This window comes from Bradyrhizobium tropiciagri (genome assembly GCF_001189845.1).
GTDB classification, from domain to species: Bacteria; Pseudomonadota; Alphaproteobacteria; order Rhizobiales; family Xanthobacteraceae; genus Bradyrhizobium; species Bradyrhizobium tropiciagri.
Genome location: NZ_LFLZ01000016.1, coordinates 1 through 57,671, shown reverse-complemented (window position 1 = coordinate 57,671; position 57,671 = coordinate 1). Strand labels below are relative to the sequence as shown.

41 protein-coding genes, 5 pseudogenes and 2 riboswitches (1 of these 48 running past the window's edge) are annotated in these 57,671 nt (G+C 59.2%); of the genes and pseudogenes, 14 read left to right on the top strand and 32 right to left on the bottom strand.

What is annotated here, in order from left to right; all coding sequences use genetic code 11:
• The 11 genes and pseudogenes from AKN84_RS48355 to AKN84_RS50385 all read right to left on the bottom strand — a co-directional run.
• Positions 1-3,476: the 5' portion of a shikimate kinase gene (locus AKN84_RS48355; RefSeq protein ID WP_244485148.1), read on the bottom strand. It extends 1,420 nt beyond the left edge of the window; 3,476 of the gene's 4,896 nt are visible here — the first part of the coding sequence; the start codon lies at positions 3,474-3,476; its stop codon lies beyond the left edge, outside the window.
• A 454-nt stretch (positions 3,477-3,930) separates the two neighbouring features.
• Positions 3,931-4,164 carry a hypothetical protein gene (locus AKN84_RS49035; RefSeq protein WP_167351853.1) on the bottom strand — a complete coding sequence of 78 codons (234 nt, stop codon included), beginning with the start codon at positions 4,162-4,164 and terminating at the stop codon, positions 3,931-3,933.
• Positions 4,165-6,651: 2,487 nt separating this feature from the next.
• Positions 6,652-7,740 (bottom strand): annotated as a pseudogene (locus tag AKN84_RS45465) (IS630 family transposase).
• A gap of 1,103 nt (positions 7,741-8,843) precedes the next feature.
• Positions 8,844-10,373, bottom strand: a complete 1,530-nt coding sequence (locus AKN84_RS15365) for a S10 family peptidase (RefSeq protein WP_162240880.1) — start codon at positions 10,371-10,373, stop codon at positions 8,844-8,846.
• Between the two features lie 676 nt (positions 10,374-11,049).
• Positions 11,050-11,442, bottom strand: coding sequence for a 6-carboxytetrahydropterin synthase QueD (gene queD, locus AKN84_RS15360; RefSeq protein ID WP_050421534.1), 393 nt, complete (start codon positions 11,440-11,442; stop codon positions 11,050-11,052).
• On the bottom strand, positions 11,429-12,700 hold the full coding sequence (locus AKN84_RS15355; protein ID WP_050421533.1) for an MFS transporter: 1,272 nt from the start codon (positions 12,698-12,700) through the stop codon (positions 11,429-11,431). Before AKN84_RS15355 ends, queD begins: the two co-directional genes overlap by 14 nt.
• A 94-nt stretch (positions 12,701-12,794) precedes the next feature.
• Positions 12,795-13,091, bottom strand: a complete 297-nt coding sequence (locus AKN84_RS15350) for a hypothetical protein (RefSeq protein WP_050421532.1) — start codon at positions 13,089-13,091, stop codon at positions 12,795-12,797.
• On the bottom strand, positions 13,091-14,680 hold the full coding sequence (locus tag AKN84_RS15345; RefSeq protein WP_128970845.1) for a flavin monoamine oxidase family protein: 1,590 nt from the start codon (positions 14,678-14,680) through the stop codon (positions 13,091-13,093). The genes AKN84_RS15350 and AKN84_RS15345 overlap by 1 nt, the downstream gene beginning before the upstream one ends.
• 817 nt (positions 14,681-15,497) lie before the next feature.
• On the bottom strand, positions 15,498-15,626 hold the full coding sequence (locus AKN84_RS50395) for a hypothetical protein (protein WP_347337338.1): 129 nt from the start codon (positions 15,624-15,626) through the stop codon (positions 15,498-15,500).
• Between the two features lie 19 nt (positions 15,627-15,645).
• Positions 15,646-15,846, bottom strand: coding sequence for a HoxN/HupN/NixA family nickel/cobalt transporter (locus AKN84_RS50390; RefSeq protein WP_347337343.1), 201 nt, complete (start codon positions 15,844-15,846; stop codon positions 15,646-15,648).
• A gap of 106 nt (positions 15,847-15,952) precedes the next feature.
• A pseudogene (locus AKN84_RS50385) lies at positions 15,953-16,546 on the bottom strand (HoxN/HupN/NixA family nickel/cobalt transporter); the annotation flags it as partial.
• 123 nt (positions 16,547-16,669) lie between these two features.
• Between AKN84_RS50385 and AKN84_RS15335 the strand changes: the two are divergent.
• Complete coding sequence (locus AKN84_RS15335) at positions 16,670-16,882, top strand: hypothetical protein (RefSeq protein WP_128970844.1); 213 nt, start codon at positions 16,670-16,672, stop codon at positions 16,880-16,882.
• Positions 16,883-16,960: 78 nt separating this feature from the next.
• A riboswitch (cobalamin riboswitch) is annotated at positions 16,961-17,160 on the bottom strand.
• A 491-nt stretch (positions 17,161-17,651) separates the two neighbouring features.
• Here the strand turns inward: AKN84_RS15335 and cysN are convergent.
• The 3 genes from cysN to noeE form a co-directional block, all read right to left on the bottom strand.
• Positions 17,652-19,538: a sulfate adenylyltransferase subunit CysN gene (cysN, locus tag AKN84_RS15325; RefSeq protein ID WP_050421529.1), complete on the bottom strand. Its 1,887-nt coding sequence runs from the start codon at positions 19,536-19,538 to the stop codon at positions 17,652-17,654.
• Positions 19,538-20,473: a sulfate adenylyltransferase subunit CysD gene (gene cysD, locus AKN84_RS15320; protein WP_283805521.1), complete on the bottom strand. Its 936-nt coding sequence runs from the start codon at positions 20,471-20,473 to the stop codon at positions 19,538-19,540. The genes cysN and cysD overlap by 1 nt, the downstream gene beginning before the upstream one ends.
• 230 nt (positions 20,474-20,703) lie before the next feature.
• Positions 20,704-21,963 carry a nodulation protein NoeE gene (gene noeE, locus AKN84_RS15315; RefSeq protein WP_050421528.1) on the bottom strand — a complete coding sequence of 420 codons (1,260 nt, stop codon included), beginning with the start codon at positions 21,961-21,963 and terminating at the stop codon, positions 20,704-20,706.
• A 759-nt stretch (positions 21,964-22,722) separates the two neighbouring features.
• On the opposite strand from noeE, the gene AKN84_RS15310 reads away from it, so the two are divergent.
• Positions 22,723-23,178 (top strand): MarR family winged helix-turn-helix transcriptional regulator, encoded by a 456-nt coding sequence (locus tag AKN84_RS15310; protein ID WP_244485146.1) that lies wholly within the window; start codon positions 22,723-22,725, stop codon positions 23,176-23,178.
• 659 nt (positions 23,179-23,837) lie between these two features.
• Here AKN84_RS15310 and AKN84_RS45460 read toward each other — a convergent pair.
• Both AKN84_RS45460 and AKN84_RS15305 read right to left on the bottom strand, forming a co-directional pair.
• Positions 23,838-24,023 carry a hypothetical protein gene (locus AKN84_RS45460; RefSeq protein ID WP_128970857.1) on the bottom strand — a complete coding sequence of 62 codons (186 nt, stop codon included), beginning with the start codon at positions 24,021-24,023 and terminating at the stop codon, positions 23,838-23,840.
• A gap of 1,054 nt (positions 24,024-25,077) precedes the next feature.
• Entirely contained in the window at positions 25,078-27,477 is a 2,400-nt protein-coding gene (locus tag AKN84_RS15305) for a Ulp1 family isopeptidase (protein WP_244485142.1), read from the bottom strand.
• A 626-nt stretch (positions 27,478-28,103) separates the two neighbouring features.
• On the opposite strand from AKN84_RS15305, the pseudogene AKN84_RS45450 reads away from it, so the two are divergent.
• Positions 28,104-28,399 (top strand): annotated as a pseudogene (locus AKN84_RS45450) (IS66 family transposase); the annotation flags it as partial.
• A 130-nt stretch (positions 28,400-28,529) separates the two neighbouring features.
• On the opposite strand, the pseudogene ccoS reads toward AKN84_RS45450, so the two are convergent.
• The 11 genes and pseudogenes from ccoS to AKN84_RS15245 all read right to left on the bottom strand — a co-directional run.
• Positions 28,530-28,688: pseudogene (gene ccoS / locus AKN84_RS48350) on the bottom strand (cbb3-type cytochrome oxidase assembly protein CcoS); the annotation flags it as partial.
• Positions 28,688-30,874, bottom strand: coding sequence for a heavy metal translocating P-type ATPase (locus AKN84_RS15285; RefSeq protein WP_050421599.1), 2,187 nt, complete (start codon positions 30,872-30,874; stop codon positions 28,688-28,690). The pseudogene ccoS and the gene AKN84_RS15285, both read right to left, overlap by 1 nt.
• A 12-nt stretch (positions 30,875-30,886) precedes the next feature.
• A complete protein-coding gene (locus tag AKN84_RS15280) occupies positions 30,887-31,387 on the bottom strand; it encodes a FixH family protein (protein WP_050421522.1) in 501 nt (166 codons plus the stop codon).
• 23 nt (positions 31,388-31,410) lie between these two features.
• On the bottom strand, positions 31,411-32,880 hold the full coding sequence (gene ccoG / locus AKN84_RS15275) for a cytochrome c oxidase accessory protein CcoG (RefSeq protein ID WP_050421521.1): 1,470 nt from the start codon (positions 32,878-32,880) through the stop codon (positions 31,411-31,413).
• Positions 32,881-32,956: 76 nt separating this feature from the next.
• A pseudogene (ccoP, locus tag AKN84_RS15270) lies at positions 32,957-33,825 on the bottom strand (cytochrome-c oxidase, cbb3-type subunit III).
• A gap of 6 nt (positions 33,826-33,831) precedes the next feature.
• Positions 33,832-33,996, bottom strand: coding sequence for a cbb3-type cytochrome c oxidase subunit 3 (locus AKN84_RS15265; RefSeq protein ID WP_050421520.1), 165 nt, complete (start codon positions 33,994-33,996; stop codon positions 33,832-33,834).
• An 11-nt stretch (positions 33,997-34,007) separates the two neighbouring features.
• Positions 34,008-34,742 carry a cytochrome-c oxidase, cbb3-type subunit II gene (ccoO, locus tag AKN84_RS15260; RefSeq protein WP_050421519.1) on the bottom strand — a complete coding sequence of 245 codons (735 nt, stop codon included), beginning with the start codon at positions 34,740-34,742 and terminating at the stop codon, positions 34,008-34,010.
• Positions 34,743-34,750: 8 nt separating this feature from the next.
• Positions 34,751-36,373: a cytochrome-c oxidase, cbb3-type subunit I gene (gene ccoN, locus AKN84_RS15255; RefSeq protein WP_050421518.1), complete on the bottom strand. Its 1,623-nt coding sequence runs from the start codon at positions 36,371-36,373 to the stop codon at positions 34,751-34,753.
• 98 nt (positions 36,374-36,471) lie between these two features.
• Positions 36,472-36,810: a hypothetical protein gene (locus AKN84_RS45440; RefSeq protein WP_128970842.1), complete on the bottom strand. Its 339-nt coding sequence runs from the start codon at positions 36,808-36,810 to the stop codon at positions 36,472-36,474.
• Between the two features lie 420 nt (positions 36,811-37,230).
• Positions 37,231-37,458, bottom strand: a complete 228-nt coding sequence (locus tag AKN84_RS45435) for a hypothetical protein (RefSeq protein WP_128970841.1) — start codon at positions 37,456-37,458, stop codon at positions 37,231-37,233.
• Positions 37,459-37,944: 486 nt separating this feature from the next.
• Positions 37,945-38,160, bottom strand: coding sequence for a hypothetical protein (locus AKN84_RS15245; protein ID WP_128970840.1), 216 nt, complete (start codon positions 38,158-38,160; stop codon positions 37,945-37,947).
• Positions 38,161-38,818: 658 nt separating this feature from the next.
• Between AKN84_RS15245 and AKN84_RS15240 the strand changes: the two genes are divergently transcribed.
• The 8 genes from AKN84_RS15240 (at position 38,819) to hemN (ending at position 46,566) form a co-directional block, all read left to right on the top strand.
• A complete protein-coding gene (locus tag AKN84_RS15240; protein WP_128970839.1) occupies positions 38,819-39,151 on the top strand; it encodes a hypothetical protein in 333 nt (110 codons plus the stop codon).
• Positions 39,152-39,198: 47 nt separating this feature from the next.
• Positions 39,199-39,381: a hypothetical protein gene (locus AKN84_RS15235; protein ID WP_050421514.1), complete on the top strand. Its 183-nt coding sequence runs from the start codon at positions 39,199-39,201 to the stop codon at positions 39,379-39,381.
• Between the two features lie 89 nt (positions 39,382-39,470).
• Complete coding sequence (locus AKN84_RS15230) at positions 39,471-40,922, top strand: PAS domain S-box protein (protein ID WP_050421513.1); 1,452 nt, start codon at positions 39,471-39,473, stop codon at positions 40,920-40,922.
• Positions 40,919-41,524 (top strand): response regulator FixJ, encoded by a 606-nt coding sequence (gene fixJ / locus AKN84_RS15225; RefSeq protein WP_050421512.1) that lies wholly within the window; start codon positions 40,919-40,921, stop codon positions 41,522-41,524. Before AKN84_RS15230 ends, fixJ begins: the two co-directional genes overlap by 4 nt.
• A gap of 340 nt (positions 41,525-41,864) precedes the next feature.
• Entirely contained in the window at positions 41,865-42,653 is a 789-nt protein-coding gene (locus AKN84_RS15220) for a universal stress protein (protein ID WP_244485140.1), read from the top strand.
• A 720-nt stretch (positions 42,654-43,373) separates the two neighbouring features.
• Positions 43,374-43,967, top strand: a complete 594-nt coding sequence (locus AKN84_RS15215) for a helix-turn-helix domain-containing protein (protein WP_050421510.1) — start codon at positions 43,374-43,376, stop codon at positions 43,965-43,967.
• A gap of 147 nt (positions 43,968-44,114) precedes the next feature.
• Positions 44,115-44,744, top strand: a complete 630-nt coding sequence (locus AKN84_RS15210) for a hemerythrin domain-containing protein (protein ID WP_050421509.1) — start codon at positions 44,115-44,117, stop codon at positions 44,742-44,744.
• 469 nt (positions 44,745-45,213) lie between these two features.
• On the top strand, positions 45,214-46,566 hold the full coding sequence (gene hemN, locus AKN84_RS15205; protein WP_050421508.1) for an oxygen-independent coproporphyrinogen III oxidase: 1,353 nt from the start codon (positions 45,214-45,216) through the stop codon (positions 46,564-46,566).
• Between the two features lie 699 nt (positions 46,567-47,265).
• Here the strand turns inward: hemN and metE are convergent.
• Positions 47,266-49,611, bottom strand: a complete 2,346-nt coding sequence (gene metE / locus AKN84_RS15200) for a 5-methyltetrahydropteroyltriglutamate--homocysteine S-methyltransferase (RefSeq protein ID WP_050421598.1) — start codon at positions 49,609-49,611, stop codon at positions 47,266-47,268.
• Positions 49,612-49,710: 99 nt separating this feature from the next.
• A riboswitch (cobalamin riboswitch) is annotated at positions 49,711-49,912 on the bottom strand.
• A gap of 1,207 nt (positions 49,913-51,119) precedes the next feature.
• On the opposite strand from metE, the gene AKN84_RS15190 reads away from it, so the two are divergent.
• Positions 51,120-51,938 (top strand): nodulate formation efficiency C protein, encoded by an 819-nt coding sequence (locus tag AKN84_RS15190; RefSeq protein ID WP_244485138.1) that lies wholly within the window; start codon positions 51,120-51,122, stop codon positions 51,936-51,938.
• A 181-nt stretch (positions 51,939-52,119) separates the two neighbouring features.
• On the opposite strand, the gene AKN84_RS15185 is transcribed toward AKN84_RS15190, so the two are convergent.
• Positions 52,120-53,466, bottom strand: coding sequence for an IS5 family transposase (locus tag AKN84_RS15185; RefSeq protein WP_050421597.1), 1,347 nt, complete (start codon positions 53,464-53,466; stop codon positions 52,120-52,122).
• A 456-nt stretch (positions 53,467-53,922) separates the two neighbouring features.
• Positions 53,923-54,099 (bottom strand): hypothetical protein, encoded by a 177-nt coding sequence (locus tag AKN84_RS15180; RefSeq protein ID WP_244485136.1) that lies wholly within the window; start codon positions 54,097-54,099, stop codon positions 53,923-53,925.
• 859 nt (positions 54,100-54,958) lie between these two features.
• On the opposite strand from AKN84_RS15180, the gene AKN84_RS15170 reads away from it, so the two are divergent.
• A complete protein-coding gene (locus AKN84_RS15170) occupies positions 54,959-55,684 on the top strand; it encodes a thermonuclease family protein (protein WP_128970838.1) in 726 nt (241 codons plus the stop codon).
• A gap of 11 nt (positions 55,685-55,695) precedes the next feature.
• Complete coding sequence (locus AKN84_RS15165; protein WP_050421502.1) at positions 55,696-56,439, top strand: carbonic anhydrase; 744 nt, start codon at positions 55,696-55,698, stop codon at positions 56,437-56,439.
• Positions 56,440-56,721: 282 nt separating this feature from the next.
• On the opposite strand, the gene AKN84_RS47370 is transcribed toward AKN84_RS15165, so the two are convergent.
• Positions 56,722-56,898: a hypothetical protein gene (locus tag AKN84_RS47370; RefSeq protein WP_157863307.1), complete on the bottom strand. Its 177-nt coding sequence runs from the start codon at positions 56,896-56,898 to the stop codon at positions 56,722-56,724.
• Between the two features lie 101 nt (positions 56,899-56,999).
• Positions 57,000-57,581, bottom strand: coding sequence for a hypothetical protein (locus AKN84_RS15155; protein WP_050421596.1), 582 nt, complete (start codon positions 57,579-57,581; stop codon positions 57,000-57,002).
• Positions 57,582-57,671: the final 90 nt, after the last annotated feature.

Here is a 57,671-nt window from a genome sequence, read left to right as displayed (position 1 = left end):
TCGACATTGAACATCCCGTGATTGAGGGTCGCCGCCATGCTCTTGACATAGGGCACCGACTTCAGGCCTGGCGCCTGCTGCAGGAGGCTCTGGAGCCTTTGGCTTTTCTTCATAAACAGCTGGACGCTGGTGTCGGATTTAAAGGCGTCCGTTCCGACCTTGATGCCGAGGCTCAAGAGGTTGCCTGCGCTTTGCACGAGGTCATCGGCAATGTACCCATCCGGCCGTGGACTGATGCGCGGAGGATAATTGTCGAGCAGGGCCTGGATACGCTCGCGCGGGTGAGTGGCAGCCGGATAGGTCTCCGCCAGGTTTGGGAAAAGCTCTGCAAGCGCCGGGCTCACCGTCAGCTTGGTATCGCGCGCGCTTTCGACCGTTTCGGGCAGCACCTGCTCATCCATGCTTGCTGCCCATGCCTCAAGGTCGGTGACGAGGAACTCGGCAATTTCGTGGGCGACTGCATGATCTGCAAGCTTGATCTCGGGCCTCGCTCTATCGAGCATGTGCTCGACATCCTGGGCGCTCACCTGCTCCTGGGTCAGCAATTGACGGATGTCGCGATGAAGTTCGTGATGAAACCCCTCGAAAGTTCCAAACACTGCGCGCTCGGCAAACCAACGCCGTGCTTGATGGGATTGCGCCAGAAAACTCCGCTGCAGGCCGCTATAAGTCTCCAAAGTATCCCGCGTCGCCGCGAGGATCTGGCTGGCACGACTGAATTTGTAATCATTGCCCTCGATTGCCGGCGTATGCGACTTTGGTGGCTTGAGCGAGCGAACCCCGCGGGCTTGCTCCTTGTCATCGAACAGGCGAACATGCTCATAAAGCTGCGGCCGGTCACCGACGATCACAATCGTATCTCCGTCGAAATCGCCGTCGAGCTTTTTCTGCTCACCGGTCGGGACGGCGACCAACGAGCCCGGAGCGAACACCTCGGTCGCCTGCAGGATGCCGACGCAGTCGACCAGCGTGTCCGCCTTGACGCGGTCCTTGCGCTCGGTCCAGTTCGAATGGCACTTGACGTCCTCAGCCGACATCACCAGGCCACGATCGGCGTAGTCGGCCGGCCACAGCTCGTCCGGCACCACGATCAGAACGCCTTTGGCAAAGAAGCTCGGATCGTCGGCCGCCAGTTGCTCCCGCGACTTCTCAGCGACGCTGAAACTGTATTGCATGGCCACGCATCTATCGAGGAATGCCGCAGTCGGATCCCCATCAGCGGCTGACTTGACGCGTTCGTGGGCAAGCGGGCGCAGGTTGGGATTGTCATAGGGAGACCGCCCGATCAGCACGCCCCCCGTTCCCGTCAACGTCTCGCTCTTGCGCTGTGACACATGGAGATAATCGTCACTGGACGGGACGGCAACCGCGCCGGAACCGTCGATGTGGCCTGCTGTTACCATACGAAACAGATGCTCGCCTATCAGGCTTTCTCCTCCTCTGCTCTCCAGCCAAGCCTTGGCTTTCTCGCGCGCCTCGCCCGCCACTCGCTCACTACGCGGATAATGTTGCAGCGCCGAGGCCGGTACGAACGATCTGCTTGCTTCGCCATAGGCCGGCATCCGATCGGGACCTTCCTTCGGGCCGGCACGGCGAACGGCGAGCATACGCTCGGCGAGTGAGGCCTTGATGAAGCCACAGCCGTCATGCGGTCGCAGAGCAATCGGGCCTTCCGGTCCGGTCAGTCTGAAGGGATGCGCCTCGTTGGCCGGGCGGTCTGGCGCCAGCAACAGCTTGAAAGCGCCCTCGAGCGCGTAGTCGTGAGGGCCGAGATCCTTGATTGCGGGGGGCGCCGCAAATCCCCTACGCTGAGTGTACCAATAAGCCTCTTTGAAGGGCGCCCAGGCGCGCATCAGCTTCTCGAAAGACGTGCCCGGAGCTGTTTCGGCATAGGGAATGGCGAGCAGCTTTCCTCCCGAAGGTGCTATTGCCGGCTTAGCTGGAGCATGGGCGGCGATTTCGAGCACGGTCGGTTTTGGTGCCTTCAACTTGCTGCCGCCGAACAGGTCCATGCGGTAGGGCACCCCCTTATACGTGAACGTGCGCGCCAGCATGAGGCCGCTCGGCTTTGCTGGCAGCTGGACGGCGACCACCTCGATCGCCCCTGAGGTCAGCCGATGAAAGATCGAGTATCGTGTCTCGGGATCCGTGGCCAGCGGCCGTCCCTGCATGTCCACCACCGGCAACCGCATCAGACCAGCCTTGCCCTGTGGGGGCCTCGGCTCGTGATCCATGGCTCGCAATACCTCGTGAACATCGAATATGGACGCAGGATATTTGTCCTGGATCGTTGCGGCGTTCTGCTCGACGAATGCGTCCAGCGCATCGACCGGGCTCTCTGCCTCGATTTGCGCGATCAGGTTCCAGCTCATGTTGGAAAGATCGCCCTGGATGAGGTCGCGCGTCCTGGCCAGGGTCTCTTTGGTACCGTGCCGGAGCTCTTGCTGCCTCTTGCGCAAATCGGCCTTCTTGCCCTCGATATCCGGTCGCTTGAACATGTTCGCCAGGACCGCACGAGCTTTCATCATCTGATAGATCGAGAGCGCAGGACCGCGACTGGCGAGCGGCCCACGGGTTCGCTCTTGCGCGCTTGCATTGAAGTGCGCCGCAATCTTTTGCTCCACGACCGGCTGGAGATCGTTCAGCAAGTGGAGAGCCACTCTGCGGTGCCAGCGCAGGTGCGCGCTGCGCGCCAGCGGCACCAGCGCGGCACAGAGATTGCCCATGGTTTCGAGGTTATTCTCAGCGGCAAAACCAGGGGCACGATGCAGTTCGTTGAGCCGATCCAACCCGGTCGGGGCGAGTGACCCCAGATCCTCGAACAGCCGAGCCTTCGCCAAGGCCTTGAAAATGCTGGCTATGGTCCGAACATCGCTCTGCTCCAGCCGATCATTGTCATAGTGAAGGTGATGGGCCAACTGATGCAAACGATCCTTCAGCAGAGCGGTCTCTGTGATCTCGCCCGCCTCCTCTCCTCTCACGATACTTCGCCCCAGGGCATTGGCGATCATGCCGAACTGAGGCGTCGTGAAGGTACCGAAGCGTTGGCCTGCCCGGCCTAGTCCGCGTGCGACATCCACCAGGGCCCGGTGACACGCTGCGTCGTCGGGCCACTTGCTGAAGCCATTCATCAGATGTGCCATCTGCTGCGGCGTGAAATCGGAGAGCGGGCGGCGACCGACCTCACCCGCGATTGCGGCCGCGGCTTGGCAAGTGTCCGGGTCTTCCGACCACTTGCTGAATCCGTTCACCAGATTCGCCAGCGCCTGCTGAGTAAAATGGGAGAGTTGATCGCCACGGCGACGGACCTCACGAGCGATCGCGACCGTCGCTTGGCCCGCAGATGCTTCTTCGGGCCATTTGCTGAAACCGTTCGCCAGGTTCGCCAGCGCCTGCGGGTCAAAACGCAAGAGCTGGGACGGCACCTGACCGCGATTGCGACGGCAGCCTCGCGACAGCCCACCGCGTCCGGCCATTTGCTGAAACCGTTCACCAGGTTCGCCAGTTCCTGCGGGTCAAAACGCGAGAGCTGGGACGGCACCTCACCGGCGATGGCGACGGCAGCCTCGCGACAGCTCGCCGCCGAGGAATGTCGGCCGAACGATAATGCAAACAGAGAAAGAGCGATGGGATCAATTTGCTTCATAAGCGCCTTGTCGAGGCGCGACATCCGAACCGCTAAGGCCTCGCAGGCTCTTGTGCCGGCCTCCCCTCCAGCTTCCCGGCTGACCACATTGCATGTCGTGGCGTATCCCCACGAGAACCGGATATTTTCCTCCAACTGCGGCACAAATCGAGCATCGAAACGGGCAGCTGCGGTTTGCAGAAAGTCTGAAAGATCCTGCCTTCCCAGCTGCTTGCCGTAACGTACAACTGCGCGCGAGAAAACGCTGATGTCGCGAGTGCTGGCGATTTCCCTTAAGGCGGCATTTAGTTCATCCGAACGTCTAGAATGCCTTTCCGGTGTTCCAACTTGGACGTTCTGCAGGGCAGCATTGTCGACATGCGACCTTCCGGTTCGGCCACTTCGGTCAGAGATGGATTGGCCATGCGGCGCCAGCCTGCCTGTTTGCGGGCGGTCAGTGGTCCGATCGGCGCGTTGCCGGTCACCATCCGAAGCCGATGGAGTAATTTCCAGATTGGCTGCGCCACGATCAGGTCCATGGGCTCGCTCCGAGCTCCCAGGCTGGAATGGTCGCGCAGGCGCATCGCCGACGTACCACCTTCCTGGCCTACCACTTCCCTCAGACACGGACTGCGTATCCAGTGGGCGTCTGCTCGCGTGCGAGCTTTCAGCCTCTCGATCGTCGCGCCAGAGCTCCTCGCCACTTTGACGCGAGAAGCCTGCATCTCGCCTTGGTCTCTCACTGTGCGTTCTATAAGGTCTTTGCAGGCCCGGGGTTTGGACATTCTGGATAGGCGCATCGTGGACGCGCCCCCCTTCTGGTCGATCCGCTTCGTGCGACGGGAGAGGTCGCCCTAGCGGGCTTTCCGTCTCTGGATCATCGCGCGGCAGTTCCCCATCAGTTCGCGACGAGCCGGATTCCGGCAAGGAGCGCAAACGACGACGACTTCCACCGATTGCGGCCTGCAACGCGACCCCGAGGAGCCGATGTGCACCGGAGGAGGGAGCAGCAAATCGGCCTGCACCGCTGTCGCGCTGCATGCTGCGAGAATCGGATGGACCTGAATCCTGAAGCTCGGACCGCATCCGATCCACAATGGAACCGAACGATGGCCCCTCTTCACTAGGAGCACAAGCCGGTTTAGCGCTAGAACCGTGAGCGCCTCGACCTTCAGCGGCACCAAATTCCGAAATGGGCGACTTGTCGCCCTCGTCAATGCGTCTCATTATCTTTATCCAATGTACCTGGATGCCCTGCCCTGACGAGTGCGACAGCCACTTGTCGGCTCGACCGCTATCCTCGTGGTCTGATGAGCTACCGAATGGGTTCGCCGAATCAGCGATCGCCAAACACGCGAAGCTCTTTGAATTGCATGCTCCCCTTTAGGCACAAGAGACTTCGAGCTCGCGGTGAACGCAAGCGGAGCCAAGTACGTCCCTTTTTCGCTGCCCATTTGCTGACCGATCGCCGTGATTCCTGCGCCCTTCGATTGCCCATCGGCAACGCGACAGGCGTATTGAAGACTGACAATGATGTGCCCATTCCGATCACCTAGAGGCTGGCTCGCGATCAGTATCGTGTATGGTGCAGTCGAGCGACGGACAGCAAGCGCAACTCCGATTAGAGCCCGCAAACCGAAAGTAGAACATAGTACAAAAAAAACCGTTGCTTCATTCGTCAGTGCTTTCGCGGGCATGTCTGCGCGGACTGTACAACTTGACGCAGGGTCCGATTCAAGCTCTGCGCTCTATGTCGCGTGAGTGGCACTCCTGAACTTTCGTCGCTCTTCCGTCATAGGCTTTGCGGCGACGCGCACCCGAGCCAAGCTCGACTCTGTTGGATGGCCAACGGCGCTCGCAATTTGAGAAATCGACGGAAGGCCAATACCTCGGTCAAAATCAGCTATGAGCCCATCGCGATCGAAGGTTTTGCGTTTGTTGACTGCCCCACCTAACGCATCCTCGATGCGTTTGCTTACGAACAGCTGACGAACTCCAGCAGGATCCAGGGAACCCACGGCGAATGCATGATTCTCCGGTCTTAGCGCGAGTGGTCGCCGGCTTAGGCAGATGTTGTGGGAGAGCGTTGATGACTGCCTGATGATGAATCCACAGAGCAAGTTCAGGAGCACTATCGTCGTTTGCAGGATCACAGATCGAAAGGTTCGAAAAACGCGACGCTTGCGAGATCTGATTTGGCCGCGACGGACAATGCGACAACCAGCATCGTCGAAATTCTCTATGCGGGCGCTGATCGCGTCAATGAGACAATGACCGGTTGCTATATGAGTCTATTGCGACCATTCCTTTAATCGTAGATCATCGAGTTGCGCGTACTGAAAAGAATTATCGATCACGTAGGTCATTCTGCATTGGCGCATATCGACGCTGGCGCGCTCGGACATGATGACGCGATCCGCGTCCGGATCGTACAATGCGTTTTTCCCCCGAAAGCTTGTTCCTGCTTTTCGTTTGCGGTAAGCACATAAGCCGCTGATCGAAAGATCAAATGCAATGGCGACGGATGTGATTTTTCGCTAGCGGTTGGTCCTTAGTGCTACTTCGAAATCCGAGATCTCGTCTTTTACAATGGCCGGCGTCCCCACTCGAGCCTTGACGGGGCCACCCCGGATCAAGCTTACTTCAGCCCGCTGCCGTTCCGCGCGGCAGCTTAACTCGGCAGAAGCTCCACTTATCGACGCGGAATTGCTGTTCAGACAACCGAGGCCAGCTCTGACCCCGTTCCGGATCGAAGATGGTAGCTGCCGCAGATCAGTCGGTTTTCGGCGTCGTAGCCATGGTGAAGGTGCCATCGAACGTCAGATTGCCGTTGGCGTTGTAGGTCGGCGTGACCGATCCAAACGCGCTGACTTCCGTGTCATTGCTTAACGAGCCGCGCGTGGAGGTCCGACACGCTCGCCTGCCAATTCTGCAAGTTTTTCGTGCCGCCTTCTTGCATCATCTCCTGCGTTTCCGAGTCCTTGGCGATCCGATCGACCACTCTAACCGCCAGCTGCACGAGGTCTCTAGTGTTCTGTCCCGCAAATTCGCTGACAAAGTCGCGCGAGTTTCTGGAGAATGGAGTCGGCAGTTGCGGTCCAGACGAAGGGGCGAGCATCTGCATTGTGGGTGCGGATAAAGCGGTCGATTTTTTTGGACGAGGTCGGCGGTGGAATCGAACGATCCCCGCCGGATCGCACGTTGGGTGATGAGCGCGAAGAAGCGTTCGACCTGGTTGAGCCAGGAGGCGTAGGTTGGCGTGAAGTGAATGTGCCCACGCGGGCCTCGGGCGAGCCAGGTCCTAACCTTGGGATGCTTGTGGGTGGCGTAGTTATCGACGACGAGATGGATGTCCAGTTGGGGCGGCACGTTAGCTTCGCTGTGGCGCAGGAAGGCGAGGAACTCCTGGTGACGATGGCGGGGTTTGCATTGAGCGATGATTGCGCCGTCGAGCACGTTAAGGGCGGCGAACAGAGTGGTTGTGCCATGACGCTCGTAGTCTGGGTAACGCCTTCGATGTAGCCGAACCCCATAGGAAGCATGGGCTGGGTTCGTTCGAGGGCCTGAATTTGGCTCTTCTCATCGACGCAAAGCACCACGGCCTTGTCAGGCGGATTGAGATAGAGCCCGACCACATCGCGCAGCTTCTCGACAAAGAAGGGATCGGTCGAGAGTTTGAAGCTGCGAGTGCGGTGAGGCTGCAGCCCGAAGAGTTGGAACAAGCGATGAACGGTGCTCTTGGCAATGCCCGTCTCTTTGGCGATGGCGCGCACGCTCCAATGGGGTGCGGCTTTGGGCTTGCGAGCGAGTGTCTTGGTAATCATCTCGGCCACAGCCTCATCCTCAACCGTGCGAGGCCTGCCGGTACGCATCTCGTCGTAGAGTCCCTCGATCCGATCTGCGATGAAGCGATTGCGCCATTTGCCGATCGTATGAGGGCCGACACCAAGCCGCGTCGCCACGACGGCGTTGCTCGGCTCACGTTCGTAGGCCAGCACGATCTTTGCCCGCAGCGTCAGCGCCGCAGGGAGCGAGCGCGACCGCGTGATGGCCGTGAGTTGCGTACGTTCGTCACTCGAAATCGTCAGCGTCGCCTTCGGCCGTCCGGTACGCATCGGGTATCTCCTTCGATCAGGATACCCGAAACCAATGCAATAATTATGCTACGAACTTACGGGACAGAACACTAGCCGCTGCGCTCGCGCTCTGTCGAGTACTGCCTGTTTGCTACTCTTGCATGGTGACCCACTTGGCACATGAATTGCTGCGAACCTTATCGGCTTGGCTGTTTATCTTCACGCCCCCCAAGGCGGCCAAGCTGGCGAAGCAAACTTGGCGCGGGTGGCTCCTTCAAACACCCGCGCCTTCTTTCCGAAGCGCTGTAATGGTGGAGAGTTTCGACAACAGACGCGCTGAGAAGATCAACACCTGGCCCGTAGGAGGCATTAGAATGCATGCCGGTTTTGGGTGGTCGAAAGGACAAATCGAAGCTCGCCTGTTACTTGCGGCGAATAAGAGCTTGCTCGTGCGCCAGCCCCTCACGATCCTTCACGGGGGTGTGCCGTAGGGCGCGGCCTCAGATTCATTTCGGCTCTCCAGGAAGCGCTTTACTCAGCCGATTTCGAGAAGCGCGTCTCACCTGAGAAAAATTCTCGATGACACGTTTTGTTGCTCACCCACGCGGCTCAAGAAGATTGATTGGTTCACTCGAGCCTGATTCCAACTGTTTCCCTGGGCCGTGGCAACAAACTGTCGAGAGGCAGTTCGGGTGATCGTTGACGGACCCGGTGAGAACACCGAAAATGGGATCAGCGGTTATAAGTCAGCGCTTACAGGTTTCGGCCATGGAGGGGATGACAGCGCGGTGTTTGGCGTCGCTGTCAGGATCTACGAACGATACGCTCTTCCGTGAACTCGATCGGGCGGATCGCGCGCGGCGGCGCTATTGTCGAGCTCGATTCGGCCATCTTCGACGAAGCGCGTCACGCCGGCCCAGCGTGAGAGCGCGCATCAGATTGCGTCCACCAGCTTACTCCTTGGCTGATCAAGCCGAGTTTTGTTCGCAACCATTTTTTGGACCGCGTCGTCTAGCGGCCAGACAACGACAATCCACGCCTTGATTGCAAAAGACCGGCCCACTTGTGCTCTGTCCTGTAGCATCAGCGACATTATGTTCGTGCGAAGGCGGGCTTGCTGCTGACGAGGCCTGGTGTCGGCGTCATTTCATCAGCGCTTCGACCTCTGCTCGAAAAGCGTGGCGCGAGCCGTCTCGTGAATAGAACATGTGGCCTCCCGGAAAAACGACAAGTTTGACGCGCGGTGTGGAGGCAAATGGCGGCAGCTGATCGAGCACGATCTGTGATCCGAAATATGGCGTGGCCAGGTCAAACAGCCCGTGCGCGACCAGCAATTTCATATTCCGGTCCGTCGCCAAGATCTTGCGCAGCTCCGAAACTGACTCCGGAGGGCTGCGGCCGAAATCCCAGGCCTCCCTGACCTTGCGATTGGCCAGTTCATAGGAGCCGTCCGGCCGCCAGCCAAGCTTGCGCGTAAGGAGATCGACGGTGGCGCTGGTCAGAGGCGCCACCAGCGTATCGCTTGAGGGATCGCCTGAAAGCTGGAAATCGGAATCCGGATATGGATCGAGGCCACGCACAGAGGCATCATACCTGCCGATTAACTTGCCATTCTTGCGGTCGAACTCACGGCGGAATTCGGCGACTTCGAAACGTCCGGCGAGCCGACGGCTGACCGCTTGGTCGATGCCGGCCAGCACCGCGACCTTGTTGGCCAGACGCGTAGTTGCTTCCTTGTCGGCCTGGCCTTTGATGAGATCGACCAGAAACTCGCCGCGCGCATAAGCTTCCACGTCGGCGAGATCGGCTCGGTTTACCGAACCTTCGGCTTCACGCAGGGTCGCGACATAGCTGGGCAGCGTGGCGACGTACTGCAGCACGCTCCTGCCGGCGCTGTAGTCGAACACTGGCGAGACCATGATCAGGCCCCTGACGCCTATGCCCTGCCGCATCTGCAACTGGTCGACGACCTTTGGCCCACGAATGCCGCCATAACTTTCACCCGCGATGTACTTCGGCGACAACAGCCGGTCATGCTTTTCGAGCCAGCGACGGATCACCAGCGCGAGCGCGTTGACGTCGCCCTCAACGGAATAGAGCCACTTGCGCGCGTCATCGCCGGTCGCCGCGAAACGGCTATAGCCGGTGCCTACAGGATCGAGAAACACCAGATCAGTGAAATCGAGCCACGTTTCCGCGTTTGGACTCACCTGCGGAAATGTCGATGGCGTGACCTCGTCAGCATTGATCGGCAGCCGCCACGGTCCGGCATTGCCAAGCTGCAGCCACGCCGAAGATGAGCCAGGTCCGCCGTTGAAGAAGAATGTAACCGGGCGCGTGCCGAGATCAGTGCCTTCAAGCTGATAGGAGGTATAGACGATATCGGCCTGCGGCTCACCCTTATCGTCGAACAGGCGGATGGAACCAGCGGTCGCGACGAAAGAAAGCGTCCGCCCAGGCAGCTCAAGCGTGTGCCTGGTGCTGGAGTCCGGCGGCAGGCGATGCTGCTCGGACAGCGACGACATGCCCAGGTTTTGCCCGCCACCACCCTTCTGGCCGGCCGGTATTGTGACCTGGGCGGGCGACGGATTGTTGGCCCAAGCGCTCCCCATCGCCCCAGAGGCAAACAGGATCAGCGCAAGAGAGGTGAGACCCGGAGCGGTCAATTTCATCGCGTTTCCCCAGCCCGGCGCGGCCCTTGGTGCGCGAGGCGTGTCTGTCAAAAAGGCCCTAACCACTAGCTCATGCAGCTGAACAACAAAGCTACCGAATCGAGTAGTCGTCACCATCGCCCGAGACGCAAAGCCCGTCATTCCACACACTTCCAAGACGTGCCCGTCACGGTTTCAGCAAAGCGCCCCAAGAGGGCGCATGGTCGTGCGTGTGAACTTTGCGCACAAAGCGAAGCTGTGGCTGTCAGGCAAGTCGTGATCGACGACAGGCGGAGCAACTGCTTCGAGAGTAGTTCGAGAGCCAGGCCACATCCGTGAAGCGCATTGTCGATCTGTGTGCTCAAGAGCAATCGCAGTATCCGGCCCTTGGATGCCAATCAGCCCGCTGATTTACGAGTAGAATGTCGGCGCCGCGTCACGCCATCATGGCAATGTGGCACGGCCGGCGACGATGCCAGACAAGTCAGCAGCGACCCAGACTACCTGCATCTCGACCGGATGAGCGGCCCGATGACTGGGCGCGGGAACTCTTCCACCGTGGCGGGCCAATGGGGATCAGCAGCAGCTGAGGAATATCGGTCGAGTTCCATGCCTAGGCAAGCGCGGACGCCGCCGAGCACCGGCCACATTGCTCGGCATCCATAGTGCTCTTGCATTGGCGTTTCAGCGCCCTCGACTACCTCGGCGCACGTTTTGGACTGCCGCCACAAGCCGCAACCTCCGCCCAACAATCGGCAGTCTCATAAATCCGCACACTCGCGCAATTGGGAATGCGATCAAAGAACCAACGGGCGATGATCTCGGCAGTTGGGTTCTCCAGTCCGTCGACATCGTTGAGCAGTCGGTGATCGACGAGCTTCAGCAGCGGCTCCAGCTCGGCATCCATTTCAGCGAAATCCTTCACGAATCCTCTCGCGTCTACCTCTCCGCGCATCACCACTTCCATACGGTAGTTGTGGCCGTGTAGGTTCTTGCATTTATGGCCATCGGGGAGATTGGGAAGGCGATGAGCTGATTCAAAACTATAGGTGCGGCCAATGAGCGTGATCACTCCATCATCGTCGTTCATTCCGTAAGTCCCTCGCGCCAGCAATCTGCTCCGCAGAAAAGGGCCTGCTAACTCTCGCCGGCTCTTCCGTATCAGATTGACGGAGCAATGCCAGCCCGAGCAAGGCCGAGAGCGCAGAGCCGAGGCCCGGCAGTATCAGCGTGACCGCGTAACCTAATCTTGCCACGGCAAACCCACTCGCCGCGAAGCCCACCAACGCTGACGCCGACATTACCGAAGTCAGAAACGTGACATCTGTGCCCGCCTTGCCCGGCCGGGCGAGCCCGAGAAACCAGTTCGTGAACGTAACATGCTGAACAGCGAGTGCCGCGAACACGATGCCGACGCTCACGACGGCGCTTACGCGAACGCTGACGTAGCGATCAACCATCGCAAGTGCGCCGAAACTTATCGCCATGACTGCGCAGCCCCCGATCAAGCCTCGCTGCGGTGCCATTCGGCCGATGATGGCGCTGGTCAGCGGCGCTACCAGCGTGTAAGTCAATACGTTCGAAAGCGCTCCGATCCATCCAATATCTGCTGCGGCGAAGCCGAGGTCAACGAGTCGTAACTGAACCGTCGCGAACGCCACAGCGATCCCGATAACCGCCGGCGCGATCAATGCGGCCGTCGTCCACAGGCCGTGGTAGCGAAAGATCGCGGAGATCGAGAGGCGCTGCGTCGAGCTGCATCGGTCGCTGCGTTGGAGCGGTTCAGAAATAGCGAACACCCAACCAGCGAAAACGGCTAGCAGCATCGCCAAACCCAACAAAGCTGGACGCCAACCGACCATCTCGATCAATTGGAGGCAGACGGCGCCGCCGATGACATGGCCGATGGCCCGGCCCCAACCCAGCAGCGCTGCGCCGAGCGGCCGTTCGTCGGAATCGAGAGCTTCGGCTATGTAGCCCAAAGTCGCGATCCGCTGCGTGGCAGCAATGGTCGCAAGTACCAGGGAGACAAGAAAAAGCGATACGAAATCGGTCTTTGGGTTCAAGAATGCCATTGCTGCCAGCACAATGGTACTGGCGACTTGGGTCAACAGGATCCACGAACGTCTCAGCCCGAGACGATTGAGGCTCCATCGATCCACCACCGGGGCCCAAAGGAAGTTAACGGTGAATGCAAAGAAAGCGGTGCCGTACAGGCCGACTAGTTCCAGGCTGGCACCGTTGCCCCGAAGGATCACAGGAATAGCCGAATAGATGAACGCGATCGCCAGATACTGCTGACTAGCCAACGCAACCATCCCAATGAGTGGCACGTAACGATTTCCCATCTGCCTATCCTCCCGAAATCGATTTTGCACGTGCCTTAAGAGAACGGTTTGAAAAGACAGCGGCTAGCCGTTATCAGTTCGGATCAGACCACACTCAATGAATGCACACCGCGCCCGCCTGCCCTTCATCTTGTTGCGCCCAGTTGCCTTCCCAGTAGACGGCGCTGTCGACGTCACATTGGCAAGCAAGGCTCCCTGACGGACGCCGATCGTAGCCATCGCTGACCCAGCGCGTCTCCAGCTCCTCAGAGAGGTCGACAGCGTCATCGCTGGTTAGAAATCCACGGTCCGAGCAGAAGGTGCACTTGCCCGTGGCGTTATCCTCTCCAAGGGTCGCGCTTGCCGGCGGCAAGGCCAGCGCAGCAGCGACAACTGTTCCTGCCCGCATCATCACGTCTTCACCACGCGTTCGTGCAATCGGGTAATGGCATCGAGCGCCGACAGGATCGCTCCCTCCTGCCATGGCAGCTGCGATGCGTGCTCGCCCGCCAGCGCGATGCGGCCGTCGATCTGGCACAGATTGCGGTAGTGCTGTGCGCGGGCGGCCTCGGTCCACTGGCCGGCGCAGCCGAGCGTGAACGGCACGCGATGCCAGGCCACCGCGACGCCGTGCTCGAATTCGTTCCTGTATTGCGGATGGATTGCGGCACCGAACTCGACTGCGCTGGCGACCCGCTCGGCCGGTGTCATGGCGGTGAACTCGAACGAATTGGCGCCCCCATGCATGTAAGCGCCGAGCAGGATGCCGCGGCCGCCACTGTTGAAGCCAGTATTCGGGTAGGCGATCTGCTGGATCGGCAGGTCGGTGTAGCTGATGCCTCCATAGATCGCGTCGTCCTCCTCCCAGAAGCGGCGTTTGAACTGCAGCCCGATCTTCACCGAGGCTAGGTAGGGCAAGGAATCGATCGCATTTTTCATCGGCCCGCCGACATCGATCGGCAGCTGGCTCAGGATCGACAGCGGGATGGTGCAGATGCACCAATCCGCAGTCGCCTGCTGCACGGCGGGTGGACTGGCGGTGTCGACATAGCTCACAGTGACGCCGGAGCTGCTCTGCTGGATTTGCGTCACCTTGGCGTTATAGCGGATGAGATCGCCGACCTCGCGCGCGAAGGCCTTGCCAATCATGTCCATGCCGCCGACCGGCTGGAACATGGTGGTCTGGAAGTCGTAACGCGCAAAGATCTGCAGATAGCGCCACATCCGCGACCGCAGCAGCTCCTGCAGCGAGATCGGATCGCTGGGCAACGGATCGGGCATCAGGCCGCCGCCGGGATCGTGGGCATAGCCGCGAAACTCGGCGGAGCCGAGGTTGGCATTGTATTTGTAATCGCGATCCAGCGCGCCCCAGTCGCGCAGCGACTGCAACAGGATCTCCTGGTCTTCCTTGTCGACGAACTCGTCGAGCCTGCCCTGCTGGCTGACCTTCGCCAGCAGCTCGGCCACCCCGCCCTGGAAATCCGCCTTGATGCTGCGAAAGCGTTGCGGCTTGCCGTCGAATGCGCGCGTCGCGTGCAGAAAGGCGTTGTGGTTGAGCTGGATGAAGGGCTCCAGCGTGACATTGAGCCGCCCGCAATAATCGAGCAGCGCCCGGTGGTGGCAGGGAATTCGCCACGGGCCGGGATTGAGATAGAGCCCCTGCTCGAACTGGCAGGTCTGCCTGAAGCCGCCGAGCTCGGTAAAGCTGTCACCGCCGCGGATCGACCAGTTGCGGCCGCCGGCGCGACTGTTGAATTCCAGGGTCTGGACCTTGTAGCCAGCCTTGCGCAGCTCCAGCGCCGCCGTCATGCCGGCAAGCCCGGCGCCGAGGATCAGCACCGAGGTTCCCTTGACGTCGCCCGCGAGCTTCAGCGGTCCCTTGTAGGCGGACGCCGATGCGAAGCCGAGGCTCATCATCGCCTGATACATCGCCGAGCTGCCAGCGATGGTCCCGATCAGCGTGAGCAGATCCCGCCGCCTGATCCCAGATTCATTCTGCACCGTCGTTCACCCCTCCAGCTCGTGCGATCAGTTTCAAAAACGTGCGCACGCTGCTGTGCAGACTGGTGGCGCTGCCGCGGTGCGCCTCCGAGATCGTCTTCGATTGTCCCATTCCCACATTGGTCGTGTACCGCGTCGATCGTCGTCGATAAAAAAATAGCTATCTATCCTCAGTCCTGAGGTAGGCAGGCCGATCCGCGGTCGCTTCAAATGCAGGAGCTGGTCAGTACACCTGAGTTGATGAACCAACGTCCGGTCACCTCTAGCGACGATTAGCGAGCCGTCGATCAGAGCTCGACGCGTCGAAGACGCGGACGTTTCGTTCCTCGAGGCGCTTGCCGGACATGTAAAGCCATTCGACGGAAAACGAAGCAGTTGATCACTTGGCACGAGCCCCTTGAGCGACTTCTTAAGCATTCGACTGAGCCTGTGTGCACCAGCAAGAGCGATGCCAACATTTCACGACATCGAAAGGCGGAGAAGCGGACTAGCCCAGATGTGTGGCAGGCCAGACGATGACTGATGTCCTCAGAGGTGTTGCCGCTCTATCATTGGCGACTTTCGAGCTCAATATTGGAGGTTTCTGGCTCTAGTCGCACAACCAAGCCACTCCACCGGCGATTGCGGACACAGCGAACCAGTGGAGCGCCGGGACTGACCGCGCTTGGCCAGAGCGCAAACTATTCGCAGTTTTGAACGCCTGCGATCGGTTATTTCGACGTCGCTATTGCGCCGGTGGTATTGAACCCGACATTGTTCGATGTCAAACGCACGGAGCCAATGACAGCGAAGACGTGCGATCATTGGTTGTATGAGTTCACCCCGGCTTGAGCGGCTTTTCGAGTCCTTGCCAGCGATAGATCGCAAATGACAGCGCCCAACTGGCCAGGAAGATGCCCACCACGAGATAGCCGAAATTGGCCAAGCTGCCGTTGAGATCGTCCACCGCGCTCCAGAAGGTGCCTTCAAGCGCTGGCGAGCAGGCCAAGTGCCTCGATGCCGCCGATCAGCAACGCCACGACGACTGAGATCGCCGTAATGGTCAGATTGTACCAGATCTTGCGGATCGGATTGAGGAAAGCCCAGCCATACGCGCCGACCATCAAGACGCTGTCGGTCGTATCGACAAGCATCATGCCGGCGGCGAAGAGAGCCGGAAATATCATCACCGTGCTGACGTCCAGCCCTCCCGAAGCTTGACCGGCTGCGACGGTGAAAAAGGCTGATTTCCGTCGCGGTATCGAATCCGAGGCCGAACAACAGACCGACCGCGAACATCTGCCAGCTCGCCGTCACCATGCGAAACAGTGGGCGCAAGAGCCGGGACAGCAAGCCACGACCGGACAGAAGCAGATCGAACTCATGCTCTCCAATTCGTTCGCCACGCCGCGCACGCTGAAAGCTCCGCCAGACATCCCGTAGGATCACAAGATTGATGGCGGCAATCGTCAGCAAGAAGAAGGCTGATGCACCGGTGCCGATGATGCTGCCGACCGCCCGGAACTCCTGGAAACCGCTTTGCAGGGCGAGCGCCGCAGCTGCGATCGCGGCGACCGCTACTGCAACCGACGAGGAATGGCCAAAGGCGAAGAAAAGTCCGACCGCGAGAGGATGCCTGCCATCCTGCATCAGCTTGCGAACGACATTGTCGATGGTCGCAATATGATCTGCATCGACGGCGTGCCGAAGGCCGAGCACATAGGCCAGCAAGGCTGTCGCCAGCAGCGTCGGCCTGTCGGACAGCGCTACGATGGCCCAGGTCCAGGCCAAGCAATTGATAACCAACAAGAAGGCATAGAGCGAGATGACTCGACTACGCGAGGCCGCCGATGCGTCGTCTAAGACAAGCTTTAGATATGTGAACATGATCTTGCTTCGGTAGCGCGTCTAAGCATGAGTTTGGTCACGAACGTCCCCTGTTGCATAAGCGCCGCGCACGCCAAAGCCGGTCCGTTCAGACTGAAGACGAACCGACGGATACAGCATCGGATGATCATGGCCATTCGCAGCACGAGGTGGACAATTGCGCTGGTCGCAACGGCAGTGGAGTTGAGTGGCATTTCCTATTTCTCAGGGCTGGTGCCCTCTCGCGGTGCAGGTTTCGTGCCGCTCTGCTGGGCTAACGTGCTTGACCGCTTCGTGCGGCTTCTATCCTGGCGTCAGCTCGTGTCGCGCGATTGCGCCGCCGCGTTGACGCGTTGACGTTGCAATCTGGATCTGCGCCGTAGTCAAGTTTAACGGGCCAACCAGTGCCTCAGGTCACCCCATCCGACGCATTGCGCATGACCACGGCTGGCAGCAGGTTTCCTGGCTCCGGTTCGCCGCTCTTACCGCCCCTTCTCAGGATTGCGACTCCCGGTGGCATGAAATGGTCATCGCCTCGCCGCTTAAAGTTACGCAGGGCAGCTCCGGCATTGTCCTGATAGAACCCAGCGAACGCCCTCAATAGCCTTTCGAACACTACCGATGATAAAGTGAAATGGCCTGAGGGCGCGTCAAGTAGTCGCCGGCGAACAGCGTGAGACGCCGTGGCTGAGGAAAAAGAGGTAACCTTGCCCCTCAGTCTCGGAGTTGCGGACGAGATCGAGGCTCCAAGACACTGCGGCTCTGCCTGCACAGCAACTCGGCGCGCCGCTAGCCCCACGCAGAAAAAAGGACGCTTGAAAACACTTAGACTGGAAGGCTGACTTCCTCTCTGTCCTTCGTCATGGCGTCGTACACTCTGACCTGGAGCATGGGACGGCGCCTCTTAAGTTCTTGCGCTCCTGCCCAGGCGCCGTCTCTCGTCGCGAACTCGGTTTTCAATTGACCATCGACTTCGAGCACATAACCGGAAGCCGGCAATCGACGAGTGGATGCAACCATCTTAATCCCTTAGCATCGACGAATCCGATCGATGCTCCCACTTAACCCGAGTCGCCTTCGCCAGACCAGTAGGCTGGTGAGCGGCATCCGCGACGACGAAGCCGGCTTATCGCCGCTCATCGCAGAGGAGTGCGCGCGCCATCACGGCATCGACGACGACTTCCGCTGCTTGCTCTGGGGCCTGCTCCATCGTCCTGAGATGAATTTCCGGCCTTGTCGGCGCTTCGTAGGACGCATCGATGCCTGTGACGTTCTTGATCTCACCGGCTTTTGCCTTCGAGTAAAGACCTTTTGGATCCCGCCTTGCGCATTCCTCGATTGGCGTATCGACAAAGACTTCGACGAACTCGTCCTTGCCAATCAGGCTGCGAACCATGTCTCGTTCGGACCTGTAGGGGGAGATGAACGAGCAGATCACGATCAAGCCGCTGTCCAGCATCAACTTGGCAACCTGTCCGGCGCGCCTAATGTTCTCCACCCGCTCAGCCTTCGAGAAGCCCAGGTCCGCGTTCAATCCGTTCCGGAGGTCGTCACCATCCAGCAGCATGGCATGCCGCGACATCGCGAGCAGCTTCTGATCAACCAAATTTGCGATTGTCGACTTTCCCGCGCCAGACAGGCCAGTGAACCAGACGACGCAAGGCTTCTGATGCTTGAGCGCGGCGCGTTCACTCCTGCCCACCGAAGGCGCCTGCCAGGAAACATTGGTGGCCCGCCGCAGCGGAAACGCGATCATGCCGGCGCCGACCGTACGGTTGGTGAAACGATCAATGACGATGAATGATCCGGTTTTCCGGTTGACGTCGTAAGGATCGAATGCGGCGGGCAGTGCGATCGCAACATTGCAGAACGCGATCTCATTGAGAGAAAGCGTCTCGGCCGCCAGGTGCTCACACGTGTTGACATCGATCCGATACCTGATTGCGGTAACGCTGCCGGCAACCGTCTGCGAGCCAATTCGCAGGATGTAATTTCGTCCGGGAGCGAGCGGCTCGCTGTCCATCCAGATCAGATAAGCGGCGAATTGGTCGGCGACGCTGGGTCGTTCGGTTGGCCGCGACAGAATATCGCCACGGCCGATATCGATCTGGTCTTCCAGCGTAATGGTAACGGCATCGCCGGCTTCGGCGTCGACAAGGTCGCCGTCCTGGGTCACGATCCGCTTGATGCGGGTGGTCCGTCCGGATGCGGCGACAACGACATCGTCGCCTGCCGAGATCCTGCCGGAAGCCACCGATCCGGCGTAGCCGCGAAAATCCGGATCGGGCCGGTTCACCCATTGGACGGGAAAGCGGAAAGCCTGGCTTGCCGTGTCGGATTGGATATCGATGCTCTCCAAATGCTCCATCAGGCAAGGACCATGATACCACTTGGTATGAGCGGACCGATCGACGACGTTGTCGCCGTGACGGGCAGAGATCGGAATCGGAACAATCGAGCTAAAGCCAAGGCCGGCGGCAAAGGCCAGATAGTCGGCGACGAGCCGATCGAAAGCAACCTTGCTGTATGCGACAAGGTCAATCTTGTTCACTGCCAGCACAACATGGCGAATGCCAAGCAGCGAACAGATAAAGGAGTGGCGGCGGGTCTGAACCAACACACCCTTGCGGGCATCGATCAGGATGATTGCGAGCTGCGCATTCGAGGCACCGGTTGCCATGTTGCGGGTGTACTGCTCGTGACCGGGAGTGTCAGCCACCATGAAAGAGCGCCGCGGCGTCGTGAAGAAGCGGTAGGCGACGTCGATCGTGATGCCCTGCTCCCGTTCGGCCTCGAGCCCATCCACGAGCAGCGCGAAGTCGATGTCGGCGCTGCCGTGCCTGATGCTGTCGCGTTTCACTGCCGCAAGCTGATCTTGGTAGATCATCTTGCTGTCGTGCAGCAACCGGCCGATCAGGGTCGATTTTCCGTCGTCCACCGAGCCGCACGTTATGAATCGCAGCTGGTCCCTTGCACGAGGGTGGACAGGTTTCGATATTGCTATGGAAGTCATCAGAAGTAACCTTCCCGCTTCTTCTTCTCCATCGAAGCGGCTTCATCGGTATCAATCAGGCGTCCCTGACGCTCCGACACCGACGCAGTCTGCATTTCTGCGACGACGTCTTCGATCGTCGTCGCATCGGATTCAATGGCCCCGCTCAAGGGATAACATCCCAGCGTGCGAAAGCGGATCATGCGCATTTGCGGCGTCTCATCGCAGTTGAGCGGCAATCGCCTGTCGTCGACCATGATCGTCGCGCCATTTCGGCGCACCGTCGGTCTTTGCTTTGCGAAGTAGAGCGGGACGACCGGGATTTTTTCGAGCATGATATATTCCCATACGTCGAGCTCGGTCCAGTTTGACATCGCAAACACGCGCATGCTTTCGCCCTGGCGTATCCGCGTGTTGAACAGGCTCCAGAGCTCCGGCCGCTGGTTGCGGGGGTCCCATACGTGTCCGGCCGAACGTAAAGACATTATCCGTTCCTTGGCGCGGCTCTTTTCCTCGTCACGCCTGGCTCCGCCAAGCGCGGCATCAAATCCGTAAAGCTCGAGCGCCTGCTTCAGGGCGTCGGTCTTCATCACCTGGGTATGAAGCGCCGAGCCGGAGTCGATCGGATTGATGCCGCGCGCAATACCCTCCTCATTCACATGGACGATCAGCTCGACGCCGAGCCGCTTGGCCGTCGCGTCCCGGAAGCTGATCATCTCGCGGAACTTCCAGGTCGTGTCGACGTGAAGCAGGGGGAAAGGCAATTTTGCCGGATAGAACGCCTTGATTGCGATGTGCAGCAAAACGCTCGAGTCTTTTCCGATCGAGTAAAGCATGACCGGCCTTTTGAACTCGGCGGCCACCTCACGCATGATTTCGATCGATTCAGCTTCAAGACGGCGCAGATGTTTTAGCAGCATATGTGTTCTTTTCGATGCAGGATCTCGGTTCTGCAGCCCCGGCCCAGAGGAGGAAATGTCGGGTGCGAGCTCGCCGGTGCGCGCCGCTATCCAAGCGATCAAATGCCGGTTGCGCAGCGGACTGACTGACACTCTCGGGGCATGTCGCATTCCACCGTGGTGCCGCCGGCGCCTGCCTCACACGTTATTGGCGCAGATCAACTCGTTGAGTGGTGGGAGGTCTGGCTAAATCAGCCAGCGTGTTTTGATCGCAAGCATCCATCACCCTAAGCCATATTGACGATCTGCTCAAGCCGCGCGACCTCGCCTCGCAAAATCTCAATAGCCGCGTCGCGAGTCCGAATAGCATCGAGCCCTGCAGCACGATCAGCTTCTGACGCCAACAGTGCCTGTTGCAGCTGCGCTTTCATTGGATCGGCCAGCAGCAAATTTTCGGCAAAGCTGGGGGCGGACAGATCTTGTGCCTGCACCACGGACATGTCGCACGTCGATCGAAAGTTCTCCGGAACCTGCCGAGCAGTGTGGACTTGCTCGGATTGAGATGGCCCGGACGACGCTGCCGCCTTGCCAGCTCGCAAATCCCACCAGGTTCGGAGTATCTGTCGATAGAGTTCAGTTAGATGAGGTCCCCTATCGACAACTCCGGCTTGCTGTGCAAGCAGCAGTTCCCCCTCATAGCCGAGTTCCGTCAAAAGCTTGGTGCCGACCAGATCGGTCACAGTTTGCATCTCTTCGACGCTTAGTTGGGATTGCCATGTCTTGATAGAGCTTTGATCGACCGCGTTTCGTTCCAGGATCTTTCGATCTCCGAAGCTGCTGGATCGAAGATAATCTACTTGTCCCATGCTCGCATATGCGGCGGCCGCCGGATCACAGCCGAGCCCCAATAGCAGGCGCCGAATCTCTTGGTTCGGATGCGCCACCAGGAGTTCATATCGCACCAGCTGTGTCTGCGCGCGCGCGCGGTGCGCTGCCAGCCTGGGAAAGCCCAGAACCAAATCGGCGAGTGAAGATATGATGACATCGGGCAGCCGGAGCATGAGATCGACGAGGCTGGAGAGGCTGACCGAATAGGAGCTCTCGGCCCGAAGCGGGATGCCCCACGTGGATTTCAGTGAAGCCGCGATGGCATAAGGATTGCGCAGCAAGAGGATGTGTGGCGCTTCTGGATAGACATGTTCAAGGAATTCGAGCGCGGTCCAATAGCGTGGCGTTTTGTCTATGATGATCCGCTTGCCCGCTGCTGTCAGGTACTGACCGTATGCTGCATCGGCAAAAGCCCGGATGGCAATCGTCCGATCAATGCGCCCCAGGAATTCGGAGGTTGCGACCTCAATCAACGAGGGTCCTGCCGGGTGGCGTTGATCCACCCTTCCAAAGGCTTCAAGTGCCAACATCAACCAGGGTTCAGGCGGAGCCAGGACGTCTGGATGGCATTGGAGCAGGTGCGCCAGGAGCGTCGTCCCGGCTCGTGGAAGTCCGAGGAGAAAGCAGACCGCAGGCGAGCGGCCAGAGGCGCAACTCATAATTCAGGTCCCTCTTGAAAAGCGAGCCGCGTTCGATTGACCGAACTAAAGCTGGCCGTAGCGTCAGTTGAGGCGACCGCTCGCATACCAAGCGTTACTGCTACGAGGATTTTGTCTGCCACTCATGATTTGAGAGCCGTTAAGTTCAATCGGTTGGGTGGGAATCGCAGAAGTGTTTGACAGCTGCGATCGCCCCGATTGCTCGACAGTTGAGGCGAAAACAAGGACCAGCCAGCTGAACGAATATTTGCTGCGTATGGGAAAGATGGAATGGACGATACGGAAGTTTACAGGGCAACGACCGCCGGGCATCGGGCGATATCAAATACAGTCGACGCAATTCTGCTTGCCAGCCCATTGAAGACGAAATGCAACATGCACCTCCCTGGTGCTCGGCATAGGCGCCGGAAAAGTTCGGCAAAGAACAAGGAAATACACGGGCGGACATCTGAAATGCCAGGCTGATCAGATCTTTTCAGCGCGCCATATCGACCTCACCGCAACTGCCTGCCGCTGGCCGGTCAACACAATGAGCGTGTAGCACCTCTAACCGCCTTGCTGTCGCAAGTCCCACATCCGTCCGAACTGTACCAAGTATCTGAGTCGCTTGCACTTGTGGCATTGTTCCGACTTCTAATCCACGCTAATGGACGTCTGTAAAGGATCAAACCCTGGCCCACGATGCCGCCGGATTTACCTAGTCCACCGACCGCGCCTTATCGCATCTCCACTGTCGGACAGGAGATATTTCGGACGTTCGTGTGGGAGATCAGATCGATCAGTGCCTGCCTCGAAGAACTCGCCAAATTCCGTGCCAATGTGCTTGGCATCACTGGACCACAGTGGATGATCCTGATGGCAGTGGACTATCTGGGCAGAGAAAAAGGCGTGTCCGTCAACCTGGTGTCACGGTTGATGCACGTCGATCCTTCCTTTGTCACGACCCACTCAAAGCTGCTGGAGAAGAAGGGTTTCCTACGGCGCAAACCCTCCGCAGCCGATGCGCGTGTAGTTCAGATGTCGCTGACCGCCAAAACGCGCAAGCATCTCGCAAGCTTGATGCCTCGAGGGGAAGCGCAGGATGTGCAGGCTTTTGACGAATTCGGCCATGACGGATCAAGCGAGTTCATTGCTGGGCTGGCTGCAGTGAGGCACCGCTTGGAGAAGGCCCGCTCTGGCATCCGGAAGAGCAAAACGAGCAATCGTCAAAAATGAAGCTGGTTAACCATCCGACTCTCCCGGCCTTCGAATATTTCGTGAGGCGGCGCGGTCGAAGGTGGTTATGGTCCCTTCACACCGCCGAAGGCGTGCAGGTGATGATGGGTTCAGCACGCAATCGCTCCACCGCCGTCTATCAAGCCAACAGAGCGCTTTTTCAGTTGCTGCTGAGCGCGCCTTATCGCTTGGCAGCTCAAGTTCATCAACAAGGTCCGCGGCCACCGCTTACGCCAAAGCTTTAGCCTAGCATGAGCTTCGACAGCGGCGGCGCAGGTTTCAAGACTTGCATCGATGCGGTTTGCTAGTTGGAGCGCCCCTTCTCGCCGTCACCGGGGACAATCGTGGCCCTTAACAGCGATCCCTCACATTCCTCGAACTCTTAACGGGAACAAGCGACCATCGAAACAATTCAGCCTGGAAACATTCGAAGCAGGACCGGTCGTCAGATTGTCTTCGCTCTCGATCGAGAAGAGCAAAGCGGCCTGCGCGGTCGCACTCCTTTAACCTCGAAGATGACGAAGCACTGGAGAGTGACAAGCAAGCGCGTGAAAAGCTCTTTCCACAGCAATTGGCAGGCCCTGCAAACAATTTCGACGGCCGTAAAGGGCGGCCTGCGAGCCGCCCTTTTGTGCCGCCTACCAGCGCTGCGAAGTAAGCTACCGCTGATGTCCGAGTCCTATTCCGAGATTTAACGCCTTCTGGCGCAATGCACCGACGCTGCGTTTGGTCATTTTTGCAATTTTTATGACGGGAGTCCGAGCCTTCGAATGGACTTTGAGCTCTTTGATATCTGCCTTGGTCCACTCGCGCCGCTTAACGCGTTTCTTGCTTGCTTTTTTCACAGTGAATGCTCCTTTTGAGAGGAGCGGCTTGTAACATAGTTTTTTAGGAGCGACGACCGTAAAAAAAGAGGCCATCATGGGAACTCGCGCCATGATATTTGTTCAGAAGATAAGGCACCTCGCCTATTGTAAATTTAGTTCAGATGCCCTCTTGAGAGGCTTCGCCAGGTTATTCGAAGCTAAGCCCGCAGACCAACATGTTGCTGGAAGGACGTGAGCAAGCAGGCACGGTAAGCTTGAACAAACTCCGAATCAGGCAGTTCGTGATTTGTATTAGGCGTGGAGGCTCAACGGTCGAGGACCGTGAGACATCGTAGCAATCTCTCCCACGGTCGCCCCACTAGCTTGGCGCGCTGCGCTGTCTAGACAGTCAGAGTCTCCTCGCGCTGGCGAGAACACCAGCTAGAATCTCCTCTTCGCACCCGTCGTCCGGTCTCGGCTCAGGGTTGGAGGGACGAGTCTGTTGCTTTGAACGGCCAGCTTTCACCGCGCTTGACGCGGGGCGAGAACGGCAAACGCTGCGATTGACCGCCCGCGATGATCTCTCATAGAGAGGCTTCGGCTGACGTTAAGTGAGCGGCCACCGCTTCAGCCTTGATGGCGCGATCTTCCTCCAGTAATTCGTCGCGAAGAATGCGGCCATCTTATCGGGCCAAGGCGCGATAAGATGGCTTAACCTGACCGATCCAAAGCTGACCGACGTTATCGATCGACTTTTTCCCCGCCGCGAGGCCGGCCTCAAGCTTGCCGGACAAACGACCTCGCGGTGTCTCGGTAGCCAGACGTGCTGCCGAGCATTTGTTGCTGATCATGGCGCATTGCTGCCCTGGGAATGGAAGCTCCTGGCCGAGCCGACAAGCCCGCCGATCAGCAGGTCGCCTCACCTTCACGCAATGCCATCCATGGAGCTCGCCGTGCCCGCGTTCACGCGTCGATCAGGTGGTCTAGTCGTCTGCGTACTCAGCTCCTCACGTGAGACACTATGATGCTTTGCGAACACACCGATTGCGGATTGTCGATCGGCGAGAAGCGCATTTACAGGCGCGCGCCCTGTTCAGCTGGAGCCGACACAAGCGCCTAGTCGGTCCCGCAGTGCCGGTCGACTGATGACAAGATTGTTGAGGTTCAGGTCCGGCCGACTTGCTGCCAATCGCCTAACAAGTTCCCGGGTGCCGTCCACGACAAAGACGCCGCAGTCATAACCGTTCTGCTGCTGTCTTATCGGGGCCTGTTGCGGGTTAGCGTCGAACCGTCCTGCGAGTTCCGCTGCGGGCCTGTCATTGTATCCCTGGGTGGAGTCATAGTGATAGGCGACCGGCCGGCCCCAATTGCGGCGGTCAACCAGCAGCAGCGACCAGTGACTGCCGCGCTGATGTCTATCCGTATCGCTGGCATCGCTTACCGGCAGAAACAGGAAGTCGGCGGTATCATGGCGAATCCACCCTAATGCTCGTTCGGCTACCTCCTTGGAGGGGGATCGCAACATTTGGGCTATCAGGGGATCCACGAACCGCGTCCGGGCGGCGAGATCCGGATTGTTCTGCAGCAACTCCTGCGCCAGGAGCTCATAGTCCCGCTGGATATGTTCGTCACCCAGCCACTGCGTGGGGCCCAGCACGGCGTCGCTGCGCTGGCCGGAAGAGGCAACGGTAGCCGAGGGGCCGATCTGAGCACCCGGGACGGGAGACGGGCGAGGATGATGGATGACCTGCGCACCGCGGCGTCCTAGCGGCCCCAATGGGATCGAGCGGGTCTCACCATCGACGGAGACCTTGGTTGGGCGGCTGGACTGGGGCGGCGGGACCCCGATGTTATCCCGGACATTGCGTAAGAAATCCGGCACCGGCTGACGCCCATTCTGCCAATCCGCGTCGACTCGGTGTCCGATGTCCTCAAGCGCCTGACGTACGCCCGGCCGCCCGACGAAGAACGCGGGTTTATCGGCAGGGCTGAGCACCGGCGCTGACTGAGCATCGTCGCGCATCTGCTGCGGCGTGTAGGGCAGGTCAACGAAAGACTGAAGACCGCGGAAGGTATCTCCCGATTGAGCTGGCGCGTCCGATGGTGCGGTGAAGAGCGGCGGCTTGGCGGCGATCCCACCCACGGGCACTGACTGAGCATCGTCAAGCATCTGCTGCGGCGTGTACGGCAGATCAACGAAAGACTGAAGACCGCGGAAGGTGTCTGCCGACTGAGCCGGCGCGTCCGATGGTCCGGTGAAGAGCGGCGGTCTGGCGGCAGCCCCACCCACCGGCGCTGACTGAGCATCGTCTCTCACTTCCGGCGACGTGTACGGCAGGTCAACGAAAGAGTCGAGGCCTCGGTAGATCGCCGACGACCCCTCTGGTACCGCTTCCGGCGTCGGCCACTCAAAATCGTGCGGCAGGCGCGGCGACCACGTTGAGCTCGACTCCTCACGCCGCGGCTCCCCAGCCGCCTGCTCAGGGGAGACGCCCAGCGCTGCGTTCGCCTCGACGAGCCATAGGTAACTCCGAAGACGATCGAAGCCCATGTCATCGTTTCGACTGGCTTTTTTAAAGTCCCTGTGATCGTCGTTCAACGACTTTTGCTGCTCACTGGTGCCGGTGAGCCGGCTCACTATGCTCCCTCGCCCATTCATTTGGAGCCAAGCACCGAATCTTCGTTGGTTGCCGGCCAGATTTTGAACAACTTTTCTCCGGCTAGTATCCTCGGGTTTGAGCATGCTCAGCTCTGCCTTTTCCAGGCTATCAATGATGCGGGCGTCATCGGGATAAAGATGCAATGTGGGGGACGGGACAGCATGACCGCCGGGTTTCCGAGACGCCCCCGCTCCGGAAACGTGCTCGGCATCGCCGACCTTGCCTAACGCGAACAATAGATGCTCGTCCTTCGGGAACAACTTCTGAGCAAATTCAATGCGCGCAGCGTGGTCCAGCCCGGATATCGAGTAGCCCGCAAGTTTAAGCGCGTTCGAAAATCTGCGAAGACTACGATCATGACGAGCAGCGCTGCCCGACGTCATGCCGCTGGCATTAAGCCGCTCTGATAGGGGCGCGTCTTCCGCTGAGGGGATCGTTCGCGGCCGCCCGCCAGAAGCTACATAGCTCGGATCATGATACGAACGAAGGATATTCAACCCCTTCTTCATGTCTTCGTCCTTTGGGAAGTAAGTCTTGACGTGACGGACCAAGGACTCGTGGTCCCCCAGAACAATCGTTAGGCGATGAGCGCCAAGATCATTTCCAAGTCGGCGAAGCGCCTGAGTATAGCGCTTAACCGTCTTCGGGTTTGGCTTTTTCTGATCCGCATATTGGGCAATCGCCTTATCGATGATGTCCCGATGTTCTGCAGAGAGATGGGGATGGTAGTTGCGGCCGCCACCGGAGATAGGACCCGGATCGGGTGGGCGCGCCTCGGCCAAGTGCTGCTCAAAGCCCGCTTGCCCGGCATGGCCGCCCTGGTGCTCTTCCAAGACGGCGTGCTGCACCTGGGACCAAGCTGTTACATTGGATGGATCGGAATTATACGGGTCCACGCCAGCCTCACGTCCAAGAAATCAATTGAGCTGATCCTATCTGGATAGGCTTTCCAGAAGCTGACGAGGCCGTCGCTTGTGGAACAATGCATCGCCACACCCGCAGAGTGAAAATCCCCCCGCGGCTCTCAATAGTCGCAAGCTTCATGGGTTTCAGGACCTACCTTTCTCGCGGCCAATGAAGCTTCCGGGGCATGGGAGCCGAGGACTCGTCATTGCTCTCGTTGCAAAAGCGGCATACGGCGGCGCCACAGGAGCCTTCCGCGATTCCTTCCTCCTTCATTCGCTCTCTCATCAGCTATCCAAGTGAGGGTATTCCACGTGACATCGAGGAGCGCATTGCCTCACTAAAAGTGTTACCGGACGACTTCCCTGTCGTGCCGTATCTCGACGCCGGTTATCGTCGCATGGGTTTGGCTAAGAGGTTCGCCGGTAAGCGGATAACAATTTGGCAGCGCATTGATCGGGGTGAGATAACGGAACTGCAGAGACTGAGCGAGGACAAGAAAGCGAAAGAAGACTGGCATGCGGCCGAGCGATTGTTGGAGAGCGCCCTGCCCTTCGAGGTCGTGACACCTCTGAATTACATGCTCAGGCGCTGGCACGATTTCGCCCGCGTCCTCGACGGAGGCAGGATCTGCTTGACCAACAATTGTGCAGAGCGTGCATTGAGAGGCATCGTTTTGGGAAGGTGGAACTGGACCTTCGCCGGCAGCCAGCGCTGCGCCAACCGGGCCGCCATCATGTTGACGGCGATCACGACCTGTCGCCTCAAGAGGTCACCCCCAAGGCTTGGTTCGACCACGTCCTCTCCCGTATCGCCAATCTTCCCGCATCGCGTCTGCACGAATTGCCCTGATCAACAAGTTGTTGCTGCATGTCTTTGCAGCCGCGCGTCTCTCAGCTGTGCCGCGGACCACCGGAACGGCCAAGATAGCACTCTCCTCAGAGCGGAGACCGTCGCAATCACGCTGGCCCATCTGCACTATTTGGACCGGCGCCTCGTCGGGCTCGTCATCGGCGAGGGCGCGCCAGGCCGCGCCATCGAGATCGTCATACTGACCACTGTTCAGCGACCACAGAAAGCCGAGCAGGCCAACGAAGCCCAGTGCAAGAGCGAGTGGAACCAGATAGAGCAGGACCTCCATCAGATTGCCTCGCTCCTTCGCGCCCGCAGCGCATTGAGCATGACCAGCACCGACGAACCTGACATCGCCGCGGCGGCAATCAGCGGCGTCACCAGACCGGCGATCGCAACCGGCACCGCCAGGACATTGTAGACGACAGCGAGCCAAAGGTTCTGCCGCATCAGCCGCAGCGCCTTGCGCGAGGCCATAACTGCCGTCATCACGGGCCGAAGACGCTCACCGAGGAAGACCGCATCAGCGACCGCCTGGCTCATATGAGTGGCCGTAACAGGCGACATCGAGGCATGAGCCGTTGCGAGCGCGGGCGCATCGTTCAAACCATCGCCGACCATCAGCACCTTGTATCCCTCGCCCGTCAGGCTTTTGACCCTGGCGACCTTATCCGTCGGCGAGACGCCGGCGCGCCAATTTTGAATACCGAGCGTCGCGGCCGTGCGCTGAACTGCTGGCTCGCGATCTCCCGACACGATCTCTACCGCGACCCCAAGGCTCACGAGGCCCGCGACAACCTCGGGCGCGTCTGGCCGCATGCGTTGGCGGACGGCGAAGACGTGCTTGCTGTCGCCGCGGCTAAACGCGACGATAGAAGCCTCTGGATCACGGCAAAGAGTCTCCTCAGCGAGGCTCTCAGCGCCGCAGAAGGACGTTCGGCCGAGCCGGACCTCCGACCCTTGATAGTAACCCCTAACGCCCTGCCCCAGCTCCTCTTCGATATCGGCCAGCGGCTCGCTTGCGCCGGCAGCTCGCGCGACGGCTGCGGCGACCGGATGGCGGCTCGACAATGCAAGCCGGCCCGCCAATTTGAGGACATCGTCGGGAATGCTGGCGAGATTGGCGACATCGAGCTCCGGCAACGTCAGCGTTCCGGTCTTATCGAAGACCACCCGGTTCACTTCGGCCATGCGCTCGATCGCATCCCCGGCGTTGAGCAGCACCCCGGACCGGAACAGCACGCCGGACGCCACGGTCTGCACCGCCGGTATAGCCAGACCCAGCGCGCAAGGGCAGGTGATGATCAAGACCGCGATCGCCGTGACAATCGCATCATGGAAGGTTGCGCCAGAGGCAAGCCAACCGAGCATCGTCAGGAGGGCAGTTGCATGGACGATCGGTGCGTAGAGCCGCGAGGCGCGCTCGGCTAGGCGTAGATAGCGCGAGCGCGCTTGCAGGGCATGATCAAGTAGCCGAGAAATCTCGGCGAGCAGCGTGTCCTCCGAGGCCGCCACCGCGCGGACGCGCAAGGTACCCGATCGCACCAATGTACCGGCGAACACTGCGCTGCCGGGCGCCACGAGCGCGGGCAAGGTCTCACCCGTAATGAGGCTTTGATCGACCTCGGAGCGGCCCTCGATCACGTCGCCATCGACGGTACAGCATTCGCCGGGTCGCACCAGCACGACGTCCCCCGGTTTGATCGTTGATGCCGGAACTGTTCTGATCTCCGTCGGGCCTATGAACTTCGCGGCGGTCTCCGCCTTGAGCGCGGCAAGATTGCCCGCGAAGGCGCGGGTGCGCCGTCTCATGTTCTGGTCGAGATAGCGGCCTGCGAGCAGGAAGGCGATCAACATGATCGCCGCGTCAAAATATGCATGCTCGGCATGAGCGACAGTCTCGATCAGCGAAGTCGCCAACGCGAGCAAGATGCCGATGCTGATCGGCACGTCCATATTGGCCCGGCGAGCCCGTAGCGCGGTAAAGGCTGAGGAGAGGAACGGCTGCGCCGAATAAGCCGCGGCCGGCAGCACGATCAGCGCGGAGAGCCAATGAAAGAAGTCGCGCTGCTCGGGCAGCATGTCCGAGACATTGCCGGACCATACCGGGATCGAGAGCATCATCACGTTCATCGCGGCAAAAGCAGCCACGCCCAGCCGCCGCAGCAAGTCCCGCGCCCGCTCCGATTCCAGTGTCTCCGCGTCGTCCCGCTGAAAGGGATATGCCCGATAGCCCAGTTCAGCGAGCCGCTTGATGAACAGCGCTGGATCGAGCGCGCCTGCTTTCCATTCCAGCGCCAGTCGGTTGTCGGTGAGATTCACGCGCGCCGAGATCACGTCCGGAATGCTCGATAGATTGCGCTCGATCTTGCCCATGCAGCCCGCGCAATTGATCCCTTCTACCGCGAGGTCGAGTTGGATGAAGCCCGTTTCTGTCCTCTTCAAATAGTGCGAAAAGTCGACGTCATCCTGCATGCTCATATGCCCTTAGTCCAAGACGATGCGATTTTTCGACAAAAACATGCGGCGGCCGTCAGCGCCGCCTTCGATCACGAGATCCCACCGCCCGCCAGCGACCCCCTCGGCGTTCCCTCGGTAGGTTCCAGCACTGCCCTCCGCCACATTGATCGCGCGATCGGCCCGGCGGTCCACCGGTCGCTCGAGCCGGGCCTCGAAGTTCATTCCTGCGAGAGGCGCGCCTGCGCGGTCGCGCGCCTCGATCGCAAGCACCGCCCGGCCATCGGACTGCCGTTGGACATGTACCTGCACCTGCCAGCTTCGCTCGTTCTGCTCCCGCGCCGCCAGGATCTCACGCTGATAGGCGAGGCTCGCGCTGTAGGCGCTGTCAACCTCTGTTCCCGGCAGCGTCGTGATGGCAAAACGCATCATGATCAAATTGGCGCCGATCACGACCGAAAAGAAAGCGAGCATGGCGATCAGGACAAAGCGTCCGGTGATGGGCCGCGCGACTGGAATTGATGCGGTCATTGGCAAGATCCCGTCAGTAATTCTTAGGGGAACACGAAGTGGTCCGTTGCGGAGGCGACCTCACCGAGGCCAATGTCGGTGACCCGAAATCTCACCGGCATCGACCGTTCCGACGTGTCGTCGGCCGGCGCGGTCACCAATAGCCGCAGTTCTGTCGTAGTATCGCGAGCCAAGACAATCGTCGGTCGTTCCACGGTCACAGAATCTACGCCGACGACGTGCACGGACGTTTGAGGTGGCCCATCGATGTCGATCGCGATGACGCGGTCGAAGGCGAGCTTGTTAAGCACGCGTACCGTGTAGCCGTTGCGAATCGAACCATCGCTCAGCCTGACCGCCATCGGACTACGATCGTGCAGCACGTTGACGTCGAGCAGTGTTCTGGACAACAATCCATAAAGCATCGTCGCACAGACGACCGAGATCAAAGACGCATATACGATCGTCCGTGGCCGTACCGGCTTGAAGACCTCCGATTTGCCTTCCACGCGGCGCCTGATATTGATGTCGTTGTCGTAACCGATCAGGCGACTTTTGCGCCCGATCTTCTTCATGACGGCATCGCAGGCGTCAATGCATAGCCCGCACTGGATGCAGCCGAGCTGGGCGCCGTTGCGAATATCAACGCCAGTCGGGCAGACCGCCACGCATTGATTGCAGTCGATGCAGTCTCCGATCTTTTCGCCCCGCGCACGCAGATCGAATGACTTCTTCAATGAGCAGCGCTGTTCGCCACGATCGTATTTGTAGGTGACATTGAGTGCCCACTCGTCGGTGAGCGCGGCCTGGATGCGCGGCCAAGGGCACATATACACGCAAACCTGTTCGCGCATGTAGCCGGCCAACAAGTATGTCGTAACGGTCAGGATCCCGATCCAGATATAGGCGATTGCGGGCGCCTGGAATGTCGCCAGATCGCGCACCAATGTATGCGCGTCGGCGAAGTAGAGCACCCAGGCACCACCGGTCCACCAGGCGATCATCAACCAGACCGCGTGCTTTAGCACGCGCTTTGCCGCCCGCTCCAGCGTCATCGGGCGTGCGGCGGCCCTCAGCCGGTCGCGACGGTCGCCCTCGACCCAACGCTCTACCCCATAGAACAGATCGGTCCATGCCGTTTGCGGACAGAGATAGCCGCACCAAATACGTCCGCCCAGAGCGTTCATCAAGAATAGTGCCAGCGCCGCAAGCACGAGCAGCCCGGTGAAGTAATAAAGCTCCTGCGGCCACAGCTCGATGAAGAAAAAGTAGAACCGCCGGTTCGGAAAATCGAGCAACACCGCCTGGTCGGGGGCGCCTAAGCCACGACGCCAACGCACGAACGGCAGCAAATAGTAGATGCCGAGACACACCACCATCAGCCGCCATTTGATGGTGCGGAAAGTGCCGCAGACGCTCTGCGGATGGACCTTCTTATGAGCTGTATAGAGAGGCCCATCTTCGCCGATCGGCGGGTCATCGCGCGGACCAGTCTTGTTCGGGGCTAGCTTCATGGCCGACCTTACATCTGGCACGGGTGACTGACTTAGAGCCTCGTCGATGGGCCGGTGGCTTCTCGGCTCATCTCACCTATTGTCCACCACCGAGCGAGTGCACATAGACCGCAAGCGCCTTGATCGTGATGGGATCGAACCGCCCGCTCCAGGCCGGCATGATGCCCGCGCGGCCATAGCTGATCGTCTCGATCAGCGTCTCCTCGTCCGAGCCGTACAACCAAATGTGGTCCGTCAGATTCGGCGCGCGAGCTCCTGGTTGCCTTTGGCGTTCTCGCCATGGCAGGCCGCACAATTGTCGGCAAAGATCCTCGCGCCGGCCGCGGCATCGAAATTGGCGACTGTTGACAGGCCAGACAGCGATCGCACGTAATTCGCTACCGTGGCGATCTCATCTTTCCTGAGGATGCCGTCGCGGCCGAAGGCCAGCATTTGCCCCTCATGGGCCTGGGCATGGCCGGACCGTGCGCCGAACTGGATGGTCTTCTGGATCTGATCGAGCGATCCGCCCCACAACCAGTCATCGTCGTTGAGATTGGGATAACCCTTGGCACCTGCGCCGCCGCTGCCATGGCATGGCGCGCAATTGTCTGCGAACACCGTCTTGCCCCTGGCACGGGCCAGTGCCAGCAGGGCCGGATCCGTCTCGATCTCTGTCAGAGACGCTTTGCCGAGAACCGCCATCTTCTCGCCCCGCAGCGTCTCGAGCCCGGCAAGATCGTTGACGACGCTCGCGCGGGTCGAATAATGAAATGCGCCGTTCGTGTAGCTGGAGAGGAGCGGCCAGGCCGGATAGACGACCCAATAACCGATCGCCCAAAAGATGGTGGCGTAGAAGGTCGAGATCCACCAGCGCGGCAGCGGCGTGTTGAGCTCTTTTATGCCATCCCATTCGTGCCCCGTCGTGGAGCGGCCGGAAATCCGATCGAAGTCGCGGTCAGTCATGGTCTGTCAATCCCGGCACAGCGGCAAGCGCGCCGCAGAGTCAAAACGCCGCTTATTGCCGGGCCACAGCGCATAAACAACAATGGCCATGAAGATGCCGACAAACAACGGCGTCCAGAGACTTACGACGAAGCTTGACGCCAGGTTCTCGATGGAAAAGACGGCTTTCATCACACGATCCTTCAGCGCAGATTGGCTTTTTCGTCGTAGAGCTTGAAATCGATCAGCGTTCCGAGCATCTGCAGGTAGGCGATGAGCGCATCGAGTTCGGTCGGATTGCCAACGCTTCCGTCGAAATTGCGCACAGCTGCCTTCGGATAGCGCTTCTGGAACGAGGCGAGGTCCGCGCTGTCAGGATCGAGCTGGGTCTTCAAGTCAGTGACCGCGTTCTTGATCTGATCTTCGGTATAGGGCACACCGACCGCCCGGTTGGTGCGCAGATGTGCGGCCATGTCGGTCAGGTCGAGCTCGGTGTGCGCCAGCCTCGGGTATCCGGGCATGACCGACCGCGGGACGATGGCCCGCGGATTGGTCAGATGCGTGACGTGCCATTCATCGGAATATTTCGCGCCGACGCGTGCGAGGTCCGGGCCGGTACGCTTCGAGCCCCATTGAAACGGGTGATCATACATGCTCTCGGCGGCCAGCGAGTAATGTCCGTAGCGCTCGACCTCGTCACGCAATGGCCGGATCATCTGCGAGTGACAAACATAGCAGCCTTCGCGCACGTAGATGTTGCGGCCTGCAAGCTCAAGCGGGGTATATGGTCGTACGCCCTCCACGACCTCGATCGTACTCTTGAGGTAGAACAGCGGCGTGATCTCAACCAGCCCGCCGATCGCGATCACGGCAAGGATGCCTGCGATCAGGATGATCGAGTTCTTCTCAAAGATCTTGTGTCGGTTCCAAAGAGACATGCGATGACCTATTCCGCGACTTGGAGCGCCCCAGTGTCCTTGATTTGATCGGTCTGCTTTGCATTCACGGTCATCCAGAGATTGGCGGCCATGATCAGCGCACCAATCAGGAACATTGCGCCGCCCGCGGCGCGAATGATGTAGAAGGGATGCATAGCCTCGACCGACTCAATGAAGGAGTATTCGAGGAAACCTAGCGAGGTATAGGCGCGCCACATCAGGCCCTGCAGGACACCAGACACCCACATCGCCGAGATGTAGAGCACGATCCCGATCGAGGCGATCCAGAAGTGCCAGTTGACGAGCTTGAGGCTGTACAGCTCGCGATTCCAAAGCCAGGGAATCAGGCAATAGAGCGCACCGAACGATACAAAGCCTACCCAACCCAGCGCACCGGAATGCACGTGGCCGACGGTCCAGTCGGTGTAATGACTGAGCGAATTGACGACCTTGATTGCCATGGTCGGGCCCTCAAACGTCGACATGCCATAAAAGGCAACGGAGACCACGAGCATGCGGAGCACCGGGTCTGTGCGCAGCTTGTCCCACGCACCCGAGAGCGTCATCAGGCCGTTGATCATGCCGCCCCATGAAGGCATCCACAGCATGATCGAGAACGTCATGCCCAGAGTCTGCGTCCAATCCGGCAGCGCGGTGTAATGTAGATGGTGAGGGCCCGCCCAGATGTAGAGGAAGATCAGCGCCCAGAAGTGAATGATCGAGAGGCGGTAGGAATAGACCGGGCGCTCGGCTCTCTTCGGAATGAAGTAGTACATGATCGCCAGAAAGCCGGCGGTCAGGAAGAAACCGACCGCGTTGTGACCGTACCACCACTGAAACATGGCGTCCTGCACACCGCCCCAGGCGATGTAGGATTTCGAACCGAACACGGAGACCGGTAATGCGGGATTGTTGCCGAGGTGGAGCACCGCAATGGTGACGATAAAAGCGAGATAGAACCAGTTGGCGACGAAAATGTGCGGCTCTTTCCTTTTCACCAATGTCGCCAGGAACACTATGAGATAAGTGACCCAGACGATAGTGAGCCAGAGATCGGCGTACCATTCGGGCTCGGCGTATTCCTTTGACTGGGTGGCGCCGAACAGATAGCCGGTGCCTGCGATCAGGATGAAAAAATTATAGCCAACTACCACGAACCATGGCGCAAGATCGCCGGCGAGGCGCGTGCGGCAGGTCTTCTGCACGACGTAGAAGGAGGTCGCGATAAGCACGTTTCCGCCGAACGCAAAGATCACGGCCGACGTGTGCAGCGGGCGGAGTCGGCCGAAGCTCGTCCAAGGCAGATCGAAATTCAGTGCGGGCCAGGCAAGTTGCGAGGCGATAAAAACGCCGACTGAAAAGCCTGCGATACCCCAGAACATCGCCATCACTGAGGCGAATTTGATCGGAGCGAGATTGTAATTCGGCCGGCCCTTGATCTGCGCCGGCGGCAATTGCGCCGGGCGTTCATAGTAGCGATTGAGGATAACGCTTGCGGCGGCCAGGCTGGCAGCGGAAGCGAGCAATGCGTGGAAACTAAATGCGGAATCGTGCCCCATCGCTCCTGCGAAAAAGCAAACATAGGCAGAAACGGCGAATACCGACATCAGGCCTGCTTCACCCATGGTCATGGATTTCACGGTGAGGGGTGGGCTTGGCATGTCTTGGCCTCTTTGAAAGCGGATTGCCAGGAGATCACATTTGGGGGGGACGGGTTGATCGAGCGCGATCAATCGCTAAAATGCTGCGGAGTGCCGCCGATCTCACGCGCGAGCGCGCGCAGAGTATGTTCGTTGGGACAGCCTTTGAGGGGATTTACGGACTCACGCCGCTCGAGGTCGGCCGCGCAGCGGATCTTGGTCTGACACAGCCCGCATACCCGCTGCAAATCGCGCAACACGTCTCCATGGCAGGCGGCCAGCACATTCTCGGAAAAGCCGGCAAGTGCGAGGCGCTTGCTTAAGAGTTCAGGATAGCCCGGATTTTGCGCCATCTTTCGAAAGTCAGACGTGGACAGATTAAGTTCACGTGCGATCGCGTCGATGTCCTGCGCGCTCAAATAGGCCAATTCGGCTGTCCGGGACAGCTTCGCTCGTAACCGGGTGAGCAGATTCTTGAACCCCCAAGGGCGACCGACATATCCAGATTGGCTAACCATGTGTCATACCCCTCATACCAGCCATAGCTGCCGGCGGCAGACTTGTTTTTGACATTCATCAAATAAGGCCCGTCTGTGGGAGAAAATCGTCGATCCGGATTGCCCCTGCCGGACGACGATGCGCTGCGAGCCCGCAGAACAGCAGACCGCCAAATGTCGGGCGAGGTCTCCTCCGGTGTCGCGGACAAGAGGGCCGCCAGCTCAATTGGCGGCAGCATCGCGAGCTGTTCTCTCGATCGACGCTCGGGAAGACGTTTTGTAAGTCTGGTGCCTGGATTCGCGGAGTGTCTCTACGATCAAAATTCGCGGACCTCCCTTGCCAAGCTCAGGCTAACCACCCCATGCCGGGGGCAATGCAGGCGGGGTTCGAAGCTCCATCGCATCGGCGAAGATGGTCCAATCACGGACACCTTTTTGCCTGCAGAAATCGGTTTCTGCCTGCTGTGCAGCAGCACTCAGCGAGGCTGCATGCACCCGGAACGTCGCCTGACAGGCACGATGCTCGTGGCCGGTATCGTCACAAACGGTCTTGATGAACCGAACGTTAAATGAAGGCATGATACCTATTCCTGTGCGTTTGCTTATCTTGCATTCTGCCGGCCGCGCCAGGCGAGTGTTTGATTTGTCTCAAGCAGCACCTAAAAAGATTCTCGCTCCATCGAGATAAGGTCGAGACTTGGGCAGCTGATGCGAGTGCTCTTTCGTCCCGAAGAAGCTGCAAATCACCAAGCGTCCAGGTTTGGCGGATCACATCTGGTTGATGTGGCTCAGGAACAGTAGCTTCTCGTCTTCTCACGCCTTGGGCCGGCAGAGTTGAGGCGCTGATCCAGAGAATTCTCAAGAGACGGTTGGGAGCAGAATGGACCGTTACGCCTGCGATGGCGATCATCGATCAATTCCAACTTCAAGCGACGGCAATGTGGAAGCTTGTTACGCCGCGAACCTTGCACGGTGCTTGGTAGTTCCACAAGGCATTCCCGACAGCTCTGGCTGCCTGCCAGGCAGCGGGCAATGGCATTTCTGACCAGCGCCGGCGGCCGAGGACTACCGGCGGCGAGAACTGTCCGCACGTGAGCAAATGAGGCGAACCGGCCTCATCTCGCTCGTGATGGTCCACCCTGCCGCCGCAACGGCAAAGCCGATGATCAGGCTAGCCGCAGCCAAGGTTTCGATAAGCCCAAGGTTAAAGACTTCGGCGCCGTAGCCGATCGCTGCGATCAGCGCAGGCAAGACCAACGACAATGTAAGGCGAGCAATCAACTTACCATCTCCTTCGCGACTCTCGCAGCTCAATGACACGTGTTGTCATGGTGCAATGCCCGTGCGCTGCGCAGCCTCAACATTTGCATATTGTGCGTCCTGCATTTTGATTTCCATCAAACCCGCTACACGCTGGCGATTGTGTGGATCGATGCGCGGCTCTGCCGAATGACTCGATTTAGTGCTTGCCAACTACCGGCAACGCACTGGCAGTGGCCGCTCGCCCTCGCCCCGTAAACGCGCATCAGCTTCTTTTTGACCTGCATCAATACAGCGGTGGCGGCTTGCGGATAGAAACGACCTTCCAGTCAAGCTCAGACACATGGCAGATGGAAAGCCTTGGCGCCCGATCATCTTTTCGTACCCAAGTACCGGCGAGTGGGCTCCAGGACTGCTGCCGGACGCAACCGAGCGAGCTGCACCCGGTCACCTGCGCCGCGTGTGATGCTAGCCACTTCATCGACCCGCGGATCGGCGCGGTGTTCGGGCCGAGCGCAGCTGGCCCATCCGAATGCCATCAAGCGAATTCCGGCGTCATACCGTTCTCGCACGGACACGCCGCCAGACTCGCAAGAGCGCGCTCGAGGGCATCAAGACTCCACGCCCCGCGCTGACTTCGTGGGAGGGGGAGACTTCCGACCGACAAAGGATGTTCGACATGACAGACCACGGCGACAATTGTCCCGCCGCGGGCACGCTTGCGGGAACGGAAGTCCACTCCAGCTGCTGTACAACAGTAATCCATACCAACCGGCGGCTTGAACTGGTCCGGTTCGACTCGACCGGATCCCGGGAACTGCTTCGCAGCCCTGATACTTCGGTCGGCGATCGGATCACGTCCCAGCACGACGGGATCGGCGACGATACGCCCCAAAGCATCCGGACCGCAACTGGCGCGATTGAGACCATACGCCGCTTGGACGAGATCAGGCTGAGCCTGTTGTCGCAGCGGCCGAGCGATCTCGCCCGTAGTATTCGGAAGGTTGCCTGATTTTGTCAGTCAGCGGCGATGAACACCGTCCAGGATCTATTGGCAACTTGACCTGGGAGCGCATTGAAACGGCGCCCTTTGACCGGGAGCTGGAGATCGCGGTGATCGAGGGTAATACCATTCACCGGTTGGTCTTTCCTTGCCGCCGGATCTTCGGCGGCTGGATCAAGGCCATGACCGGAGAGCACGTCGCGGTGCAGCCCACGCACTGGCGCATCTGGCCGAGATAGCGGCCGCCGCCCTGCACACAATAGGTAGCGCAACGAAACGCGGCTGCATCCGGTCGCCTCACATAGACAAACTATGTACAGTCGATCGAATGAGAGGGTTTGCCGGGAAACATGTCGCCCACATCTGGTACCGCTATGGCACAGCCGCGGCGGCCGCCGCGGTGGCGCTCGTGCTTCGTGCGGCGCTGGATCCGTATCTTCAGGACCGCACGTTCACGATCATCTACCTTCCAGTCATCGTTTTTGCCGCTTTCGCCGGCGGCCGCGGACCGGCCATCTTCGCTACGCTGCTCTGCCTCATCATCAGCGCGGCATGTCTTGGGAACAACCTCATCTCCGATTCCGCAAACATGATCGATATAGCCGGACTGGCGGTACTTGGCCCCCTGCTCGGCTTCATGGGCGATCGGCTGCGGCGAGAATCAGAGCAGGCGCGGTACCGACAAGCCCATCTGCAGTCGATCCTGGACACCGTGCCGGAAGCCATGATCGTGATTGACGAGAAGGGACTCATTCGCTCGTTCAGCGCCGCGGCAGTGCGTTTATTCGGTTGGTCTCCGGACGAAGTGGTCGGAGCGAATGTATCCAGGTTAATGCCGCAGCCCTACCGCGCCGAGCATGACCGCTACATTGAACGCTATCTGACTACCGGAGAGCGGCGCATTATCGGCCTCGGCCGTATCGTGGTCGGCGAGCGAAGCGACGGCTCGACCTTTCCGATGGAGCTTGCCGTCGGTGAGGCCAAAGTGCGCGGCGAACGATTCTTTACCGGTTTCATCCGAGACCTCACCGAACGGCGAGCGCAGGAACGGCGATTGCAGGAACTGCAATCTGAGCTCGTGCACGTCTCGCGGTTGACCGCCATGGGTGAGATGGCCTCGTCTATTGCCCACGAGATCAACCAGCCGCTCTCCGCAATCACAAATTACATGCGCGGCGCCAAGACGCTGCTGGCGTCAGACAAGCCGGACGCCAACCGTATTGGTGATGCCATCGAACATGCCACCCAGCAAGCTCTGCGCGCCGGCGAAATCATCAAGCGCCTGCGGGAATTCGTTGCCAAAGGCGAGACGGAGCACACAATGGAGAATCCGCTCACTATGCTTGAAGAGGCGGTCGCTCTGGCCTTGCTCGGCGCCAAGGATCAAGGCGTGCGGGTGACGATCCGCAGCGATCGCGATCTGCCATCGATGATCGTGGACAAGATCCAGATCCAGCAGGTCGCGCTGAACCTGATACGAAACGCGATCGAGGCGATGGCTTCCGGCCCGCGTCGCGAATTGACCGTCGGAGTTGCCAAAGTCGACGGCCTCGCCAGGTTTACCGTTGCCGATACAGGCTCTGGTATCAGCCCTGATATCGCCGACCGGCTGTTCCAGCCCTTTGTCACGACCAAAGAGCATGGCATGGGTGTGGGACTATCAATCTGCCGGACGATCATCGAGTCCCATGGCGGCCACATCGCTGTGGAAGCCAATCCGGGCGGCGGCACGGTCTTTCAGTTTACCCTGCCATTTGCGGAGGCTAATGAAGAAGCATGACCATGCGGCGCGTTCTTGTGATCGACGATGACGCCGCGATGCGGGACTCGCTCGCGTTTCTGCTTGATGTTAAAGGCTTCTGCGTGGCAACCTATGAGACGGCGAGCGGTTTTCTCGGTGACGCCGCGAGCGGTCCGGTTGACTGCATTGTGTCGGACATCCGCATGCCGGGCATGAGCGGCCTGGAACTGGTCCGCAAGCTGAAGGCCGATCGCGTCGACTGTCCCGTCATCCTGATAACTGGTCATGGCGACGTAACGCTGGCAGTCGAAGCGATGAAAGCGGGTGCGATCGACTTCATCGAGAAGCCCTTCGAAGACGAGGTGCTATTGCGTGCGATCAATAGCGCCTTGGAAGCAAGGCCAACCAAGCCAGCGGACGATACGGCGAAACTGCAGGCCGAAGCCCGCCTGGCAGACCTCTCATCGCGCGAGCGTGATGTCCTGCAGGGACTACTGGCCGGCAAGATCAACAAGGTGATTGCCCATGATCTTGGTATCAGCCCGAGAACGGTCGAGGTTTACCGGGCGAACGTCATGGCAAAGACCAATGTTCGCAGCATGTCCGAGTTGATGCGAATAGCTATCGCCGCCGGGCTCTAGCAACATCGCAAGCGACGGAACGCCCTATTCAAGCATCCAGCTGTCTGTTTCAACTGAGCAGATCGCGCCGAGAAGGTCATGTTGCTGATGCGGTGGAGCTTTAAATCGCCTGCGGATTCTTTGCAGGGCGTAAATCGTGCAACACAGGCGAGTACTATTCCTGGCCGTGGACTATTATGAGGCCCGCTCCTTGCCAGTTTGTTCGTGCTCGAGAACATTCAGCGGCGGCATATGATGCGGATCATTTGAGGGCTCGGATTCTTCCGAGGCAGCAGGTCTTTGACTTCGGAGAACGACAATGCTCGGGAATATACTGGTTCACCTTCCGACGGAGCTCCCGGTGCGGGCTGCAATCAACGGGTCGATCTCCTTCGCACAGAGTACCGGCGCGCATCTTGACGTTGTAGCCATCGGCTACGAGAGAACAATTATTCCGCTTCTTGCAATTGGCGTAACGGCGGTTACTGCTGTTTTCGACGTCGAGCAGGCGCAAGCGTTGGAGCGGGCCGAAGCAGCACTTCATGCCTTCGATCTACAGGCACGGAATACCGGCATTTCCTATACGAGTCGCGCGCTGAGCGCGCTTCCAACCGACGCGCGCCGGATCATCTGCGCGAGCGCGCGAGTCCACGACATGACCATCGTTACCCAGCCTCAGGGCGGCTACGATAGTTGCGACAATCTGATACTCAGGGGGATCCTTTCCCAGGCTGGCGGGCCAGTTCTGTATCTGCCACCAACCTTCGACGGCGCCTTCTCGATCAGACGAGTAGGGATTTGTTGGGACGGCAGCCGCCGTGCGGCGCGTGCGTTGCACGACGCAACGCCACTTTTGTGTAGAGCCGATACCCTCACCATCATCGCGACCACCGCCCCGGACAAAGTCCCGGCAGAGAGTTCCACCGCGCATCTGGGAGAGTATCTCGCAAAATCAGGACTTCCTGCGAGGATCGTGTCACTTCCGGCATCCCGGGCAGCGCGGCGCGCTCTCCTGTCGCTTGCGACCGACGAGAGCCTCGACCTGCTGGTGATGGGAGGCTACGGTTGCTCTCAGCTGCAAGAGAGGCTGCTCGGCACCGCCAGCCATATGCTCCGCGGGATCAACATCCCGGTCCTGATGTCACAGTGAGACGGTACGGGCGGCACGTCGCCGGATCCGCGAAGATGCCATCAAAATGCTGTCGCGATCGGCGCATCCGACGATGCCCGAGCTTAACATCAGGCTAGATCAGGATGTCCTTCGGTTCCTACGATTGCGGGAGTGCGGCAGAGCGGACTGTTGAGCCGGGACAATATGTCGCGCGAGCTTAGCTCTATGATTCAGTTTCCAACTCGGACCACATGAAGTGACGACCGGGCCGTCGTCCACATCGATGAGCATACACGGATCCTCATGATCCCGGCTGGCCACTCCAGGGCCCGACCAGGATCAGAGTCATGATTTGCGAAGGCGACTTCCTACGGCGGGCTGAAAGTGACGGTGGGGACAGCTCTTAGCACTCTCCACCGGTGTGGCCGTTCGCTTTCGATTGTTTTCGTGGCGGCCTGCCAGGTCAGCCTTCTGATCCAAAGCTGGCCCAATTGATTTGAGCATGTTCGAGTAGCAGGGGACCCGCGTCGCGCGTCGTTCAAGAGGAACTCAATCATGAGCTTACGCGTAAATACCTAGTGGCTTCTACTTAGGTAAAACATCTGGATTTCACAGTTTGTCAGGAGCGGCCAATCTGCGTGTCATCGACGTTCGCAAGCAAAGTTCGCCATGCACGCCCGGACCGCCAGCCTTCCTGAGACCAGCCGCCATCCACCCAACGTCTTGCGTGGGAAATCTGACAATCGTGGACCGCTTGGTATGATTGCGACACCGATGCGGTTCACACGCAATAGCGAGATTTACGGAGAGGATGAAGCAGCCGAATACCTTTATCAGGTGGTATCGGGGGCTGTGCGAACCTACAAGATTCTGGAGGACGGACGTCGTCAGATCGGCGCGTTTTATTTGCCTGGTGACATCTTCGGCTTTGAGGCCGAAGAAAGCCATATCTCTTCGGCCGAGGCGATCTGCGAGACGCACCTGCTCATGGTGAAGCGCACCGCTGTCATCTTTCGCGCCAGCCACGAGAGGGAACTCGCAAGGCAGCTCTGGGACGCGATGGCGCTTGAGCTCCGCCGTTTCCAGGCGCATTCGATGCTCCTGATCAGCAGCGCAGAAGAACGGGTCATCGCGTTCCTGCTCGACATATCTCGGCGCACTACGAAGAGCGCGGCCATCGATCTACCCATGTCACGGCAGGATGTTGCAGATTACCTTGGCTTGACCATCGAGACGGTGTCGCGCACTTTCACTCAGCTTGAGCAGAATGGCGCGATCGCCCTGCCGACCACGCGCCGAGTCGAGCTCCGCAAGGACACATTGTCCAACCGCTTTGCGCAGAACTTTGGCTAACGTGATTTGCGCCAGCTCCAGGCTGGGCGCCGCACGCCTCTGTGCGCCGAGCCGTGCTGGAAAATACAGCGAAGGACAACCAACTGCGGCTTGGGGAACCGGGCACAAATCGCCGCCAGTTTACATTTTCCTCCATGGAGCACCGCAATGATCATCGGTCGCTTGCTTCGAGAGCATCGTAATATCGATCTCCTTTTGGTCGCCCTTCAACGCGAATTGGAGATTTTTGAGCAAGGACATCGTCCGGACTATGAGGTGATCCGCGCGATTATCAGCTATTTCGAGGTTTACCCTGAGGTGTATCATCATCCTCAAGAAGACTTGATCTTTTCCAAGCTCAAGAGGTGCGATCCGGATGCGGTCGCAATGGTCGGAGATCTCGCGCATGAGCATCAGGAAGTCATCGACCGCTTGCACCACTTCGCTCGCGCCATTGATGGCGTCCTGGCAGATCGTGAAATCCTTCGGCAAGATGTCGGCAAGATCGTACGCGACTTTATAGTACGCGAGCGGCACCACATGATGTGGGAAGAACGGGACTTCTTCCCCGCCGCCGTTGCGGCTTTATCAGCTGAGGATTGGGCCGAAGTCGCTTCCGCCCTCACCGATCACGGAGATCCGCTATTCAGCGAGACAGCTGAAGCGGCTTCCGACGCGCTAAGAGCGCATATTCTACAATTGGAACAAGAAGCTGAGGCAGAACGGAGCGCACTTGCGTTTTCGAGCGCGTTGGCCGGCAACCCGCGGCACAATGCGGAGAGAGATGGACCACATTGATCGCTGCCGCTTTCGCCAGGAAATTGGACATCATTTCATGGGACTCGAAAAGAAGATCGCTCGCCTGCCCCCAGGTTACGCACGGGAGATAGGCTTCTCCGCCTGACGGTCGTTTGCTTCAACTGGCGGCGCAAGCGGCATGGCCGAACGTTTAAACGGTCTGATTCAAACATAATCGGATACCGCAGATCCCGGGACGTTCGCTCTGCACAGCAGAGCTGTCGGATGTCAATTTCGATAAAGATCCGTTTGCTGCTTCGTTTCGTGTCGTTCTCGCTCGTGGGAGGTGCATTGCCAAGAAGGCTCATTCCTGCCGTGCGACCGCTTCACACAATTCAAAGCATGATGTATGCGCCGCTGGCATGACCTACCGGCCAGCCCATCAGTAACCGCGATATTTGAGGCAGCGCAAAGCTTACCATGCACCTGTCCGATAAACGGGCGCCCAAAGAGCGAGAGAGGCATCGCAATGCGACCGGACCTAGCACAATCCTACGGGCAGCACCGACTACCGCGCTACACCAGCTATCCGAGCGCCCCTCATTTCTCAGCATCAGTTCGGGAGTTCGACTATCAAGCTTGGCTCAAGTCTCTCGACGGCCAGCAGTCCGCCTCGATCTACGTGCACGTGCCATTTTGCCGAAGCATGTGTTGGTACTGCGGCTGCCATACATCCGTCACGAAACGCGACGATCCGATCGCGATCTATACAGCTGGATTGCGCACTGAAGCCTACCTCGTTGCAGAAGCCGTTGGCCAACGACAGCCAATCTCTCATATCCACTTCGGCGGTGGCACGCCGACGATCCTGACACCTGAAGCATTCGCCGATTTGGTCGGCTCGTTGCGTTATTCGTTCGCCCTCCTGCCTGATGCCGAGATCGCCGTGGAAATCGATCCCCGCATGTTGAGCAATCCGATGGCCGAAGCCCTGGGCTATAGCGGGGTCAACCGGGCAAGCCTTGGCGTGCAGAGCTTCGACCCGGTCGTCCAGCAGGCCATCAACCGCCCGCAGAGCTTCGAACAGACCGCAATTTCGGTCGAGCGGCTACGCCACGCCGGCATTTGCCGGATCAATTTCGACCTGCTGTATGGGCTGCCCAGACAGACGGTCGATTCATGCCTGGATACCGTCGACAAATGCCTCGAATTGCATCCGGACCGGTTTTCGGCCTTTGGTTACGCGCACGTTCCGACCTTCAAGAAGCATCAACGCAAGATCGACGAATCCACTCTGCCCGACAGCCTCGAGCGCTATCTCCAATCCGAAATGGTAGCTCACACTTTGGTTGACGCTGGATACGTACGCGTAGGCCTCGATCACTTCGCCCTGCCGCATGACAATCTCGCTGTGGCGGCGAAGCAAGGTAAGTTGCGCCGCAATTTTCAGGGGTACACTGACGATTGCGCAGACGCGCTCATTGGCCTCGGTGCCAGCGCCATCGGCCGCCTGCAACAGGGGTTCGTCGCGAATGCCGTCTCGACCAGGGATTACCTCGCCCGCATCACCGAGGATCGGCTCGCGACGGCGAAGGGCTATTTACTGACTGATGATGATCGCTACCGGGCGGAGATCATCGAGCGGATTATGTGCGACATGACAATCGATCTGTCCGAGACGTCTCGCCGTCACGGCAGGGATCCGGAGTTGGCCGTTGTCGATCGGCCCAGGCTCGACAGCCTTATCGCAGATGGCGTCGTCGTGGTTGACAATGGCCGGCTTTCCGTAGTCGACGGCGCCCGGTTTCTGGTCCGGAGCGTCGCCTCCGCGTTCGACGCTCACCTCGCTCGGTGCGGGGCTATGCACAGCGCGGCGGTCTAATCGTGTGAGCGGCGGGCTTGCCACTCTAGCAATCCGCACTTCAGTCACCAGTGAACTGGCTTATGCCCGGTGCGGGCCGATCTCGTGATCGTGGATCATCCTATTTGTCCACCACTTTCATGGTCGCGTGTCGATCCGTCCATCCATTCCAAACAGGGTCCCAAACCTTCGCTACAGTGGAACCGGACAGATTGCCTGCGCAGCCAGATCAACAAGATCATGCATCGGTTGCTTGAGTACTTCTTGCGGTCGCGTTTGCTCGCATGGTCGCGCTGATCCGGGCAAAAAAGCGCCGCTAATTGCATTTCGCCTTGGTCGGTACCAAGCCGGTCGGGTGTCGCCAGCCGCAGTCTTTGCTCGCCTCGACAAACCATTATGACCGGGTGCTCCAGACAAACCTTAGTCTAGTGTTCCAATACTCGACGACATCGGTCGCATACCACAGCATGATTGAGCTATGCTGATCCGTGCTTCAACTTGGGGGCAGATTTACGGCGGATGTCCTCGCCGGCAATCGAACCATCGGCTGTCCTCCCTCCGCCGATGGAAGTCGGCGATGTGTCAGCATCGCTCCTCTCAGACTTAACTTTCGCCCGGCCTGCTAAGCGCGGCCGGGCTTCTTTTATCCGAGCTCGGTCGAGATGATCCAGAGCGCAAACGCGCTATGAGCGGGTCAGCGTCCGGGAGGAGAGAGTAAGATCAACGACTTGTCCGATCAGATGCTGCGCGCAGTTCGCGGGCGGCGGCGACCATGTTGACCAGCGCCGGGCGAACCTCCTCCCATTTGCGCGTCTTCAGGCCACAGTCCGGATTTACCCAGAGCTGCGAATCCTGCAACCGCTGCCGAGCCAATGCTATCAGCTCCTTCATTTCCCCGGCCTCGGGGATGCGGGGAGAATGGATGTCATATACGCCCGGCCCGATTTGATTGGGATATTTGTAGTACCTGAACGCGTCGAGCAGCTCCATCTTCGAGCGCGACGTTTCGATCGAGATGACATCCGCATCCATTGCAGCAATGGCATCGATAATGTCATTAAACTCCGAATAGCACATATGCGTATGAATCTGGGTTTGATCTGCAACGCCTGATGAGCAAATGCGGAAGCTATCGACGGCCCATTGAAGGTAGGCCGCCCACTCCGATCGGCGCAATGGCAACCCTTCGCGGAGGGCAGCTTCGTCGATCTGGATCATGCTCGCACCGGCTATCTCGAGATCGCGGACTTCGTCGCGGATCGCCAGTGCGATCTGCCGGCAGACCTCGCCTCTTGGAATATCATCGCGAACAAACGACCAGTTCAAGATTGTTACTGGTCCGGTCAACATCGCCTTCACCGGCTTGCTGGTTAATGATTGCGCATAGAGCCACCAATCCACAGTGATCGGCTTTGGCCGCAAAACATCGCCGAACAGGATCGGTGGCCTGACACAGCGCGAGCCATAGGATTGTACCCAACCGTTCCTGGTAAATGCGAATCCGGCGAGTTGCTCGCCGAAGTACTGCACCATGTCATTACGCTCGAACTCGCCGTGCACAAGGACGTCCAGACCAATGTCCTCCTGCCAACGCAGAGCGCGCGCGGTCTCCTCCTTGAGGAACTTGTCGTATTGCTCGTCGCTTATGCCGCCTTGCGCATGTGCTGCGCGCGCATTACGGACCTCTGGGGTTTGCGGGAAGGATCCGATCGTCGTAGTGGGAAAGGCCGGTAGTCCAAAGCGCTTGCGTTGGATGTCGGCTCGACGGACAAATGGGCTGGCGCGCCGGCACATGGCCTGGTCGATCGCTCGCATCCGCACCGCGAGATCGGCATCGCGGATCTTTGGTGAAGTCCGGCGGAACGTCACGGCCGACTGCGATTCAGCAAGACTTTCAGCGACATTCTGATCGCCCGCGAGTGCCCGCGCCAGGATCGCAAGCTCACGCATCTTCTGTACCGAAAAGGCAAGCCAGCTCTTGAGATCGGGTGCAAGTCCGGTCTCGAGTTCAACATCGACGGGCACATGAAGCAGCGAGCAGGACGGAGCAATCTGGACATGATCTCTGCCTAGCTTCGCAATCACGGGATCCAGTTGCTGGCGGAGCGTCGACAGGTTTGACCGCCATACATTTCGTCCGTCGATGACGCCAAGGGACATGACGAGGTCACATCGCCGGGCAGCAATGATTCGGCCCAACAGGTTCGGCGCGCGGACCAAATCCACGTGCAGTCCGGCAACGGGCATGTTCAAAGCCGTGTCCAGGTTATCGCCGAGATCGCCGAAATAGCTCGCGACCATGATCTTGACGTCAGGTACTTCCCTGGCGAGCCGATCGTAGACGTGTAGCAAAGATCTTCGCGCCCCCTCCTCCAGATCAAGGACCAGGCAGGGCTCGTCGCATTGAACCCAGTTTGCTCCCCGTTTGGCTAGTTCTTGCAGAACTTCGACATAGACCGGTATCAGCTCGTCCAGGAGCGACAGCGGCTGGAACGCAGGATCCGCGCTCTTGCCAAGCTTCAAGAATGTGACCGGCCCGATCAGCACAGGGCGGGTCTGGAACCCGAGGGCCTTAGCTTCCTCGTACTCCTCGATAGGCTTTCGCGAGGACAGGCGGAACGTCTGTCCCCGATGAAATTCAGGGACCATGTAGTGGTAGTTGGTGTCGAACCACTTGGTCATTTCCTGTGCGGGCGCGCCATATCCGCCCGATCCGTGGCTGCAACTCGCAGTCTCTCGGCCCCACTGTGAACCGCGGGCCATCTCGAAGTACGTCTTGAGCGAAACCGGTTCGGTTTTCGAGGCGTAGACTTCCGGGATGGCACCAACCATGACAGAGGTGTCGAGCACCTGGTCGTACAACGAGAAATCGTTGGACGGAATGACGGTGACACCGAGGGATTTTTGGCGGGCCCAGTTCGCAGCGCGCAGGCCAGCTGCGTCCTCGAGCAATTGCTGTTCGCTGATTGCGCCGGCCCAGTAACTTTCAAGCGCGCGTTTGAGCTCGCGCCTGGGACCGATCCGAGGCGTTCCAAGCGTGGCAACCGGAAGGGAGAGAAGAGACATAGCGCTAACCCCGTAGTTGGGGGCAAAGGCCATGGCGGACGCAAGCACAACCGCCCGAGGGGCGGTTGCTTGGCGCACCACCGGGACACCCCGCCCGTGGACGTATATGTGGTCGAGGCAGGTCTCCTGGCTCGCGGGTCATCGCTGCTGTCCGGCCTTCCCGAAGCCGCACAGGCTTCAGTGACTTTGTTGGACAGCGGCTCGCCGCTTACAGTTGCGGGGGCAGCGCCGGCCTGTTCACCGGCTTCCCTCTTAGCTCCGGATCCAGCGGGACCGGAGAACCTCTACGATTTGGATTATCGGCAACAGACCGCTTCCGTCAACCTCTCAGATGACTCTCTCACGTCAATGCTGCCATCATCGGTGACTCAAATGGCCATTCAACGTCGAAAGTTGACCACGATTGGAAGCTCTCTCCAATATATGTGTCGAAAGAATTGTCGAAGGCGCAATTCGCGGCGCTTCCAACGCGCCAGCATCCTGTCTCTCGACAGTCGAGAATCGCCGCCAGGGGCAAAACATCTGCGCAACCATTCATCAGAATACCCGGCGCGCATGTTGACCTATGAGCCCACCAATCCTGATAGGCGACTTGCGGTCTCTGATGCCGATAATACTCGGGCACGCATATCGATTCGCCTCAACGAACACTGGGAGGCCCGCAATGAAAATGGCTGTTTGGAGCGCCGTCGGCGTCTTTGCTGTCACCGTCTTTGCGGTCAGCATGTTCGGGAGGCTGCTGACAGCGTTCATGAATCAATCCGTCAGTCAGACGTCCTCGAGAATGTTGAGCAACTTGAGAGGAAGCTAGCGCGACTTGATCGTTTTTCGCTTACCCGGCCGGCGCGACTGGAAACAGCGGCTCATCCAACCATGAATGCGTAGTCGAGGCAGCTGGACGACTGACCGTGTGCGTAGGCAGAAACGCGCGCACCGTATCATTGCCTGCCTGACGACTCGCTTCCGAACGATTCCACACGCCCGGCGATGATGAGCGTTTTTGCTTATCATTTGCGGGCCGGTAGAGATCGCGGGCGTTCGGGTGACCACACCGAGCGGACGGTTCGACAACTTTTAAAAATGCTTCCCGATTTCTCATCCGTAAACCGGCAGCGCCCTTCGCTTGCGCCTCGAAGATCGGCGCGACAAAGTTGAGCAAGCCCGCGCTGATCGGCGGATTGGAAACATTGAAACGAGCGCAGGTCGGAAAGCCGACAAACGCTACACGAATCCGGCGCGATTTTGCCGGGTATTTCCTGGCACGAAGGATGCAGGCGCAAGATGCCCGGGCTTCTCCCCCTGGGCAGGTCCAGCACAGCAAATTGAGGTTGTCGCTGGCCCACTGAAGTTAGCGGCGCGTGACGTCGAGGGGACTGCGCCTGCTCGCGCGGGACATCGGCAGGCGCCCGCGTCACGTTGCCGCTAACTTCTTCCAATCGAGGATAGCATTGAAGGCTGCCGCTTTGACGTGTGGATGCAAAACCGATGGTCCTGCCGCTATGAAGAGAATGTCTGCAAGAGGCACGCTTTGTCTCTGTCAATTGCTGATTTTCCTTGCTGGGCTGGTTGCGACGGGCAACAGTGCGCGAGCCGGCGAAAACGCGCTTGTCGAACGAGTCAAGTCAACCTGGCGAGCACGAGACGGTGAGACAATCGAGCACATTGTCTCCAAAGTCTCGAAAGTGGCTCACTTCGTCCCTCGAAACTGGGGAATCGCCGAAGGCATCGACCACACTGAGTATGTTTATCTTTCCTGGACCAGACATCAGGATAACATATCAGACGAACATTACGTTATTACCTGGAAGGTCGGGACCGACGGAAAGATTGAAGTTGCGTCTCCCTATGCAAAGCCCATCGAACTCGGCTGGCGTGCCCTGGCGCTTTCACTCATCGCCAGTGAAGTCACCGACGGAGAAAAAGACGCAAACCTTCGTTTTCTGCATGATCCGGTCAATTTCAACTTTGTCACGACCGCGCGGGGCAAGCTCGGAGATCTATTGCGGCGCGGCCGCTGTCATATCATCGAACCTGTTGTCGTGGATTACGTGACGGCGGCGAATGACAAGCCGACCGAGAAAGCGGACCGGTGGCGCGTTCTGCTGTTGGTGAACTGCAACATACCAGGCCCGCGTTATTTTACGGAGAATGGCGTCATCACCTTCGAGAAGCGCGAGGGGCACAATTGGGAGCCGCAATCTTTCCTTGCCAAGAGGATTGCGACGTCTCCTCCCGGCTCCTGGTTCCATCACATAGAGCCAAACGAGGCGTTGGAGGGGGGGCGAAAGGCCTCGACAAATAATCAGGACGGCAGCGCTACTCCTTGAGCACCGAGCGGGTCGCGCCAACAGCAAGACCCATGCGCTGAAATAGTGACGCGTCCAGCTATGCCAGCAGCAGGCAAGCCTTTCTCCGGCCTGCAAGCCCCCAATCGAGAAAGCCAGGCATCAGGATGGCTCCTGCCTCTTCGGACGAGTAGGCGCGGCGGAACCAGTACAAAGTCGGCCGTTAAGAAGCCCATCTGACTGCCGGCACGGGGGCGAATGCCTGGCAGAGAGCGAGCAGGAATAGGCGCAGCAGAGCCCTGAGCCAGGCAAGGACGCGGCGGAGATTGTGGCCGACGGCGGTGAGGATAACGTTTGCGGCGTCGCCCTCGCGACCTTTGAGATGGCAGCGGCCGAGGTGGCCATCGGTCTTCATGTGTCCGATGACGGGTTCGATTGCTGAGCGACGCCGTAGTTCGCGCTTGATGACGCCGAAGACTCCACGCTTCTGACCAGAGATGAAGACGCGACGCGGATTGGCCGTGTCGTGGCCGCGATAGCCCTTGTCGACATTGGCGCGCTCGATCGCGCAGCCGGTAAGCTCCTCGGTGGCATCAAAGACGCTGCCGAGCGTATGCCCGTCATAAGGGTTGCCCGGCAGCGCCTTGGCGTGGAGCACGAAGTGGCCACCGGGAGCGCTGGCGTTGGTGGTGACGATCGAGGCTTTGACGCCGAACTCGTAGGGTGCGCTGGCCTTGCCTTTGCCGATGCATTCGACCTCGGGGGCATGGAAGGAATAGAGCTTCCATCCGCGTTGGCGCTGCTGCTGCGATCGGATCTGTGCAGCACGCGCGAGCGGCCCTTCGAAGACCGCCGCGAGTTCTGGCTGTCCGGCGGTTTTGCGGTGGATGTCGCGGATGATCCGCCCGAGTCGGCTGCGCAGCAGGCGCAATTGGCGATGGTGGCGCTTGAACTGCTTGGCATGGGCATAGCGGGAAGCCATCATGGCCGCTCGCTTGGCGATGCGCAGATAGGACTGCCGTAGCCGCACCCCGCATTTGCGGGCCAGCCGGTTGAGCCCCCTGATTGCCGCATGCAGCAACTTGGCATCGGTTGGGAAGGTGATGGCCTTGGGCTGCACGGTGGTGTCCACCGTGACCCGCTCGAGGTCACGCGTGCGCAGCGCGCCGGTCTCGTGCGCGACCCTTAAACTCTCGGCCAGCAAAAGCTCCAGTTTGTCACCGAGGCGCTTCCTCCAATGGCTCAGGTCAGAGCGCTCGTGCGGGAACTCGTGCTGGAAAACCTCCTCGCCTGTGAAGTGCTGGAAATACGGATCATAGACCCAGCGCTCGCACACCCCTTCGTCGGATAAGCCGTAGATCTGCTTGAGCAGAAGGAGCCCGATGATGAACCGGGTCTCGATCCCGGGCCGGCCCTTGTCGCTATAGAGCGGCGCGATCTCGCGATCGATCCAGTCCCAGTCGATCTTGCCGCCAAGCTGCACCAGCTCGTGCTTCATGTTGATGATCTGGTCGAGCCTGGCGCGAAACAGATCACCTGCCCCCGTCGTCTGCGGCTTTTGTGGTCGCATCGTCCCCTCCAGATGCGACCACGGAATCACGCCCGGCGATTCGAGGGAATCTTGAAAATGAAAACGCAAGCTTCCAAGGCTCGACACCCCGAAAGCTTGCAATCCCAAACTCCCTGCGCCAGAAAAATTGAATCCCCGATCAAGGCCTTACGAGTTCTTCACGGGCGACTACAAAAAGACACATCCGCTCTCGCCAGCGCGACGTGTCATCCTTCACGGACCAAGCGAGGCGATGCTGAGGCCAAGCCCGACCAGGCGTGCGCGCAGCGCATCGCGCGACCAACAAGCACCCGCGGGAGCGAGTGCAGCGACGAGACCGGTTTAAGAGGGACCCCGGGAACGGGGCAGTGATAGCGACGCCGGCATCCTCAATGGCGGCGGGACCCTTTCCCGAGTGCCCCCGGCGAGGAGCTCCGCAGCCTTGCTGCGAGGATCAAAGATCGAACTGAGCTTAATCTAAATTTCCTCGCGCGCATTCGTCTGCGCGTCATAGATCTTGATTTGAAGCATGGGAAAACGCTTCTTTAGTTCTGCTCCACCAGCCCGGGCGCCGTCTCTGGTTGCGAATTCGGCCTTGAGCCGGCCGTCCACTTCTAGCGCGTAACAAGAGACCGGCAATTCGGGGGTGGCCATAACCATTTCAATCCCATTGTGCGGCGAGGCAGTTGAACATAATGACTAGCGTGAGTCGCCCAAGTCCCGCCAGCGCGAATGCCGCAATGCCTGACTGCAGACACGTGTTGTGGATTAATTCATCGCTCTGAAATCGCGACCAGATCGCAACTCGCAATAGTGCGAGGACGCCCTTGCACCGCAGCCCGTAAAAGCCGTCCCACATCATTCCGCACGCTCGCCCTTACGCCGAACCGTGCTTTCTTCCGTTCGACGAGCATCGACGCCGGCCAGGCTTATGGAAGCCATTTCGCGCGCAGCGTTTCAGGGCAATGACGGTCGCGGATGCGGCCCACCGTGTGAGTGAAGCATGGTTGCTTTGTGCCGTGGGACCAAGCGAGAGGCCGATCTCTTTTGAGCAATCACTCTTATCGTGCCTTGCCAGGCCTCTACTTTCCTTACCATCAACCGCGTGTAGTCCTGTCGAACGATAGAGACTTAGCAATGCGGCTTCTTCCGCTCGGCGGCGAAGACTAGCACTCGCCCGCTTATTCCGAGCCCTTGGTGAAATAGCGTGCCAAGCGCCCTTCCCGGGTCGCGAGCCCAGCGCTGAAAACATGCGGGAATATGTCCGGGAGAGAGGGAGCGAGCTTCGGATGCCAGAGCCGCATCGGAAAATGCCCCCGAAGAAATCTCTTGAATCTCACCCAGCGTCAGGTCGTACGCTGAAAATATAAGCAAGCTTCCACAAAAGCGCTTCCAAAAGCATTGTCGATAGATGCCGACCAGACGACGACCTGTGCGGTCAGCAGTCGGCTGTGACGACACCGGATCGCTGCGATGTTGTGAGCAGATGAACCAAGAGCGAAAGGATATCAGGATGAAGTACCGCGTAATGATGGCAGCATTGCTCGCTATCATCGCGTCTCCTGTTTGCGCGGCGAAACTGAGCGGTGCTCCCCAAATCCTCGACGCCAACACGATAGAGATCGCGCAAACGCGAATTCGGCTCTCCGGTATCGAGGCCCCCGACACTGATCAGATTTGCCTGGATGCTCATGGTCAGAAATGGGCCTGCGGGGTAGCTGCTCGTGACGCCCTTATCAACTACTCGAATGGACGAATATGGGATTGTCAGACCGCAGGAGTAGACAAGTACGGCAGGTCTCTCGGCAGTTGCTTCATCGAGGGCCAGGACGTGAACGCCTGGATGGTAAGCTCCGGCTGGGCACTGTCATCCGCTCCATCCACGCATGTTTACCTCATCAATGAGGTGGTGGCGAGCAATGCCTTTGCCGGCCTGTGGTCGGGGGCATTCATCACCCCCTGGGACTGGCGCCGCCGCAACAAGAGCACGATCATTGTCGGCGCGAGCTCGGTGCCGAACGAGGCCCAGGAACTCCTGCTCGGATCCGCTCTGCTATCTGACCCGCCCTCCCCCGACTGCGTGATAAAGGGCACCATCGACGGTAACGGCGAGCGCACGTATCACTCTCCGGGACAAATCAGTTACGGGCAAATCGACATGACGAAGAAACCGGCTGAACGCTGGTTCTGCAGCGAAAACGAGGCCGAAGCCATGGGTTGGCATAGAGCCGCGCGATAGAGGTCCTATCCATGCATGCAAACTATCCACAGGGCACTCCCTATCCGACCGAGGTCCCTCCTTCCCGCCGCTCGCTGTTACTGTTCGCTCTTTCGGCATTTGTCGTGCCGTTTGCCGGCAACATTGTCGACGCGAAGCAAGCAACAGCGCCGCCGAAGCCGGATAATCAGCTCTCGCCCGATGCTGCACTGAAGCGGCTGATGGAGGGTAATGATCGTTATGTGCAGAGCGTGTCGCGAGGGCGCGATCTGGAACGCGAGCGCCGACTTTTAGTCGATGGTCAGAATCCATATGCGGCGGTTCTGAGCTGCGCCGATTCGCGGGTAGCGCCCGAGCTTGCCTTCGACAGCGGACTTGGTGATTTGTTCATATGCCGCCTCGCCGGTAACTTCGTCAACGATGACACGCTAGCTAGCCTGGAGTACGCGGTCGCCGTACTGAACACGCCGTTGATCCTGGTACTCGGTCACGATCACTGCGGCGCGATAGAGGCCACCATCAACTCGCTTGACGAAGGCAAGCCGGCACCGGGACATATCCGCTCCCTCGTCAGCGCGCTTGCGCCTGCCGTAAGAGGGTCCGGCCACCAACCAGGTGACAGCTCCGCCGATGTGATCCGGCAGAATGTGATCGATAACGTCAATAAACTCAAATCCGCCAGCCCGATCCTGAACCCGGCTATCGAGCAAAAAACACTCAAGATCGTCGGCGGTCTATATCGGCTCGAAACCGGCAGGGTCGACGTATTGGGCTGACGCTGGTGGCCTCGCGCGATCGCCCTGCCGGTCTGCCCTCGCCCCCCTCAATCGACTGACACAACATTCGCGGATCCATTGGGCTGCATCAAGTACACCGGAACGTGGATCCGCTTCACGGATGTCATAGCTTCGGGATAATGTTGGCGTGGTCTCCTGATACTGGTCATATTCTTCATACGTATGTTGGTAACGCGCGGGCCAGCATCAGGACTCTCGATGTCGCGGCCGATGTTGTTCATTATCGTTGTCTTCAGCAGCGTTGAGACGGCCAGAACGGATTCACCCGCTGCCGTCGCCTGTGGAGAGGCTATCCTTCGCGTAGTTGTTTTGTGGGCTTATGGTGCGTTCGAAGACGATGCCGACGGCGATTTCACGAAACCGGTTCACGCGGGCGCTTCGGCGGCTTGCTGAATCCGCGATCCGCCAGGGGCCGATGCTATCCACCCGCTGGCGCACGCGACAGTCCATTTGCTGAGCTATGAACAGCCGAGATAGTTGGAACCGAATGACCGCAAGACCGTAGCGGCTAGCTCCGCTGGTTCTATCTCGGCGCCTTTTCACCCAGCCCTCCTGAGCCTGACGAACCCTCCCCGCATTAATTCCGCATTGTAAGTTCGGCCATTGAGGGCAATGGTTGTTGTGTTGTTTGGACCAGGCATGAAGCCCGTTTCCTGCAGCTTCTCGATGAGGGCTGGGGGCGCCCACTGCTCCGGAAGCGGAAAACCTCTACGCGACGTCTCGAAAATGAATGCTCCGAAATCTGGTAGCCCCGCTGGCCCAGCTCCAATATTTTGGTCCTCCGGTGGATTATGAATGAGACGCACGCCGCTAGAGAGGTCCAGCGCGGCCGTATAGCGATGCCCTTTGATCTCATAGGTCATACTCGGCTGTTCGGCGTCAGGCAGGAGACCCAAGTGGTTCAGTCTCTCGACCATTTGCCCGGGGGCGGATTGGGTACCGTGGGAAAACTTGTGCGGAACGGCGAATGAGACATCGAAAGCCGTCTCCTCAGGCACGGCGGATGACGATGGACCGGGTTCATTGATGATCCGACTAAATAGATCATGATCTTCTTGTGTCCAGGCGTACTCTCCTGGAGACCCTGGAGATCCGCCGCGGTTAATCTCATTGAAATCCATACAGCTCTCCTTCTGTTTTAATCTCTTGCAGATCCGCACCGTCGTTACGGCCGCCGGTTCGGTCATCGAGAGAGGAGGTCTATGCTAAGG

What these genes read in the sequence shown, in the direction of transcription:
- AKN84_RS15155 (WP_050421596.1), bottom strand. Translation starts at nt 57,581, where the DNA reads ATGGATTTCAATGAGATTAACCGCGGCGGATCTCCAGGGTCTCCAGGA.
- AKN84_RS49035 (WP_167351853.1), bottom strand. Translation starts at nt 4,164, where the DNA reads ATGGACCTGATCGTGGCGCAGCCAATCTGGAAATTACTCCATCGGCTT.
- fixJ (WP_050421512.1), top strand. Translation starts at nt 40,919, where the DNA reads ATGACCATGCGGCGCGTTCTTGTGATCGACGATGACGCCGCGATGCGG.
- AKN84_RS15285 (WP_050421599.1), bottom strand. Translation starts at nt 30,874, where the DNA reads ATGCAGGATGACGTCGACTTTTCGCACTATTTGAAGAGGACAGAAACG.
- AKN84_RS15280 (WP_050421522.1), bottom strand. Translation starts at nt 31,387, where the DNA reads ATGACCGCATCAATTCCAGTCGCGCGGCCCATCACCGGACGCTTTGTC.
- AKN84_RS15350 (WP_050421532.1), bottom strand. Translation starts at nt 13,091, where the DNA reads ATGATGCGGGCAGGAACAGTTGTCGCTGCTGCGCTGGCCTTGCCGCCG.
- AKN84_RS15170 (WP_128970838.1), top strand. Translation starts at nt 54,959, where the DNA reads ATGAAGTACCGCGTAATGATGGCAGCATTGCTCGCTATCATCGCGTCT.
- AKN84_RS15180 (WP_244485136.1), bottom strand. Translation starts at nt 54,099, where the DNA reads ATGGCCACCCCCGAATTGCCGGTCTCTTGTTACGCGCTAGAAGTGGAC.
- AKN84_RS15365 (WP_162240880.1), bottom strand. Translation starts at nt 10,373, where the DNA reads ATGAAATTGACCGCTCCGGGTCTCACCTCTCTTGCGCTGATCCTGTTT.
- ccoO (WP_050421519.1), bottom strand. Translation starts at nt 34,742, where the DNA reads ATGTCTCTTTGGAACCGACACAAGATCTTTGAGAAGAACTCGATCATC.
- AKN84_RS15335 (WP_128970844.1), top strand. Translation starts at nt 16,670, where the DNA reads ATGATCATGGCCATTCGCAGCACGAGGTGGACAATTGCGCTGGTCGCA.
- AKN84_RS15185 (WP_050421597.1), bottom strand. Translation starts at nt 53,466, where the DNA reads ATGCGACCACAAAAGCCGCAGACGACGGGGGCAGGTGATCTGTTTCGC.
- AKN84_RS15230 (WP_050421513.1), top strand. Translation starts at nt 39,471, where the DNA reads ATGAGAGGGTTTGCCGGGAAACATGTCGCCCACATCTGGTACCGCTAT.
- AKN84_RS15210 (WP_050421509.1), top strand. Translation starts at nt 44,115, where the DNA reads ATGATCATCGGTCGCTTGCTTCGAGAGCATCGTAATATCGATCTCCTT.
- AKN84_RS15240 (WP_128970839.1), top strand. Translation starts at nt 38,819, where the DNA reads ATGACAGACCACGGCGACAATTGTCCCGCCGCGGGCACGCTTGCGGGA.
- AKN84_RS15355 (WP_050421533.1), bottom strand. Translation starts at nt 12,700, where the DNA reads ATGGGAAATCGTTACGTGCCACTCATTGGGATGGTTGCGTTGGCTAGT.
- AKN84_RS15265 (WP_050421520.1), bottom strand. Translation starts at nt 33,996, where the DNA reads ATGAAAGCCGTCTTTTCCATCGAGAACCTGGCGTCAAGCTTCGTCGTA.
- noeE (WP_050421528.1), bottom strand. Translation starts at nt 21,963, where the DNA reads ATGAGTTGCGCCTCTGGCCGCTCGCCTGCGGTCTGCTTTCTCCTCGGA.
- AKN84_RS15190 (WP_244485138.1), top strand. Translation starts at nt 51,120, where the DNA reads ATGTCTGCAAGAGGCACGCTTTGTCTCTGTCAATTGCTGATTTTCCTT.
- AKN84_RS15215 (WP_050421510.1), top strand. Translation starts at nt 43,374, where the DNA reads ATGATTGCGACACCGATGCGGTTCACACGCAATAGCGAGATTTACGGA.
- ccoN (WP_050421518.1), bottom strand. Translation starts at nt 36,373, where the DNA reads ATGACCATGGGTGAAGCAGGCCTGATGTCGGTATTCGCCGTTTCTGCC.
- metE (WP_050421598.1), bottom strand. Translation starts at nt 49,611, where the DNA reads ATGTCTCTTCTCTCCCTTCCGGTTGCCACGCTTGGAACGCCTCGGATC.
- hemN (WP_050421508.1), top strand. Translation starts at nt 45,214, where the DNA reads ATGCGACCGGACCTAGCACAATCCTACGGGCAGCACCGACTACCGCGC.
- AKN84_RS45435 (WP_128970841.1), bottom strand. Translation starts at nt 37,458, where the DNA reads ATGCCTTCATTTAACGTTCGGTTCATCAAGACCGTTTGTGACGATACC.
- cysN (WP_050421529.1), bottom strand. Translation starts at nt 19,538, where the DNA reads ATGACTTCCATAGCAATATCGAAACCTGTCCACCCTCGTGCAAGGGAC.
- queD (WP_050421534.1), bottom strand. Translation starts at nt 11,442, where the DNA reads ATGAACGACGATGATGGAGTGATCACGCTCATTGGCCGCACCTATAGT.
- AKN84_RS15165 (WP_050421502.1), top strand. Translation starts at nt 55,696, where the DNA reads ATGCATGCAAACTATCCACAGGGCACTCCCTATCCGACCGAGGTCCCT.
- AKN84_RS50390 (WP_347337343.1), bottom strand. Translation starts at nt 15,846, where the DNA reads ATGATATTTCCGGCTCTCTTCGCCGCCGGCATGATGCTTGTCGATACG.
- ccoG (WP_050421521.1), bottom strand. Translation starts at nt 32,880, where the DNA reads ATGAAGCTAGCCCCGAACAAGACTGGTCCGCGCGATGACCCGCCGATC.